Source organism: Novosphingobium sp. MD-1 (assembly GCF_001014975.1).
Classification (GTDB): domain Bacteria; phylum Pseudomonadota; class Alphaproteobacteria; order Sphingomonadales; family Sphingomonadaceae; genus Novosphingobium.
The window spans coordinates 169891-217669 of sequence record NZ_BBXA01000034.1 but is presented as its reverse complement, the minus strand read 5'-3'; the positions used below and the strand labels follow the sequence as shown (position 1 = coordinate 217669).

The window sequence follows — 47779 nt, the reverse complement described above, 5'->3', positions numbered from 1 at the left end:
CCCCCGCCGCTTCCTCCAGCATCATGCGCCGTTCGGCGGGGCGCGCGGCGATCACCGCCGCGATGCGGCCCTGGCTGACCAGCGCCGGGCTGTGCGCGCCGGTGGCGGCATCGGCGAAGACCAGCGCCACGTCCTTGGCGCGCACGTCCTTGCCGTTGACGCGATAGGCGCTGCCCGCGCCGCGTTCGATGCGGCGCACCACTTCCAGTTCGCCGCCGAACGGACCGGAAGGATCGGTCGTCGCCGTCAGCATCACTTCGGCAAAGGCGCGCGCGGGGCGCTGGGTGGTGCCCGCGAAGATCACGTCTTCCATGCCGCCGCCGCGCATCGACCGGGCCGAGCTTTCGCCCATGACCCAGCGGATCGCTTCCAGCAGGTTCGATTTTCCGCAACCGTTGGGGCCGACAATGCCCGTCAACCCCGGTTCGATCCGGAGTTCGGCGGGTTCCACAAAGCTCTTGAAGCCGGTCAGCTTCAAGCGCCTGAATTCCATTAGCCCCCCTTCCGCGCGTGCTCCCCTTTAGCGCGCGCCAGCTTTTTGTAGCAGCGGTTCCAGTTCCTGCCAGCTTGCAACTTCCAGATTCTTGCCATTCAGGATGAATGTGGGCGTGCCGGTGACGTTGAAGTCCTTCGTCGCCTTGTCGGTGCGATTGGCGAGTTCGGTGGCTTTCGCGGTATCGGACAGGCACTTGGCGCCCTGGTCGGCGGCGATGCCGCGCGCGGCGAAGAAGTCGGTCATGCCGCCCAGCTGGGCGATGCCGGCGAAGCGCTGCGCCGGCGGCTGTTCGGCCAGCGCCTTGAAGCGGGCTTCATCCTTCTGCAGGTTGGTGAACATGTTGGGCTGCCAGTCCCAGAACTGTTCGCTCAGCGGGATCACCGCCTCGGGCGAACCGCAAGTGGCCAGCAGCGCGGCCGGCACGTCGAGCGCGTTGAGCATGAACAGGCGCAGTTCATAGCTGACCCGACCGCTGGCGATGTATTCGTCCTTCAGCTTGGGAAAGCCTTCCTTGGAGAAGGCGGCGCAGTGCGAACAGCTCAGCGCGCCGAACTCGATCAGCTTGAGCGGTGCCTGCGGGTTGCCCATCAGGTAGCCGCCATCGGGCGTGGCGCTGATCATGTCGGTCCACGCCTTGCCGGCCGGCGGCGCGATCTTCGCGATCGGCGCGGCGGTTTCGGCTCCGGCGCCCACCTCATCCTTCTTGCCGCATGCGGAAAGGCCCAGCGCCAGCGGCAGGGCAAGCAGGAGAAGACGGCTACGGGTAAGTTTCATGGATGCTGTTCCCGGAATTGGAAGTGGCGCTTGGGACAAGGGCTAGCCGATCCGCGCGCTGGATTGAAGCCGGATTGAAGAACGTGCGTGGCCGATCAGTGCAGGCGGGCTTCGATCTGCGGCTTCAGCGCTTCCCAGGTATAGGTGCCCGAAAGCGGAACGCCGTTGAGCACGAAGCTGGGCGTACCGGTGACGAAGTCCTTGTCCACCGCGTCCTGCGTGCCCTTGGCCAGCTTGTCGGCCAGGGCCTTGTTGGCCAGGCAGCGGTCGGTGGCGGGGCGGTCGAAGCCGTGCGTCGCCATGATCTCGTAGAAATGGAAATCGCTGGCGATAGCGCGGGTGCGGCTGGCGAAATCGCCGGCGGTCCAGCGCTGGCGCTGGGCCGCGTTGGCGGAGACCATCGGGCCGATCCAGTCGGCCTGCCTACCCAGAAAGGCGTTGTGCAGGGTGACGAATTTCGACGGCGGCCCGCAATGCGTCAGCAGGGCCACGGTCATGTCCACCGGATCGCGCACGAAGCTGCGGATCTCTACGGAACCCTTGCCGTTGCCGATGAACCCGATCTGGAGCTGCGCCAGCGATTCATGGTGGAATTCGGCGCAGTGCGGGCAGGTATAGCTGATATATTCCACAAGCTTCACCGGCGCGGCGGGGTTGCCCAGGATGTGGCTTTCGGTGGCCGTGCGGGTGACGATCGTGGTCGGCGGGCGCGTGGTGGCGGGCAGGCGGCCCGCTGCGGTCCCGGCCCCGGTCCCCGCCGCAGCACCCGCCGTGGTCCATGTCATCATTCCGGCCAAGGCCAGCGCCAGCATGCTCAGGGCCCGCACGATCGATCGCATCACTGTGTCTTTTCCCCGTCCTGATTGCCGTCCGAAGTGTTCCCGCCCAGGTTGCGCGCCAGCGATTCCAGCACGGCCCGCAGTTCCGGATCGCCGATGTCGCGCAGCGATTCTCCCAGTTCCATGGGAATGGGCTTGAGCGAAGGCGGCGCGGCCCGCGCGCCGTCATTCCCGCGCGGCGCCTGAACCTGGCCTTGCCGGATCTTGACACGCGCCACCGCGCGATAGCCGAAGAAGCGGTTCACCCGCTCGATGATCTCGGGAATCACGTGCTGGATCAGCGGCGCGTGCGCGGGCGTGACGACCAGCTGGAGAATGCCATCGGCCTTTTCGCCGGGCGGGAAGCGGATCGATTCGGGCGCGCAGTGCCGGGCGTGGTGCTGCCCCACGATCTCGGGCCAGCGCGTGACCACCGAACTCTGCACGAAGCCGAAGCGGCGAAAGGCGGTGCGGCCGATCGCGGGCATCAGGTCGGCGATCTGCCGCGCCTCTCCGCCACGCGCGCGCTCGAACGGTTTGCCGGCGTTTTGACCCGCCTTCTGGCCGGTCTTTTGCGGGGCGTTCCGGGGCTTTCCTGCTTCGCGTTCCATATTGCGTGCTGCCATGCCATAGCGGCGCGATGCAGACCAGTGGCGAGACGAATTTGGGTGCGGGTACGATCGCCGGCGATCTGCTCGCCTGGTACGATGTTCACGCGCGCCGGTTGCCGTGGCGGCGGCTGCCGGGGGAGCCGGCGCAGGACCCCTACCGCGTGTGGCTGTCGGAAGTGATGCTCCAGCAGACGACCGTGGCCGCTGTCGGCCCCTATTTCGCGAAGTTCACCCAGCGCTGGCCGGCGGTGACCGATCTGGCGGCGGCGCATGATGCCGATGTCATGGCCGCCTGGGCGGGGCTGGGATACTACGCCCGCGCCCGCAACCTGCTCGCCTGCGCGCGCGCCGTGGCGGCGATGGGCGGGACGTTCCCCGATACCGAGGAAGCCCTGCGCGCCTTGCCGGGGCTGGGCGCCTATACCGCTGCCGCCGTCGCCGCGATCGCGTTCGGGCGGCGCGCGGTGGTGGTGGATGCCAATGTCGAGCGCGTGGTGGCGCGGCTGTTCGCCATCACGGAACCGCTGCCCGGTGCGCGCCCGGCGATTCGCGATGCAACGGACGCGATCACGCCCGAAGTGCGCGCGGGCGATTTCGCGCAGGCGATGATGGACCTTGGCGCGACCGTCTGCACCGTGAAGGCCCCGCGCTGCCTGCTGTGCCCGGTGCGTGGGCCTTGCCGCGCCTATGCCGAGGGCGATCCGGAGCGCCTGCCGGTGAAGGCGGCGAAGAAGGCCCGGCCCACGCGGCGCGGGCGCGCGTTCTGGATCGTGCGCGATGGCGCGGTCTGGCTGGTGCGGCGGCCGGGGAAGGGGATGCTGGGCGGGATGCGCGCCTTGCCCGACGATGGCTGGAACGCCCGCGCCGATGGCCACGGTGAACCGCCGCTGGCCGGTGGCTGGCGCTCGGGCGGGCTGGTCCGGCACACCTTCAGCCATTTCGATCTCGAATTGCAATTGATGCTTTGCGATGCCGCTGGCGGTGCTAGTCTGGCCGAGGGAGAATGGTGGCCGCTCGCAGGGATCGAAGAGGCCGGCTTGCCCACGGTATTCGCCAAGGCGGCGCAACTGGCGCTGGCCGGGGCGTAGGATGAGCGAGAGGCGGTAGAAGACCCCATGCGAAGCGAAGTTCTGCCCGCGTTCCAGGGCCTTTCCCGACGCGACATCATGCGTGCCGGCATGCTTGTGGGAGCCGGGGCCACCCTGTTCCCCCGCCTGGCCTTCGCCAGCGCGGCGGCCGAAGCGCAATGGCCGGCGGTGACGCAACTGCTCGATGGTTACGTGTCCGGCGGCAAGCTGCCCGGGATGATCGCGGCGCTCGGCTGGGGCAGCGCCGCGCCGGAAAGCATCGCGCGTGGCGTCGAAACGAAGGGCGAAGCCGCCCCCGTCACCATGGACAGCCTGTTCCGCGTCTATTCGATGACCAAGCCGGTCACCGGCATGGCCGCGATGATCCTGATCGACGAAGGCCGGCTGCGGCTCGACCAGCCCCTGTCGGACGTGCTGCCGAAGTTCGCGAAGATGCAGGTGCAGGTGACGCCGGACGGCTCGATCACCGATCTGCGGCCCGCGAAAACGCCGATCACGATCCGCCACCTGCTGACTCACACAGCGGGGCTGGGCTATTCGATCATCCAGAAGGGACCGATCAAGGCCGCCTACGAACAGGCCGGCATCGTGCCCGGCCAGATCACGCGGCTACCGTTGCCGGGCATGCAGCAGCCCGCCGACATGCCCCGCAGTCTTGCCGAGTTCGCGGACCGTCTGGCCGATCTGCCGCTCGTCTATGAACCCGGCACGCAATGGAGCTATTCAGTCGCGCTCGATCTGCTGGGCCGCGTGATCGAGGTGGTATCGGGCCAGCCGTTCGACCGCTTCCTGCACGATCGCATCTTCGGCCCCACGGGCATGGACAGTTCGTGGTTCCAGGTGCCGAAAAGCGAAGTTGGCCGGCTGACCTCGAACTACGGCGTGCTCGGCGGGTTCGTGGTGCCGCTCGATCCGGCGCCGTCCTCGATCTATCTCGATCCGCCGGCGTTTCCGTTCGGCGGTGCCGGGCTGGTGAGTTCGCCGCGCGATTACGACCGCTTCCTTACCATGCTGCTCGGCTATGGCGTGATCGGCGGGCGGCGCGTGATGAGCGAGGCGGCGGTGCGGCTCGGCACCAGCAACCTGCTTCCCGCCGGCACCGCCACCGACGGCACGATGATCGCGGGCGCGGGCTTCGGCGCCGGCGGGCGCGTGGGCATCGGTGTGGATGCGGGGACGTATGGCTGGGCCGGCGCCGCCGGGACGATCGCCTTCATCAACCATCGCGTGGGCAACCGGGCGGGCCTCTATACGCAATACATGCCCTCCGAAGCCTATCCGGTGCAGAGGGACTTCCCCAAGGCTGTGATCGCAGACCTGTTTCGTGGAAAGAAAGCCGCATGAACGGAACCACCATCGCCTTTGCCGGCAGCGCGCTCGACCGGGCGGACCATGTCCGCTCCGATCCGGAAAAGCTCGCCGGGTTGATGAACTGGCGCGCGCGCCTGCTGCGGCTGGACGGGCTGGACCCGCTGCTCGCGCCCGAAGGCGGGCTGGACTGGGGCACGCTGGCCGATGCCGATCCGCAGGCCGAACTGGTCTTTCTGGGGCTGACCGAGGACGGGCGTGGCTGCTTCGCCGAAGTCGCGCCGCGTCTGGTCGGCAGCGTGGCGCCGCCCAATCCGCGTCTGTGGCAGGCGATGACGATGCTGGGGCCGCAGGATCTCGCGATCTATGGCGGCGCGCGTAGCCTGGTGGACTGGCACGCCCGGCACCGCTTCTGCGCCCGCTGCGGCCATGCGACCGTGCTGGCCAAGGGCGGCTGGCAGCGTTCCTGCACGAACGCGGCGTGCAAGGCGGAGCACTTCCCGCGCGTCGATCCGGTCACGATCATGCTGGTGGAGCATCAGGGCAACCTGCTGCTGGGCCGCCAGCCGCGCTTTCCCCCGCGTCGCTTCTCGGCACTGGCCGGGTTCGTGGAACCGGGCGAATCGATCGAGGGCGCGGTGGCGCGCGAAGTGCAGGAGGAAGCGGGCGTGATCGTGCGCGATGTGACCTATGTCGCCAGTCAGCCGTGGCCGTTCCCCTCGTCGCTGATGATCGGCTGCCACAGCCTGACCGACGATCCCACGCTCACCGTCGACACCACCGAACTGGAAGAGGCGCGCTGGTTCACCCGCGCCGAAGTGCAGGCGGCGCTGGACGGGGATGAGGAAGGGCCGTTCATCGCGCCCCCGCCGCACGCGGTGGCGCGGCACCTGCTGGAATGGTGGATCGCCCGATGACCGCGCCCGCTGCGCCGAAGCCGGTGACGATCGACATCTGGTCGGACGTGATGTGCCCGTGGTGCGTGATCGGCTACCATCAGCTGCAAAAGGGGCTGGCCATCCTGGGCGACGAGGTGACGGCGACAATCCGCTTCCACCCGTTCGAGCTGAACCCCGACATGCCGCCCGAAGGCGAGGAGCAGAGCGCGCATATCATGCGCAAGTACGGACGCAGCAAGGAACAGGCGGCGGAAGGCCGCTCGCAATTGCTGGCGATTGCCGAACGCGCCGGCGCCAGCCTGTCCTGGTCGGGCGAGGGCACGCCGCCGCCGGCGATGATGTGGAACACCCGCGCCGCGCACACGCTGCTGGTCCATGCCTTGCGCGATTACGATGCGGAAACTGAAGTGCGGCTGAAGCTGGCGCTGTTCGCGGCGCATTTCCAGCACCGCCGCAACGTTTCGGACCATGCGGTCCTGCTCGATGTGGCGGAAAGCGCGGGGCTGGACCGCGCCCGCGCGCAAGCCGCGCTCGACGATCCGGAACTGGCCGCGATCGTCGTGGCGGGCGAGCAACAGGCGTGGGACTGGAATATCTCCGGCGTGCCGGCGATGGTCGTCAACGGCAAGTACCTGATCCCCGGCGCGCAGGAACCTGACGTCTATGCCAACGCCCTGCGCCGCGTGATCGCGCGCGAGGCGGTGGGGGCGGGGGCAATACCTGAATGAAATCCCGTTATCAGGTAGCCGCGAAAATCGGCTGATCGGCGGACATAGCGGGGGCGCACGCGATCGCTCTAGTGAGGATGCTGCTGTAGCTGTGATCGGAATACAGGTAGGCTCACTTGGCAAAGAAGCGCAGCAGCTTCGCCAACTCCATACCGTTTCCTCCAAATATCTCGCTCAATCTACGCTGCGACGCGCCGATCAATCCGCGCTCAAATGCATCTTCGAGCGGACTTCTCGCTTTGATTGCACCACTATTGGCCGGGTTAACCTGACGCGCCTGGTCCGCACCAGCGGGGGTGACGATGAAAAGCCGTAAGCCATGATCCATGGTGCCCTTGATAAGCGTTGCGTTGATATGCTCATCGCGAAACCCATAGCCTACGACCATTAGCCGTGCGTTGCCTTGAAAAATTGCCTTCTCAAACTCCTCATAATACCATTTGAGGATAGGCGATCCGCCGATGGCTCCTGTCTTATTGCCGCCTACTATGAGCGTGTTCGAGCCATCAGGTGTATCCCAATTGGTCGACCCATGAAGTTTAAAATATGGCTGTATGCGATCTTCGAGTTTGAATGAATTCTCATCCTGAATTTGCCAGCGTTGCCCGACTATAGATGCGAAGCCATTACCCACAGGCAAGAGCCCAGGCATGGCCGCTCCATCCCAGCGGTCATTGCGTCGAAGTTCCGGGTTTGCAGATAAATAGTGATTTTCGATGAGTAAGTCTTGATTGAGGGTAAATATTGCTTCAAAATTCATCATAAATGTCGCTATTTGGGAATTAATGTGGTTGCTGAATTCCCAATTGATAATGCCATTGAAGCCTTCGTTCATGTCATTGAACATCGCCACAACGGCAATTTGCAGCGTCTCTAATAAGGTAGCGGCCGTTTGGTCTCCGGTTTTCTGCCGCGCCTGAAGCGTTTCGAGGGCATATTCAAAGCCCCCCTTGGACTGGCTCACCCAAAGCGCTTGGCGCAACTCTTCATTTTCGGCGACTTCCGGTCTGCCTAGAAGATATTCGAATACTTCGCCAGCAAGCCAACCGCCCCAATTGCGACTGAAGCCCGCTCCCAGCAGAAGATAATGGGTCATGACAACATTCTGATGCAAGCCTCCTCCATTGGCAAGGCGAGTGCTCGCACTTCTGAACGGATGGCAGCTTCGTTGTCGTATCCGGCATGGCTTGACCGACTCAACTGTCGAAGAAAGCGGACTGGTACTCAGCCCCCACGCCCGTTTGCCCTGAGCCTGTCGAAGGACGCGCGTGGCGCGGGCCTACCCCTGCGGCTGCGCGATCCACTTGCCGCTGTTCTGGTATTCGGGCCGGATGGCGTTGGAGCCGGGCAGGTTCGTTCCCGGGGGACTGGACCCGGCGGGATGTGAGCCGGTGGCCGGCGCGTCCGGCAGCCGGTTGCCCGCGCGGAACACGGCATCGCCGCCGCGCTGCTCGATCGCCGGGGCATAGGCGGGCGCGGTGGCGTGGGGCAGCGGCACTTGCCCGAACGCGGCGGACGTCGCGGCCGGCACCGGCGCGGCCTGTTGCTGGAGCGCGGCGAGGCGGCCGTCCTCGTAGGCGCGGGCGAGCGCGACCGGGTCGGCGATGTCGGTGGGCGCGGGTGTCCAGGTGCGCGGATGCGGCGCGGCGATCGGCTCGCCCCCGGCATAGACCGCGTTGAACGCCGCCGGGCGTCCCGCGCCACCGCTCCAGCGGTAGAAGCGGTGCGCGCCGATCGTGCCGATGAAGGCTAGGCTGTCGGCCCAGTAGGGGTGGATCGCGCTGGTGTGGTAATGCGTGGCAAGGCCCACCGGGGCATAGACGTAGCCCGCCAGCGCATCGCGGGCCACGCGCCGCGCGCGTTCCCAGAACGCCACCATCGGCCGGCGCGCCAGCGATCCGTCGCAGGCGAAGCTGAACTGGCAGCCGGGCCGCTCCGACCCCTGATAGACCACGCCGCACACGGTATTGGGGAAGGCGGGGTGCGCCACGCGGTTCAGCACCACTTGCGCCACCGCGCGCTGGCCGCTGTCGGGTTCCGATGCGGCCTCGTAATAGATCGCCGCGGTCAGGCATTGCAGCGCGCGCCACTGGTCCTCGCCGCTGCCGCGCGCGAAGATCGGCCGCGCGGCGGGGCCGGCGGGTTCGACGGCGGACGCGACCTCCTCGTCATCGCGGTGCGCGGCCCAGGCCTGTTCGGCGGCGTTGGGCGCGATCAGCCCGGTATCGTCGGGCGAGACATAGTAGAAGGCCGATCCGGGAAAGCTTTCGCCCGCCTGCTCGAACGGCTGCAACGGGCCGGCCTCGGCCTGCGCGGCGGCGCGGTCGATCCCGCCGGGGCTGCCCCAGCCCACCGGGCCGAGCACCATCGCGAACAGGCCGATCGTGGCCACGCCGGCCAGCCGCTGGCGCAGCATCGACGGGGTCCGCAGCCGGCGCCGCACCGAAACCATGTCGCGCCGGCGGATGCGCGCGGCAAAATCGCGCGGGCGGGGCACAAGGGGGGCGGGATCGGCCGCTTCCGCAATGGCGTTGGCGGGAAGGTGATCGCGGCGCGTCTCTGCGTCGCCCGCGCGCACGTTCTCCTCCGCAGCCGGGGGCAAGGCCCCGGTCGGAAGGGTGAACGGACGGTAGGCGATTTCCAGCGGCATCGGGTCTTGGACGCGTTCCTTTGCTCTCCTGCGCTAGCGCGCGTGGGCAGACCCCGCACGCACGGCGTTCGCGCCGTCCCAAGGCGGCACAGACCCGCGTCATAGGGTGAATCGGTTAAGACTCTTGCCCGTGCCCCCGTTCGGGGCTACGCGCCGCAGCGACGCCACCGGTGCCCTTCAACGGGCCTAGAGGGAATCCGCGAAGGACCAACACGGTCCCCAACCGGAGCTGCCCCCGCAACTGTATCCGGCGAGCGCCCTGTCCACGATGCCACTGGCCGCACGGCCGGGAAGGCGGGCAGGGGGCGATGACCCGGAGAGCCAGGAGACCTGCCGGTGTGTGGTCGTTCCGCGGCCGGGCGGGGTGTACCGGGCGCACGCGTCGCGAGTTCCGCCCGTTGGCCCGGCGGTCCTCCCGCCATGAACGGCAGTTCGTTCATGGGCTGGGAGTCTGAAGAATGCCGGGCAAGTATCTGTTTTTCCTTACCACATCGCTGTTGATTGCCGCGCCGGCGCTGGCGCAGGACGATATGGCGCAACCTGCCGCGCCGGCCGTCTCCGCCGATGCGCAGATCACCGTGCTCGCCACGGGCAGCAAGCTCCGGCTCGACCAGACCGGGCAGGCCGTCACCGTCATCACCGCCGACCAGATCGCGCAAGTGCAGGGCGCGGACCTGACGCGCGTGCTGGAGCGCGTGCCCGGTCTCACCTTCTCGCGCAACGGCGGTCTTGGCACCTTCACCGGCGTGCGCCTGCGCGGCTCCGAGGCCGAACAGGTGCTGGTGCTGATCGATGGCGTGCGCGTGGAGGATGTGTCCTCGCCCTCGGGCGGCTATGATTTCGGCAACCTGTTGACCGGCGGAATCGACCGCATCGACGTGCTGCGCGGCTCGAACTCGGTGGTCTGGGGCAGCGCCGCGATCGGCGGCGTCATCGCGGTGACGACCAAGGAAGTGAACGGCGCGGAAGCCAGCGTCGAATATGGCGCGAAGGAAACGGTCTCCGCCGATGCCGTGGCTGGCGTGGCCAACGATCGCTATGCCTTCTCGCTCAACGGTGGCTACGCGCGCACCGATGGCGTTTCCGCCGCCGCGGTCGGCACCGAGCCGGACGGCTACCGCCAGTGGCGCATCGGCGGGCGCGGGCGCGTGAACCTCACCCCCGATCTCTCGCTCAACGCTGTCGCGCGCTATGCCGACAGCAAGCTCGATATCGACGGTTATCCGCCGCCGACTTACACCGTGTTCGGCGACACGCCAGAATACCAGAAGACCCGCCAGTTCTCCGGCCGCGCCGGGTTCCACTATGCCGGCAGCGCGCTTACGCTCGATGGCGGCTACGCGCTCGCCGATACGCGCCGGAACTATTACGACCCCACCTACGGCGCCGATCCGCAGTACGGCTACAAGGGCCGCAGCCAGCGCGTCGACCTGACCGGCCGCATCGCGCTGCCCGCGCATTTCGCGCTCGATTTCGGCGGGGACAGCGAGTGGACGCGCTTCTCCTCCACGTTCGACGCCCAGCGCAGCGCGCGCCTGTCCAGCGGCCACGCGCTGCTCGGCTGGTACACCGACCGGGCCAGCCTTGCCGCCGGGGTGCGCGTGGACGATCACAGCCGCTTCGGCACGCAGGCGACGTTCGGCGCCAACGGCAGCGTCCGCGTGGCGTGGGGCCTGCGCCTGCGTGCCAGCTATGGCGAAGGGTTCAAGGCGCCCACGCTCTACCAGCTCTTTTCGGACTACGGGAACCAGGGGCTCAGCCCCGAACGCAGCCGCAGCTATGACGCCGGGGTCGAATACACCACGGCCGATGGCGTGTTCCACGCCTCGGCCACCTGGTTCCGGCGCGATACGCGCAACCTTATCGCCTATGTATCGTGCTTCTCGGCCACCAGCCCGTTGTGCGCGGACGGGCGCTTCGGCTTCTACGACAACGTCGGCAAGACCCGTGCCGAAGGCGTGGAACTGGAACTGCGCGCCGATGTCAGCCCCACGTTCCGCGCGCAGGCGGTCTATACCTATGACCGCGCCCGCAACCTGACCGTGGCGGACGCGAACTACGGCAAGGCGCTCGCCCGCCGCCCGCGCAACGCGCTGACGCTATCGGCCGACTGGACCTCGCCGCTCGCCGGCCTGACCCTGGGCGCGGACATCCGCCTCGTCAGCGACAGCTTCGACGATGCGGGCAACCGCACCCGGCTGGATGGCTACGAGCTGACCACGCTGCGCGCCAGCCTGCCGTTCGGGGATTTCTTCGAACTGTTCGGTCGGGTCGAAAACCTGTTCGATGAAAAGTACCAGACCTCGGCCGGATACGGCACCTGGGGCCGCTCCGCCTTCATCGGCGCGCGGGTGCGCTATTAAGGCGGGCGGCTCCTTGCCTTCTTCCACCCCGCCGGCCTTGTGGCGGCGGGGCTGGGGGCTGGCGTTGCTGGCGGCTCTTTCCGCTTGCGCGCCGGCCACGCCTCCGCCTTCGGCCACGCGCGCGCACCCCGCGATCGTTTCGCTGAACCCGTGCAGCGACGCGATCCTGGCCGAAGTGGCCGATCCGGGGCAGGTGCTGGCGTTGTCGCACTACAGCCGCGATCCCCGGTCGAGTTCGATGGACGTGGCACTGGCACGGCGCTTTCCCGCCACGCGTGGCACGGTGGAGGAAGTGCTGGCGCTCCATCCCGATCTCGTGCTGGGCGATACGTTCCTCGGCCCAGCCGCGCGCGCGGCCTACGATCGCCTCGGCATTCCCGTCACGCAGCTTCCCATTGCCATGACCGTGGCCGACAGCCGCGCGCAGGTCCGCCGCATTGCCGCGCTGGCGGGGCATCCGGAGCGCGGCGAGCGGCTCGTGGCGCGGATCGACGCGGCGTTGGCCACTGCCGCGCCGCCGGCGGGCACGGCGCCCGTGCCAACCGTCGTCTGGCAATCGGGCGGAATCGTGCCCGGCGAAGACACGCTGATCGCCGATCTGCTCCGCCGCACCGGCTTTGCCAGTTTCAGCGCCGCGCGCGGGATGCGCCAGGCGGACGTGCTGCCGCTCGAACGGATGCTCGCCGATCCGCCGCGCCTGATCCTGATCGCGTCCGACGCGCATGGCGATGGCGATCGCCGGCTGCACCATCCGGTTCTCGCCGCGCTGGACGGCACGCGGCGCGAAACGCTCGCGCCCGGTCTGCTGTACTGCGGCGGCCCCACGATCATCCGGGCGGTAGCGCGGCTAAGGGAAGTGCGGGCATCGCTATGACCGTGCGTCCGGTTCCCCTCCTGCTTGCCGCGCTGGCGCTCGCCGTGCCGCTCTCGTTGCTCGCGGGGCAGGTTTGGATCGATCCGCTGGCGCCGGCCGCGCGCAACGCCTTGCCGATCCTGATCGAACTGCGCCTGCCGCGCGCGGTGCTGGCGCTGCTCGTCGGCGGCGGGCTGGGCGCGGCAGGCGCGGCGATGCAGGGCTACTTGCGCAATCCGCTGGCCGATCCGGGGCTGTTCGGCATCGCGCCGATGGCGGCGCTGGGCGCGGTGCTGTCGTTCTGGACCGGCTATGCCGCGCAAGGCTGGCTGCTGCCGCTGTTCGCGCTGGCGGGCGCGGCGCTGGGGATGGCGCTGCTGGCGTTGATCGCCGGGCGGACTGGCGGGGTGGCGCTGTTTACGCTCGCGGGGATGATGATCGCCAGCCTGGCCGGCGCGCTCACCAGCCTCGCCATCAGCCTGGCCCCCAATCCCTTCGCGCTCAGCGAGATCGTCACCTGGCTGATGGGCGCGCTGGCCGATCGCGGCTGGCCCGATGTGCTGATCGCGCTGCCGCCCACGCTGCTTGGCCTGCTGGTGCTGTGGCGCACCGGGCCGGCGCTCGATGCGCTCATGCTGGGCGAAAGCGCGGCGCGCTCGCTTGGCGTCGATCCGGCGCGGCTGTTGTGGCGGATGGTCGCGGGCGTGGGCCTCGTCGTCGGCGCGGGCGTGGCGGTCGCCGGGATCATCGGGTTTGTCGGCCTGGTCGTGCCGCACCTCGTCCGTCTCTTTACCGACCGCCGCCCCTCCGCGCTGCTGCTGCCGAGCGCGCTGGCCGGGGCACTGCTGTTGCTGGTGGCCGATTGCCTGTGCCGCCTGCTGCCGCTGGCGGGCGGCGAACTGCGCCTTGGCATCGCGCTCAGCCTGATCGGGGCGCCGTTCTTCCTGCGCCTGCTGCTGGCGATGCGGCGGGAGATCGCGTGATGCTCGCCGCCAAGCAGGTATCCGTTCCCGGCCGGCTGGAGGCGATCACCACCGCGCTGCGCCCCGGCCAGATCACGGCGATCTGCGGCCCCAACGGCGCGGGCAAGTCCACGCTGCTCGCCTGCCTCGCCGGGCTGCACGCGCCGACGGAAGGCGTCGCGCTGCTCGATGGCCATCCCGTCGCCACGCTGCCGCCGCTCACCCGCGCGCGGGCCATCGGCTTTCTGCCGCAGGACGGCGCGGTCGCCTGGGATGTCACTGTGGAAACGCTCGTCCGGCTCGGTCGCCTGCCGCACCGCGCCGGACCCGAAGCGGACGCCGCCGCGGCGCGGGCTGCCATGGCCGCGCTCGATCTGGAGGGCTTCGCCGCGCGGCCCGTTTCCGCCCTGTCCGGCGGGGAGCGCGCCCGTGCCCTGCTGGCGCGCGTGCTGGCGGGTGAACCGCGCTGGATACTCGCCGACGAACCGCTCGCCAGTCTCGATCTCGCGCACCAGCTTGCCTTGCTGGCCCGCTTCCGCATCCTCGCGGCGGGCGGAGCGGGGGTGGTCCTCGTACTCCACGATCTTGCGCAGGCGATGAACCAAGCCGATCGCGTCCTGATCCTCGATCAGGGGCGCCTCGTGGCCGACGGGCCTCCCGAAACGACGCTTACCCACGCGATGATCGCGGAAGTGTGGGGCCTTGATGCCCATTGGCTGGGCGAGCCGGGCCGCAGGGCGCTGGCCTTCTCGCCGTCCTGACCGCGCCAGGCCCTTCTACTGGTCGCCGCTGAACGGGGGCGGCGCGAAGATTTCCACAATCGCGGTGCCGGCGGGCGCAGTCTTGCCGGACATGGTCTGCGCCGTGATCCCGGCACCGGCCAGCGCGTTCGGCAGGGCCTCGTCGTGCGCGTCCTCGGGCATGGCGATGCGCACGTGGGCAACGCCCCAGCGCTGCAACGCCCAGATCGCGACACCGGCGGGAATCGTGTCGGCGGGGGCTCCCTCGGTGGTCAGTGCGATACGCAGTTCCGGTGTGGCGGGCGGGATCACGCGCACGCTCCAGCCTTCGGCGGCATCGGTGGCGATGCGTTCGGCCCGGAGATAGTCGGCCAGCTTCCAGCCGGGCGCGGCAACCGGCTGTATGTTCACCGCGCGTTCGGTCCGGTTGATCCACAGCGCGGTGGTGGGCAGGCCAATGCTGGCGCGGATGCGGGCATAGGGCGGTACGTCGGCGGCGATCCCGGCGGCGGTGCGTTCCATCGCCGCGTCGATCATGGCGCGGGTTTGCGAGGGCAGGTCGGCGGCCAGCACCTGCTGGAGATTGACCGAGACCGCAGGCCCGACTTTGGCGGCAAGGAGATCGTGGACGCGCTGTTCGCCGTTCGCCGCATATTGCGGGGCGATGACGACCGCATTTATCGAGGGATCGCCGAACAGGGGCCAGTGCGCGTCCATTTGCGCGATGCTGGTGCCCCGCTGGCCTGAAACCTGCTCGATCGCATTCCTCGCCGACGAACGCAGCGTGCCCTCGCGCTTCACCTGCACCAGCGTCATGGCCAGCGGCGTGGCCAGCGCCAGGAACGCCGCGATCCCCGCCACGGTATGCGCGGTGGTCCATTGCACGTTCTGCAGCGGCCGCGCCGCGCCGGAGAGCCGGGCGACCAGCGCGAAAGCAAAGGCGATGGCCGAAAGGTTGGTCAGGAACAGCAGCAGCGCGCCCAGCGCGAAGGTGGGTTGCAGCGTGGCGATGCCATAGCCGACAGTGGTCAACGGTGGCATCAGCGCGGTGGCGATGGCCACACCGATCGCGGTTCCGCCCTTGCCCATCACCGTGGCGTACCCGCCGGCGATGCCCGAAAGCAGCGCGACGGCAAGGTCGAGCAGGGTGGGTTGCGTGCGGGCGAGAAGTTCGGGCGTGGCGTTGCGGATCGGGCTGATCCAGGTGATCAGCATCCCGGCGGCAATGCCGATCGCCGCGCCCACCAGCACCACGCGCGCGGCATCGCGGATGCGCTGCCCGTCAATGGAGGCGAAGCCGAAGCCCAGCGCGGCGATCGGGCTCATCAGCGGAGAAACCAGCATCGCGCCGATCACCACGGCGGTCGACGATTGCAGCAGGCCCAGTGCCGCGATGCCGGCGGCCAGGCCGCACATCAGCATGTAACCGCGCGTCAGCGCGCCATCATCCTGCACCTGATGGCGCAAGTCGCGCGCGTCGTCGGGCGAGAGTTCCGGAAGCAGGATGAGCCGGGCGAACCGGATCCTCCAGCGCAGCAGGCGATGCCGGACCGGCGCGAGGCGGGAGGACAGCGATGCGGGATCGGGAAAGCGGAATGCCATGGGGGGAGGATAGCGGCCTTGCCACCGGCCGCCAAATCCGCAGGGGTTCGTGCCGCCGACGATTTCGTCCGGACCGGATGCGAAAAAGGGCATGGAACCGGTCCATGCCCTTTTGTTCGTTTGCGTATCGGCGGGCGATCAGGCCGGCAGCGTCAGCGCCTCGTAGCGTTCGAGATGCCAGTCGGCGGGGCCGAACTGGCTTTCGATCATTGTCAGGCGCTTGAAGTAATGGCCGGCGGCCAGTTCCACGGTGATGCCGATGCCGCCGTGCGTCTGCACCGCGTTCTGACCGATGAAGCGCAGCGACTTCGAGACTTTCGCCTTGGCGAGGCTGACCGCCGCCTTGCGCTGTTCGGCCGGAAGATCGAGCTTGAGCGTGCCCATCAGCGTCATCGAGGCGACCTGCTCGGCCTCGATCATCATATCGGCCAGGCGGAACTGCAGCGCCTGGAACCGGCCGATCGGCTGGCCGAACTGCTTGCGCTCCTTGGTGTAGGCCAGCGTCAGTTCGTGCAACTGGCGCCCGGCGCCCTGGCCTTCGGCGCAGACCGCCATCGTGGCCTCGTCCACCACCTGCTCGATCAGGTCCATGCCGCCCGGCAGCAGCGCTTCGCCGGGCACGGCGACGTTCTCGAAATAGACTTCCGACGCCTGGAACCCGTCGACCGTCGGGTAATCGCGGCGGGTGACGCCCGCGCTCTTCGTGTCCACCACGAACAGCTCCACGCCACCGCGTTCGTTGCCCGATCCGCCGGTGCGCGCGGTGACCAGCAGGTGGGTGGCCCACGGCGCGGCATAGACCACCGCCTTGTGGCCGTTCAGCACGTAGCCGGCGCCATCCTTGCGCGCGGTGGTTTCGATCCGCGCCAGGTCATAGCGGCCCTTCGGCTCGGCATAGGCGAAGGCGAAGATCACGTCGCCGCCGATGATGCCGGGGATCAGCGCGTCGGCCATCGCGCCGCCCGCCGCCTTCAGCGCGCCGCCGCCGATCACGGCGGTCTGGAGATAGGGCTCGATCGCGATGACCTTGCCCAGTTCCTCCATCACGATCAGGTTTTCCAGCGGCCCGCCGCCAAGTCCGCCCTGTTCCTCGGTGAAGGGGGCGGACAGGATGCCCAGTTCGGTCGCCAGCGCGCGCCAGATGCCGGGATCGCGGCCTTCGGGGCGCTCCAGCATCTTCTTGCGCGTTTCGAAGTCGTAGGTGTCCGCCAGGAAGCGCGAAAGCGTGTCGCGCAGCATGTCCTGCGTTTCGGTGAAGCTCAGGTCCATTCGTATCTATCCTCTCGGTCGGCCCGCCGGATGGCCAGCCTGTTGGCTGGCTCAGAGGCCGAGAACCATCTTGGCGATGATGTTGCGCTGGATTTCGTTGGACCCGCCATAGATGGTGGTCTTGCGCATGTTGAAATAGCTTGGCGCGGTGTGGTGCGCCCAGTCCGGCCCGATCGGGTGCTCGTTGTCGCCTTCGCCGAAGCCGCGGAAATAGGGCGCGCCATAATGACCCGCCGCTTCCAGCGCGAGTTCGGTGATGCGCTGCTGGATTTCCGAACCCTTGATCTTGAGCACGCTCGATTCCGGTCCCGGCCCGCGCCCGGCGGCTTCGCCGGCCAGCGTGCGCAGTTCGGTGAATTCCAGCGCGGTCAGGTCCATTTCCAGTTCGGCCACCTTGCGGCGGAAGAACGGATTGGCCAGCAGCGGACGGTCGCCGTCCATTTCCGACGAGGCGATCGAGCGCACCCGCTCGATCCCGCGCTTCGAGGCCGCTACGCCGGCGATGCCGGTGCGTTCGTGCGCCAGCAGGAACTTGGCGCAGGTCCAGCCCTTGTTCTCTTCATAGACGCGGTTTTCGACCGGCACCTTCACGTCTTCGAGGAACACTTCGTTGACTTCGTGTTCGCCGCCCAGCGTGATGATCGGGCGCACGGTGATGCCCGGCGTCTTCATGTCGATCAGCAGGAAGCTGATGCCTTCCTGCTGCTTGGCATCGGGATTGGTGCGCACCAGGAAGAAGCCCCAGTCGGCATGCTGCGCCATTGTCGTCCAGGTCTTCTGGCCGTTGACGATATAGTGCGAGCCGTCCTCGCTCAGGACCGCGCGGGTACGCAGCGAGGCAAGGTCGGAGCCGGAACCGGGCTCGGAATAGCCCTGGCACCACCAGTCCTCGCCCGAAAGGATGCGCGGCAGGAAGCGGGCCTTCTGTTCGGGCGTGCCGAAGGTGTAGATCACCGGGCCGACCATGGTGATGCCGAACGGCATGATGCGGATGCAATCGGCCCGCGCGGTTTCCTCGGACCAGATGTAGCGCTGCGTGGCGGTCCAGCCGGGGCCGCCGTATTCGACCGGCCACGCGGGCGCGATCCAGCCCTTCTTCGCCAGCACCTTGTGCCAGGAGAGGAAATCCTCCTTGCTCAGGTCGCCGCCCTCGTCCTGCTTGCCGCGCAGCTGGGCGGGGTAGTTTTCGGCGATGAACGCGCGCACTTCGTCGCGGAAGGCAAGCTCTTCCGGGCTGAAATCAAGGTTCACGACGTCTCTCCCTTTTATAGACCGTCAGGCGCTGACCGGCGAATGCGAAGGCTGCCGGAACAGTTCAATCGCGCGATTGAATAGCAGGAAAATTCCCCGGTTTTAAGCGGGTGATGCAGGCTTTGGCGCAAGAGTGCGGCAGCGCCGGACGAGGCCGGATGACGTAACGGAAAGAAACGCGGCAAGGCGCCGCAGCAGCCGATTGGGGCGGTCTGCGGCGGTAGCGCGGATGTGCGGGGAAGAGCCTCAAAAGCACTTCGCGCGAATCGGGTCCGGATCCTAGACCGGCTTGGCGCGGGCAGGACGAAGTGTGATGAAACTCACGGACGCTGGCGATGCCATGGTTCTACCATTTGGCCCTTGCAACGCTTCCCTGAAGCTGGAAACGCGAAGTACCGGGCATGTCTGGCAGGTCGAAGGGAATGCACAGGGACGAACGTATAACGGCGATCGCCGCGATGTTCGATTGCGCGCCCGCGCTGGCTGCGCAAGTAGAGCCATCGATGCAGGCGGTATCGTTCGCGCACAAGGCGGTGCTTGCCCATCAGGGTGACAGCTCCGAACATTGCTGGCTGGTGATCGGCGGCACCGTGCATATCCAGGTCAACGGCATCGACGGACAGCGCGTGCAACTGGCCTACCACGGGCCAGGCGAATTCTTCGGGGCCTATCCCGAACCGGCCACCCACCGCGCGGACATGGTGGCGCATGGCGCGGTCGATTTGCTGCGCATTCGCTGCACCGAACTGGCGGCGCTGGCTCACAGCCAGCCAGCGCTGGCGGTGGGCCTGGCCAGACGGTTGGCGCGCCAGCTCGATCTGTCGCTGGACCGGATGGCCGCGCAGACCACGCTTTCGGCGCCAGGGCGCATCCATGCGGAATTGCTGCGGCTGGCGGATGCGGACTATCGCATCGTGCCGGCGCCGCAGATCACCGCGCTGGCGCTCAACGCCAACACCGCGCGCGAAACCGCATCGCGCGCGGTCAGCGCGCTGGAAAGGCGGGGAATCGTGGAAAGGTCCGAGCGAGGCCTGACCATTCTGGCCCCGCGCATGTTGCGCGATATGATCTACTGACCGGGGGCCGGTCGCGCGGCCTTAGCGGACCGCCAGCAACCCCAACGCCAGATCCCCTTGCGCCGAAGCGATCTGGCCGAAGTTTTCGCAGTGCAGGTCCGGCGCGTGCAGGGTGAGCGCCAGCGCCAGCGAACGGGACACCGGAACCTGTCCCGGCAGCCCCGCGCCAGCCACGCGCACCGCCGTTTCCAACCGCTGCGTGGCGTTCCCGGCCGGATCGTAAGCGCCATAGGTCACGCCCAGCGTGCGGCCGTGCAGCGTCACGTCCGCCAGCGCGATGCGCGCCGCCGCGACCGGATCGTCGAACCGCGCGATGGTGAAAGCGCCGTGCCGGACCAGCGCCGCGCCGGCGTGGGCAAAATGGTCCGCCTGTTCGCCGTCGGGCACGGCGACAAGCGCCTCACGGGCGAAAGTGGGCGGAGGGCTGGCCGTGGTGCCGCTGCGCTCGAGCGAGACTCGTTCGATGGGCAGACCCCGATCGCGCCAGGCGGCATCCAGCAGCGAACCTTGCGCGCGGGTGCCATCGCCCAGCCGCAGGGCCACGGCATGGCTTTCGAGCTGGCGAGCATGGCGGATCGCGCAGCCCATCGCCATTTCGTCGCCGACATAGATGCCCGATTGCGAAACCGCGTCCAGCGTCTCGATGGTTTCCACCGAGGCGGCAGCATCGAGAATGGCGTCGAAACGCGCTTCCCAATGCGTGCCGAAGCTGGAGACCGAATCGTGCCGGAAGCCCTCGATCGTGGCGGGCAGCACCACGTGGAGTTCCACGTCGCGTTCGAGCAGCGCTTCGGCCACCATGATGTCCGCCCCCGCGGCCAGCGCGCCGAAGGCGAAGCCGGGCCGGATGCGATCCACGGCCTCGGCGATCCGGTCTGGCGATTGCGTCTGGTCGGGCGCGACGTGGATGATCCCACTGAAATGCAGGCTGGCGGGTGGGCGATAGGCGTCCAGCCAGTCCACCGGCTGCTCCAGTACGGTCATGATCAGCCGGAAATGCCGCAGGGTGGAGGCGTGATCCTCCCACGCGCGCGGGGCCTGCCGGACGGCCTGCGCCAGCACCGCCTGGCCCTTGTCGATCTCGCCCAGCAGCAAGCAGGCTTCCGCGCGCGTGGCGTGCAGCCAATAGGCGGTTTCTGGTTCGTGATCGCCCGCATCGAGCATGGTCAGGACGCGGGTTGCCAGGATCGCCGCGTCCTTGCGGTTGCCTTCGAGCAACGCGATCGTCGCGGCATTGATCAGCGGATACGTCGCCGGCATCATCGCCGCAGCCGAGAGATAGGCCTGCCGCGCCGCGCCCAGCAGCCGCGCGCGTTCCGCCGTCGATGGCGCTGAAAGGCCCCGGTCCTTCAGCAGGCGGCCTTTCAGCGTCAGCGTATCGGGATGCCGATCGCCTTCCAGCGCGGCATCGGTGAACATCTGCCACGCCCGCATCGTATCGCCGCTGCGGGCAAGCCGTCTGATGATCGGGATTTTTGAATTGTGCACGGCTTGCCCAGCTTTCCTTGCGGGGTTTCAGTTCAGCTTCGGCGGCGGGTTCTTGATGTCGGGATCGATGCTCATTCCGATCCAGCGCGGTCCCCTGCGACTTTTCTGCAGCAGATCGATGTTCACGTTGAAGGCGTGCGTGGTGCCGAACTTGCCGCCCTTGTTGAAGCGCGCCACGAAGCGGACGATCTTGTAGCGATCCAGCTTCTCGTCGTAGCCGTCGTATTCGAGATTGCCATAGAACGCGCCGAGATTGGCATCCTTCATGGTGATGGCGTCGAATGCCTTGGAGAAGAACAGCTGGTCGCCCTTCAGCACGATCTCGACCATCGTGTCCTCGGTGATCGCGATGTAGTCCTGCGCTTCCTGGCCATCCTGGTCCATCTTGAGCACGATTGCGCCGTTGCGGGCATAGAGGCTGATCGTGAAGGTCAGCGCCTTGCCCGCCGCCGTGCGCAGCTCGGGATCGTGGGGAAGCGCGTATTGCGCGGGGGAACATTGCGACATGTTACTTCTCCGTTTTCAGATCGGGAAAACTTTGCAGGATGCGCAGGCGCCAGGTCAGCCAGTCGCGGTTGTCGGGGTCGGTCGCGATCAGCCGGTTCGCGGCCTGCATGGCCAGGCTGGCGGAGCCGCGCGCGCCGGTCTTGTCGCCAAGGTCCGACAGCAGCGTCGCCATCGAATAGCGCGAAAGCATCCAGTCCTGCCGATAGGCGGCGTTGGCCGGATCGATGCGGAGCAGATCGTCCATGATCACGGCCTGCTGCTGGCGTTCCGCCAGCGCGTCGCGCTTGTTTCCGGCGGCGTTGAGCGCATCGGCCAGCCAGGCATGGCGGTTGGCGAGATCGGCCTTGATGCCGGCATCGCGCGGGTGGGATCGCGCGGCCTGCTCCATCGCGGCAAGCGCGCTGCGGCAGGCGTCGAGCCCGGCCTGCGGGCGCGCCTGCTCCGCCAGTTCCAGCGAACAGATATTGCCCTGCGCGTAACCCAGCTCGCGCAGCGCACCGGCATCCCCAGGCTGTAGCTTCACCAGCTTTTCGGCCAGCGCGCGATAGGCGGTGAAATGCGGGCGCGCGGCGGCATAGCGGTTGCGCTGGTAGTCGGTATAGCCGATCCAGAACTCGCTTTGCGCGTGCGCGAACACGCGCTGCGGATCGTTCGGCATTTCCGCCAGCAGTGCGCCGGTGGCGCGGTGCGCCTCGCTGAACTCCATCAGCGCGGCGTCCATCCGTCCGCGTTTCTGGTCATCCTCGCCCATCGCCTGGAGGACGCGGGCGCGCCGGTCGAGCGATCCGGCGGGCAATCCATCAAGATCGCCCTGTGCGGCATAGTAATCCAGCGCGCGCGTGTTGACGGATTCCAGCACGTCGAGCCGCCCCACTCCTTCCAGCCTTGTCCGCAGGTCTGTCAGCATGAACTCGATCAGCCCTTCGGCCTGTTGCCTTTGCCGGTCTGCCTCGTTGCGCGCGTTGATCGCCACGAACAGGAGCGTGGACAGCACTACAACGGTCAGGGCGGAAACAAGCGTGATGGCCGTCACGCGGCGCAGCTGCCGCTGCGCGTCGCGCTGCACCAGTTCGTCCAGGCCGATGCCGGTCAATCCGGCGACAAGGCGCAGCCGGGCCAGCTTGCCATCGCCGATCCGACGGAAGTCGGCGGCCGCCGGTTCGCGGACCGCTTCTCCGCTTTCCCGGTCGGCAGCCGGGTCGGTCAGACTGGGCGGAAACGCGTCGTCCGGATCACCGTGAAGCAGCCCTGCCAGAATCGGGCGATCCGGATGCTTTTCGCGGAAATAGCGGATTTCCTGATCGACCCAGCGTGAACGCCGCGCTTCCGGCGAACAGAGCACGATCAGGCAGGCCGAAGCCGCCAGCGCGTTGCGGACTTCCTCGTTCAGATCGCTGGACGCGGGCAGTTCGTTGCGATCGCGGAAGATCGGCGTCAGCCGGCGCGGCACCTTGCCACGCGGCGTTTCCAGCCCCACCAGCCGGGGGGGGATGCGGTACGTTTCCAGCCAGCGGTGCAGCCGCGCGGCCGCCGGCGTATCGGCATGGCTATAGCTCAGGAAGGCGCGATAGCGCGGCTGCTCGTTTGCGGAACTGGCCTCCGGCGGGGCAGTCATCGATCACTCCAGCGGACAGGCTTGCAGACACAGGGCCAAGGGTTGCCGAGATGTATACTCGGGCAACGCCCTTAGACAATTGTCGCGGCCGCTGGTGTGATCGATGCCGCAGCCGGCGGGTCAGCCTATCCCGGGCACAGCCTCCGGCACGGCGGCGTCGCTTTCGAAGCTGGCGACCGGATAGGCGCAGTAGTCCGCCGCGTACCACGCGCCCGGGCGGTGATTGCCGGATTCGCCCAGCCCGCCGAACGGCATGTTCGCCGCCGCGCCGGTGGTCGGGCGGTTGCGGTTGATCACGCCGGCGCGCGCGAAGTCGAGATAGTGTTCCCACTTCGCGTCATCGCCGGTGATCAGCCCGGCGGAGAGGCCATAGGCGGTGGCGTTGGCAGCGGTGATCGCCTGCTCGAAATCGCCCACGCGGCGCACGAACAGCACGGGCGCGAAGATTTCCTCGTCGGGCACGTCCACGCCGGTCACGTCATAGAGCGCGGGCTTGACGAAGCTGCCCGGCCGGCCGGCGATCCCGGTGAAGCGCCGCAGCGGCCGCGCCCCCATCCGCTCGATCGCGCCGACCATGTCGAGCGCGCGTTCGGCGGCCTGAACCGAAACCAGCGGCCCCATGAAAGCATCGCCCGCGTCGGACCACGCAGCCACCGGCAAGCGGTCGATCAGCGCGGCCAGCGCCTCGATGAAGGCATCGCCCGTCGCGCCTTCGGGCACGATCAGCCGGCGCGCGCAGGAACAGCGCTGGCCGGTGGTGATGAAGGCGGACATCGCGATCACGCGCGCCACGGCTTCGGGATCGCCATCCCACGCGATCAGCGGGTTGTTGCCGCCCAGTTCCAGCGCCAGCATCACGTGCGGCCGGTCGATGAAGGCGCGGCGGAAGGCGCGGCCGGCGGCGGAGGAGCCGGTGAACAGCAGCCCGTCGATATCGCCCCCGATCAGCGCCGCGCCGGTTTCGCGCGCGCCTTGCGCCAGTTGCAGCACGCCATCGGGCAGGCCCGCCTCGGCCCAGGCGCGGGCCATGACCTCGCCGGTCCACGGCGCGATTTCGGACGGCTTGAACACCACCGTGTTGCCCGCCAGCAGCGCCGGCACGATGTGTCCGTTGGGCAGATGGCCGGGGAAGTTGTAGGGGCCGAGCACCGCCATCACGCCGTGCGGGCGGTGGCGCAGCACCGCACGGCCGAACGCGGTGGCGCTTTCGCGCGTGCCGGCGCGTTCGGCCTGCGCCGCGATCGATACCTCGACCTTGCCGGCCATCGATGCGGCTTCGGTCTTGCTTTCCCACAGCAGCTTGCCGGTCTCGCGCGAGATCGTCTCGGCGATCGTGCCAGCGTTCGCCTTCAGGTAATCGGCATAGCGCCGGGCCACGGCGATGCGTTCGTCCAGCGGCGTGCGCGACCAGCCGGGCAGCGCGGCGCGGGCGCGCTCGACCATTGCGGCGGCTTCCGCCGGCGCGGTGACGGCGCCTTCCCACACGGTTTCGCCGGTTGCGGGATCGATCGACTGGAGCATTTCGGCCATGTTCGCGTCCTTCAGGCCCGGACCAGGATCTGGCTGCCGGCATCGAGGCCAAGCATCCGGGCGGTGGAAGCCGGAATGTGGGCATTCCCGTCGCAAATGTCGACGGGGGCGTGAGTCACGCGGAAGCGCTCGATGGCGTCGTTGGCGACAAGCCGTGACGGTGCGGCGGCGACGTTGTCGTTGACGGCTACGGTGCAGGGCGTGGTTCGGCGGATCGTGTCGATCTTGTCGCGCGCGCAGGTCACCGTTGGTCCGCCGTCGAACACGTCGACCAGGCCGGTCCAGCTGAAGCCTTCGCTTTCCAGCATCTTGCGCGCGGCGCGGCCGTCGGGATGGACTTCTCCGATCACGTCGCGCGCGAACGGTTCGATCAGTTCCAGGTAGATCGGGTGACGCGGGGCCAGATCGACCAGAAACTGCCCGTTGCTGGCGGTGATCATGCGGTCCGCTTCCTCGAAGGGCAGGCGGAAGAACTTGGCGGAAACGCCTTCCCAGAACGGGCTTTCGCCTTCCCAGTCGAACCAGCCGCGCAGCTCGGAAACGATCTTGTCGGCAAAGCGGTCACGCGCCGCCGCGATCAGCATGTAGCGCGATGCCGCCAGCAGCGTGCCGTTGCCGCCGCCGCGATGCTCGGGATGGACGAACAGCGAGCCGACCTCGCTGGCTCCGGCGCATTCGTTGACCAGCACCAGCGCCTCGTGCTCGAAGTTCACGCCGGCGGCGTTCGAATGCTGCGCCAGCTTGACCACGCGGAACGAGAAATGCGGGCGGGCCACACCAATCGCCCCGCGCACCGAGGCGACGCCGATCACCTGCCCGGTGTCGCTTTCCTCCAGCATCAGCGTGTACCACGCTTCCGCCGCCGGCACGGCGCCGGCGAAGCTGGCGGCCGACAGCGCCAGCCGGTTGCCGAGCGTGTCAGCGCATTGGGGCAGACTGGTCAGCCCCGGACCGCTCAGACGGGCCAGTTCGAGCAGGGCGTCGAGATCGGCTTCGGTGCCGGGGCGAACGATGCGGCCCATGGCGGTCAGGCCACTTCCGGAACGCGCGCGTTCCAGGCCGCGAAGGTGGCGTCGAGCTTGGCGAGCGCCTCGTCGGCTTCGTCCTCGCTGATGATCAGCGGCGGCAGCAGGCGGATGCAGTTTTCGCCGCCGCCGGCCACCAGCAGGCCCTGTTCGCGCGCGGCGGCCATCATCTCGCGGTTGTTGGGCTTCAGCTTCACGCCCACCAGCAAGCCCTTGCCGCGCACTTCCTCGACGATGTCCGGATAGCGTTCGATCATCGCGCGCAGGCCGCTGGACAGCCGATCGCCCACCGCGCGCACATGGGCGAGCAGCGCTTCATCGGCGATCAGGTCGAACGCCTTGGCCGCCACCGCCATGGCCAGCGGATTGCCGCCGAAGGTGGAACCGTGCGTGCCGAAGACCATGCCCTTGGCCGCTTCCGCGCTGGCCAGGCACGCGCCCACCGGGAAACCGCCGCCCAGCGCCTTGGCCACGGCCATGATGTCGGGCTCGCAGCCGTCGAACCACTGGTGCGCGAACAGCTTGCCGGTGCGGCCCATGCCGCTCTGCACTTCGTCGTAGATCAGCAGCACGCCGGCTTCGGTGCAGCGCTTGCGGACATTGGCCAGCCATTCGCCGCTGAGCGCGCGCGCACCGCCTTCGCCCTGCACCGGCTCCACGATCAGCGCGGCCGTGGTAGGGGAGGCGATGGCCTTCTCGATCGCGGCCATGTCGTCGACATGAAGCTGGACGAAGCCGGGCAGGCGCGGGCCGAAGCCGTCGAGATAGGCCGCGTTGCCTGAAGCGTTGACGGCGGCATACGTGCGGCCGTGGAACGAACCGGCGAACCCGATCACGTCGATGCGTTCGCTCTGGCCGTTGACGTGGTGATAGCGCCGCGCCGTCTTGATCGCGCACTCGATCGCCTCGGAGCCGGAATTGCCGAAGAACACCACATCGGCAAAGGTCGCGCCGGTCAGGCGGTCGGCCAGTTCCTCCTGCCCCGGAATGCGGAAGATGTTGGAGACGTGCCACAGCTTGTCGGCCTGCGCCTTCAGCGCGGCGACCAGCGCCGGATGGCAGTGGCCCAGGCCGTTAGTGGCGATGCCGGCCACGCAATCGAGGAACACGCGGCCGTCGCGCGCGTGCAGGCGCACGCCTTCGCCGCGTTCGACTTCGATCGGGGCGCGGTTGTAAACCGTCATCAGATGGTCGCTCATGCCTGTTCCTCCGGTTGCTGGGTCACGTATGCTCAGGCCGCGCGCGTCATCGTGAAGATGCCGGTCGCGTTGGCGCTGTCGAAGCTGAGATCGAGTTTGCGCGACAGCGGTTCGCGATCGCGCGTGATGAATTCGTAGAACGATCCGGGCACGTCGCGTTCCACGCCGCGCCCTTGGGCATCGCCGAAGAAGCGCAGCACCGGATCGGCGCGGAACGCGGTCTGGCGCACGCGGCCGTTGGCGGAAACCTCCACCCGGTCCTTGATCGGGCGGCCAAGGGCACGCTGCTGCCCCGCCACTTGCTCGACATCGTCGACCCGGTCGGTCACGTGGTTGAAGGCGTTACCCTCGGTCGCGATCCATGCCGCCTCGGCGGATTGGCTCAGCAGGGCTTCGTAGTCGGCCAGCGCCGGCATGGCGTGCTGACGATCGAACGCCGCCAGGATCGTGCGCAAGGCGGGCAGGGCATCGGCCAGCGGCACCACGCCTTCGCTGGCGAAACGGGCGAGTACCGCCTTCGTCTGATCGTCCAGCGGATCGCGGCTGCTGTCGAACACGCGGTGCGCGGCGGCGCCGAACGCGCCGTCGAACTGGCCCACGTCCAGCTCGCTGACGAAGAACTGCGGCACGTTCTCGGGATCGCCCAGATGGCGGAAGGCGAAGCCGGTCATGCGCAGGCGGGGCAGGGGATAGACCGCCGCCACGCGATAGCCCAGCGGTTCCAGAATGCGGCGGAAGGCGTCGATCCCGCCCGGCAGCGCGCCGGTCGCGCTCGACGGGAAGCGGATGGTGCGCAGCGCGCCGTGATCGAAGCGGATGCGGTCGCCCGCCGCGATGCGGTCGGCCACGTAGGCCCGGCCGGAAGGCACGCGCTCCAGCAGATCGGCGAACAGCGCGGCGTTCATGGCCCAGGTGAAGTCCAGCCGCGATGCCATTCCGGCGGGCGCGCCGGTGGATTCGGGAAGATGGGCGATGCGCGCCAGCGTTTCCTGCGCCGCCGCTGGCCCGACCAGGCCTTCGACCAGCCGGGCAATCGCCGTATCATGCATATCGATCATCTTTCCTTGCGCCGAATGCCCTTAAATGCCAGCTTCACAAAAGGATCGGAAAAGACATTTCATCATCTTCTCATGACGAATCATCATCAGGAAGCCCGGCGCAAGGAACTGCCGCCACTGCCCGCGCTGGCCAGTTTCCTCGCCGCGATCGAAACCAGCAATTTTTCGCAGACGGGGCAGCGCCTTGCGCTTACCCAAAGCGCGGTCAGCCGCCAGATCGCCTTGCTGGAAGACTGGCTGCAGGTGAAGCTGTTCGAACGGAAAGGCCGGCGCGTGGTGCCGACCGCCGCCGCGCTGGCCTATGCCGAAGCGATCGGCCCGGCGGTCGACCGTATCCGCGCCGCCACGCGCCGCGCGCTGCAGCCGCCGCAGGACGCGGCACTGTCGATCGCGACGCTGCCCAGCTTCGGGATGCGCTGGCTGGCGCCGCGCTTGCCCGATCTCAGCGCGCACTATCCGGACATGCTGGTCAACCTTGCCGCGCGGTCCAGCCCGTTCGATTTCGCCGACGAAGGCTTTGATGCCGCCATCCACTTCGGCCTGCCGGACTGGCCTAGCGCGGAACACGCGCTGCTGTTCCGGGAAGACGTGGTGGCCGTCTGCTCCCCCGCATGGCTGGCGGCGCATCCGCTGGAGCAGCCCGCCGATCTGGTCGGCAAGACGCTGCTCAGCCTCGATTCCCGGCGCGATTCCTGGTCGCGCTGGTTCGCGGCGGCCGGTGTCCCGGCCAAGGGGCCGCCGGCGGGGCCATTTTACGAACACTTCCTGATGCTGTCGCACGCCGCCGCCGCCGGGCTGGGCGTGGCGCTGGTGCCGCGCTTTCTGATCGTGCCCGAGCTGGAAAGCGGCGCGCTGGTGGCGCCGTTCGACCTCGTGCTGACGGCCGAGGAAGCCTATTACCTCGTCTGGCCACTCGACCGGCCGGTCAGCCGGATGCTCGGCCAGTTTCGCGCATGGCTGCTGCGCGCGGCGGAGGGTTCCTGACGTCCGTCGCTCAGAACCCGTACACCATGGTGAAGCGGGTGACGGTATCGGTCTTCTTGAAGCCGGCCGGCGGATTGCTGTTGTTGGTGAACTGGTAGGATACCCGCGCCGACAGGGCGTTGCTGAGTTTGGCGGACAGCGAGGTCAGCGAGTTGAGATTGGTGTTGTCGCGGCTGTAAAGTGCGTTGGCGTCTTCGGTCAGCGTCAGCGTGCGCGAAATCGCCCAGCGCGCGTTGAGCGCGGCGAGGCCGGTCAGGTCGCTGGCGGCCGGTTCGCCGATGTAGCTGGTCTTGCGCCAGGCCGGGCCGGCCTTCACGTCCACGGTGAAATTCGGCTGCGCGGTCACGCGATAGCCGAGGCCGCCGGAAAGCGTGGTGCGCGAGGTGAAGCCGGCGAAGCGGTCGCGCTCGTACTGCGCCAGGCCATAGGCGAACAGGCGTTCGTTGAAGCGGTAGTTCGGTTCGAACGCGAACAGCATCTGGTTGCGGCTGGTCTGCCCGTTGTTGCGCTGGTAATCGGCCAGCGCGCGCAGGCTGAAGCGCCAGCGCAGGCTTTCCCGGGTCAGCCCCAGCCCGGCGGTGAGGCCGACGGTGGTGGCATTGCCCGATGATTGCGTCGCGCCGATCTGGCCTTCGCCCTTCCAGCCTTCCAGCAGGCCAAGATGGCGCAGCTTCTCTTCCTTGGCGGCGGCGATCTGCGCGCGGTGGTCGCCGATCGTCCGGTCGATCTCCGCCGCGTCCGCGGGGCTCGCCTGCTTCAGGTATTTCGCGATCGTGTCGATATCGGCGTCGTTGCTGCTGGCGATCGCGGCGTCCAGCATGGAGCGCAGCGGGCGCGCGAGTTCGGCATGGGCGGTGCCGGCGGCCAGCAGGGCCGTACCGGCGAGAAGAAACGACACTGTGCGCATGAAGCCTCGGGTGCATGACGGATCGGGACTGCGCACAAAGTCCCGATCCCTGCCGGCGTCAATTTGGGGACTGGACCGAAGTGCCGAGCATCGGCGCGAACCTGCTCCATTACGGCAGGGTCCGCGTCGGGCGCGCCGGCTCAGCCCGTCCAATCAGCCCTTGGGCGCACCATAGGGCATCCGGCATTCGTAGCTGCCGGCCAGTTCCGCATCGCCGCCGGTATAGTGGGCATAGGACGGCCACGGGCACATCGGACGCTGGCGCGAAGGCTGGCTGGAGCGCCAGCTTAGCACCGCTTCGGGCGTCCGGCCCTGTTCCACCCAGGCGACCACCGCGCCGAGCAGGTCGAAATCGTCGAAGGAATCGCCGCCCCGGCAATGCCCCATGCCCGGCACCATGTAGAACCGGCTGGCATCGCGCCAGGCCGCGCCGTTAGCGGCGGAGGCGCGCTGCCAGTAGTTCAGCGTGTCGAACGCGGAAAACCACGGATCGCTGACACCGTGGTAGAACAGGATCTTGCCGCCGCGCCCGAGGAAGGTGTTGAGGTCGGTCCAGGTATCGGTATCGGTCAGGCGCTGGCTGGCGTTGGCCCGGATCGCCTGGATGCGCGCGTCGACATCGATCGCCAGATCGCGGTTGGCCGGGCCGAACACGCCCGGCTTGCCCGTGGGCAGGAAGCCGGGAAGGCGGCCCTCGGTATTGGTAATGCCGGTGTCATAAGGATAGGGCGCGTAGAGCGAGGCGCCCGCCTTGTCGCGCGGGGCGGCGAACGCGCGCTGGATCGCGGTGACTTGCGCGGGCTTGAGGCAATCCGCCTTCTGTCCCTTGTGACAGGCCAGCCGGCTTGCGTCGAACCGGCATTGCGCCACGTTCATGATCATGCCGTCGTCCAGGCCGTCCAGCCCGTCGCACTGGGCGAGCAGCCCCTTCTTCAGCACCGCGCGGTCCGCGTCGGAGAAGATGCGTTCGACCAGCGGCTTGCCCGCGCCATCGCGCGGGGCGGCCTGGTTGAACTGCACGGCGGCCCAGCTCAGCGCCAGGTTGGAATTGCCGGTGCGCATCGCCGGCGCGCCCACCACGATGCCGTCGAACAGTTCGGGATAGCGCTGCGCCGCCAGCATCGATTCCCGTCCGCCGGTGGAACATCCCGCCATGTAACTGTGCCCGATCGCGCGGCCATAATAGCTGGCGATGATCGCCTTGGCGGTGTGCGCCACGGTGGGGACGGCGTTTTCGGAAAAATCCAGCGCGGCGCGCTGGTCGGCCATGAAGCTGTCGTCGAACACCGCGCCCTTGTGGCCGCTGTCGTGGCTGGCCACGGCGAAGCCGCGCGCCAGCGCCGGGATGTCGCCGGCCGCCGCCGCGCCGATCGGCGGGTGGACCGTGCCGTTCAACCCGCCGCCGCCCTGCAGCAGGAAGCGGCCGTTCCAGTCGTCGGGCAGGGCCAGCGCGAAGCCGATGCCGAACGGCTTGCCTCCCGCGCCGGTGCGTTCGCCGATCACGCCTTCGATGCGGCAATGCGGCGGAATGGAACTGGCGAGCGGCGCGGCATCGGGTTCCAGACGGGTGCCGGCCGGCGTGACGCCCACCGTCCGCGCGGTCAGAATCTTGACGTCGCCGGGCAGGGTCTGGCCGGCCAGCGCGGTGCAGCGATCGGTGACGGGCGGCGGCGCCACCGCGACAGGGGCAGCGGGCGGAGCGGCGGCAGGACGTGCCGCCAGCGCGTGCACGCCGGCACACAACACCGCGGTCATGCCCGTCAGGCCCAGCACTGCGCCCGAAATGCGTCTTGTCATCCGTTTCCCCCTCCACCGGTCCAGTCGTAACACCCGGTCCCCGAAGTTATCGGGTATTACGATTGGCGGGCGAAGGGCAAGCGTTCAGGCGGTTGGCGTTGCGACGATGCGCGTTCAGGCGGGAAGCGACAATTCCGCTTCCATCACCTTGCGCATCTCGAACTTCTGCGCCTTGCCGGTAACGGTCATCGCGAAGGCGCTGACGATGCGGACGTAACGCGGCACCTTGTAATGCGCGATGCGGCCCTTGCAGTGCGCGATCACATCGTGCTCGCCCAGCGTTTCGCCCGGCTTGGCGATGATCCACGCGCAGACTTCCTCGCCGAACTTGGCATCGGCCACGCCGAATACTTGCGCATCGGCGATCGCCGGGTGCGACAGCAGGAACTCCTCGATCTCGCGCGGGTAGATGTTCTCGCCGCCCCGGATGATCATGTCCTTGATCCGGCCGGTGATGCGGACATAGCCCTGCGCGTCCATCGTGGCGAGATCGCCCGAATGCATCCAGCCGTCGCCGTCGATCGCTTCGGCGGTCTTTTCCGGATCGTCCCAGTAGCCCAGCATCACGGCATAGCCGCGCGCGCAATATTCGCCCTGCTGGCCGATCGGCAACGTCTCGCCAGCGAGGCCCACGATCTTCGCCTCGGCATGGGGATGGACGCGGCCCACCGTGGCCACGCGTTCCTCGATCGGATCGTCGGTGGCGGTCTGCGTGGTCAGCGGGCTGGTTTCGGTCATGCCATAGCCGATGGTCACTTCGCGCATGTTCAGCCGTTCCATCACCTGCCGCATGGTGGTGACGGGGCAGGGGGAGCCTGCCATGATCCCGGTGCGCAGCGTCGATACGTCGTAGGCGTCGAGATCGGGCTGGTTCAGGATCGTGATGAACATGGTCGGCACGCCGTAGAGCGCGGTGCAGCCTTCGGCCTGCACCGCTTCCAGCGTCAGGCGCGGGTCATAGGCCTCGCCCGGATAGACCATCGCCGCGCCGCTGGTCAGCGCGGCCAGGTTGCCCAGCACCATGCCGAAGCAGTGGTACAGCGGCACCGGGATGCAGATGCGATCGTCCGGCGTCAGCCGGATCGTGCGCCCGGTGAAGTACCCGTTGTTCAGGATGTTGCGGTGGGTGAGCGTGGCGCCCTTGGGAAAGCCGGTGGTGCCGCTGGTGAACTGGATGTTGATCGCGTCGTTCGGGTCGAGCGTGGCATCCACGCCCGCCAGCCGCGCGGGATCGGGCTCGGCGCGCAGGTCGGCCCAGGGCATGAAGCCCTCGTGCCGTTCCTCGCCCAGCACCACGATCTGCTGCAGCAGCGGCAGCTTTTTCGCGCCCAGTTCGCGCAGCATCCCCACGTAGTCGCTGGTCTTGAACCGCGCCGCGGTGACCAGCACCGTGCAGCCCACCTTGTTCAGCGCGTATTCCACTTCGGAAACGCGATAGGCGGGGTTGATGGTAACCAGCACCGCGCCGATGCGGGCGGAGGCGAACTGGATGACCGTCCATTCCGCGCAGTTGGGCGCCCAGATGCCCACACGATCGCCCTTGCGCACGCCCAGATCGAGCAGGCCGGTGGCGATGCGGTCCGCTTCGGCATCCAGCTCCGCCCAGGTCCAGCGGATGCCCTGGTGGCGCGAAGCCAGCGCCAGCCCGTTGCCCCAGCGCCGGCCCGCTTCGCGCAGCGCGCCGCCGATCGTCGTTTCCAGAAGGGGGACATCGGTCGCCCCCCGCGTGATCGACAAGCCCTGCATCATCCTCCGCTCTTGTTTACTTCTTGATATTGATGACCTGAAGCTGGGTGTATTCGGCCAGCCCTTCCACCGACTGTTCCACGCCCAGCCCCGAATTCTTGAAGCCCGCCATCGGAATGTGCGGCCCGATGCCGACATGCTGGTTCACCCAGACCTGCCCGCTTTCGATGCGCGAGGCAATGTCCGCCGCGCGGGCCACGTCCTTCGACCACACCGATCCGCCCAGCCCGTATTCCGAAGCGTTGGCGCGGGCGATCACGTCCTCCACGTCATCGAAGCGGATCACCGGCAGGATCGGGCCGAACTGTTCCTCGTCCACGATGCGATCGCCGTCGGTCACGTCGCGCACGATCGTCGGGCGGATGAAATAGCCGGCGCGTTCCATCACCTCGCCGCCGGCGATCACCTTGCCGTCCGCCTTGGCCGCGTCGAGGAAGCCCTTGACCTTGTCGAACTGCATCGCGTTCTGGATCGGGCCGATCTGCGTGCCCTGCTGCAAGCCGTCGTCCACCACGGCGGCCTGCGCCAGGTTGGCCAGTTCCTCGCACATCGCGTCATAGATATCGGCGTGGACATAGGCGCGCTTCACCGCCAGGCACACCTGCCCGCAGTTGAGGAAGGCGTTGCCGAAGATCGCCTGCGCGGTTTCGCGCACGTCCACGTCCTCCAGCACGATCGCCGGGTCGTTGCCGCCCAGTTCCAGCGTCACGCGCTTGAGCGTGTCCGCGCCCGTCGCGGCGATGCGCTTGCCGGTGGCGGTCGATCCGGTGAAGCCGATCTTGGCGACATCGGGGTGCGAGGTCAGGTGCGGCCCCAGGTCGTTGGCGTCGGTGATCACGTTGACCACGCCCGCCGGGAAGATGTCGCGGCACAGCTCGCCCAGCATCAGCGCCGCGACCGGAGTTGTCGGCGCGGGCTTCAGCACGATCGCGTTGCCGGCCAGCACGGCGGGGCCGATCTTCCAGCAGGCGACCAGCAGCGGGAAGTTCCACGCGATGATCCCTACCACCACGCCCAGCGGCTTGTGCTTCACCGCGATGTAGCCCTCGGCATCGTCCTGGATCACGCGGTCGGGCAGTTCCAGCGTGGCGTAGTGCCGCAGGTATCCCTCGGTCCAGGCGAGTTCGCCCTGCGCCTCGGCCAGCGGCTTGCCCTGTTCCAGCGTCAGCGTGCGGGCGAACTCGTCCTTTCGCGCGGCGATGGCGTCCGCCAGTTCGATCAGCTTCTTGCTGCGTTCTGCGAACGGCACCGCTGCCCAGCCCGGCACGGCGGCCTTGGCGGCGGCGATGGCCTGGTCCGCCTGCGCCGCCGAGGCGCGGGGAACCGTGGTGAAGGGTTCCCCGGTCGCCGGGTTGACGACGTCCATGGTCATGTCGCCAGGGACGAGTTCGCCGCCGATCAGCAGCTTGGTATCGGTCATTTTCCTCTCCCCCGCGCTCGTGGCGCGGATTGTTGTCCCTAGAACTTGGCGCCCAGCGTCACGCCGAACGTGCGCGGGTTGCCGATGTGGTTGTAGTCGAAGCCGAAGCCCGCCAGCAGGTCCACCCGCGACGTGAAGTAGAACTTGTTGCCCAGATTCTTGGCCCAGACCGACAGCGAATAGCGCCCGTCCGCCGTCTCCAGATCCACATGCCCGCCCACCAGCGCATAGGACGACTGGCGCAGGCGGGGGACGTTGATCACCTCGAAGAACTGGTTCGACTGGTACGAGAGGTCCGGATGGATCGAGAACGTCAGGGCGTCGTTCTTGAACACGGTGAGGTCGATCCCGGCGTTGAAGGTCAGCGAAGGCGCGTTCGACAGGCGGCGGCCCGAAACGTCGGTGCCGCTCACGTCGCCCCGGATGATCTTGGTGGACAGCAGGCCAAGGCCACCATGGAAGGTGAAGGTGTCGGTCGGGCGCACCGTCAGTTCCGCTTCCGCGCCATAAATGCGCGACTTGGGAATGTTGAGCAGCGTCTGCGCGGCGGTGGTGGGATCGACGTTGATGAACTGCTGGTTGCGGTAGTCGTAATAGAACGCCGCCATGTTCAGCGTGACGCGGCGGTCCCAGAACTGCGTCTTGGCGCCGACTTCGTACGAGGTGACCTTTTCGGCCTTGGCGACGCTGAGTTCCGACGGGTCGAAGAACGCCTGCGCGTTGAAGCTCGGCGCGCGATAGCCCTTGCTGAAGCTGGCGTAGAGAAGATCGCCGCTCGCCAGCTTGTAATCGAAGCCGATCTTGCCCGAGACGTTGTTGTTCTTGTAGCGCAGCGCCGACGGCGGGATCAGCGTGGCGACAAGGCTGTTGTCCACGCCCAGCGCGTCGGACCGGAAGCCGCTCTGGACGCCCGTATCGTGAGTATAGCGCAACCCGCCGCGTACGGTCAGCGCATCGGTCAGCTTGTATTTCAAGATCGCTGTAGAGCGCGAAGCTCTTCTTGATCTGGGTGAACTGGTTCTTGACCTTGCAGGCCAGCGGCAGCCCGTCGGCGCAATCCTGCGCGTTGATGAAGCCATCGCCGTTGACGTCCACGTCGGTCGCGATCTCGAACGTGGTCTCGTTATAGACTTTCTCGCGGTTGAAATAGGCGCCCAGGATGAAGTCGAACGGACCGCCGGTGTCGCTGGTCAGGCGCAGGTCCTGCGCGAACTGGCTGGCGCGGTCGTAATAGGGGATTTCCAGCAGCTTCGTGGCGGTGCCGTCGGTATCCTCGCGGAAGAACAGCGTGCCCTTGTCGTAGGAGGTGATGCTGGTGATCGCCAGCGTGTCGGACACGTCGATGTTGGTGGTCAGCGCGACCGACGTGGTGCGCGCGCGGCGGCGCTGGCTGACGTCGGAGGCGATTTCCCACTTCGACAGGCCGGGTCGCTGCACCGCTTCAGGCTGGGCATAGATGCCGTAGTTCTGCGGGTTCTGAAAGCTGGTGGAGGCGCGCAGGGTGAAGCGCACGCTGTCGGTCGGTTCGAACTTCAGCGTGCCGCGCAGCGCGTATTCGCGTGTGCTGGCAAGGTCCGGCAGGCCGGGCACCACGTTCTTGAACCAGCCGTCCGCGCGCGAGAACGTGCCGGCCACGCGCAGCGCGGCCTTGTCGCCCAGCGGCACGTTGACCGCGCCGTTCACGTCCACGCGGTTGTAGTTGCCGTATCCCGCGTTGAGATAGCCGCTGGTCTCGCCCAGCTTGGCGTCGCGGCTGATGATGTTGACCGCGCCGCCGGTGGTGTTCTTGCCATAAAGCGTGCCCTGCGGCCCGCGCAGTACTTCCACGCGCTCCAGGTCATACATGGCGACGCCCAGGAAGGCGAAGTTGCCCTTGTAGACTTCGTCATAATAGGTCGCGACCGGGCTGGACTGGTTGAGGCTGTAGTCCGACATCGACACGCCGCGCAGCGCGAAGATCGGCGTGTTGTCGCCCACGATCGAGGTCAGCTGCAGGTTGGCGACCTTGGTCACCAGGCTGTCCACGTTGGTGATGCGCGATTTTTCCAGCGCATCGCCGCCAATCGCCGAAACCGAGATCGGCACCGATTGGAGGTTTTCCGATCGCTTCGCGGCGGTGACCACGATTTCGCCCGGTGCGCTTTCGCTGCTGGTGCTGTTGCTTTGCGCCTGCGCGAAGGCCGGGTTGGCCGTGGCGGTGAAGATCGCGATCGCGCTCAGCGCGGTGTTGCGGAGAAGACGTTCCCTCATGGTATTGCTACCTCCCATTGTGATGGTGCCCCGTTTAGGGGCGCGCTTGTTCCTGCCCTGGTTGTGAAAACCCCTCGACCAGGCGCGCTCTCATCGCGGCGCGCTCGAGCCGAAGGGGGTGTTGGCGCAGACGCCCGATTTCCTCCGCCGTGTAGGGGCGGAAGTCGGCCGGCATGTGCGCCGCGTCGAACGTGTAGAGGGTCCAGTTGACCAGATTGGCGAGCCTTGCGTCGTCGAGATTGACGGTCGAAACGCCGGGCACGCGGCCGATGAATTCGCGCCCGCCCGGCACTGACAGGAACCGGGCGACGATGTGCTTCATCGGCGGATTGGAATGGTCATCCCCGCTGCCGTCGGGCCGGTGGCAGCCCTGGCATTTCAGCATGTAGTCGACCTTGGCCTGCCGCACGTCCGTCACGCCCGGCGGCGCGGCCTCGCCCGCCTTCACGCCAGCGCCGGCCAGCAGGGCGGCAAGGAGCGGAAAGGCGAGCAGGGCCGGTTTCATTTACCGCCGGCCCCGGCATGGAGGCGGGCGACGTCGGCCGAGGAAAGCGCCGCGCCACCGGCGCGGATCGTGCCGATCTCGGCCGGGGTGAAGCGGCGGAACGCCGGCCCGGCCTTGGTGATCGTGGTGCCGACATGGTTGAGCACGGCGGCGATGGCCGCATCATCCAGACCCGCTTGCGCCGGCATCACGCCGCGAAAGGCCTTGCCTTCAACCGTGATCGGGCCGGACAGCCCCTTGATCACGGCCAGCGCGATATAGCGCCGGCCTTCGTTGCGCGCTGCCAACGTGCGGAAATCCACGCCCAGCGGGGGATAGGCGCCGGGCACACCCGCGCCGGTCGCGGTGTGGCACGCGGCGCAGCGGCCATAGAGCGCCGCGCCATTCGGTTCCGCACCGCCGGCCTGCGCCGGGCTGCGCGCGACCAGCGCCGCGGTCAGCGCCACCGCACCCAGCGCGGCGAACTTCAGGACGCCCTTCATTTCGGCTGGTCCAGCGCCACGCCCACGATCACCGCCGTGGAGCAGTTGTACACGCTGCTCTGCGAACCCAGGCACCAGTTGTAATCGTTGTTCGATTGCGGGCGCACCTGCGGGCGATCGCCCTCGTTGCGGTTGCACAGGCACTGTCCGCACGAGGACGTGCCGCAGCAGTCGTTATAGCTGATAATATAGGCGCGGTTGTCGGCCGGGTTGGTGCAGGTGCCGATCCAGGTGATCGGCGACATTTCCGTGCCCGGCGGGCAGCTGCTGACCGACCCGCCGCAGCAGGTGCAGAGGAAGCCGTCGATCGCGCAGTAGCGCCAGTAATCGCAGCTCGTGCGGTCACCGGGGTCCTGATCGATGCCGGCGGTTACGGGGCTATGGGTCGGCCCGCCGCCGTGCGTGGCGGCGCGCGCCACCGGCAGGACGGGGAAGGTGGCCGCGCCGGTCATGCCGGCGCCTAGCCACGCCAGCATCGACCGGCGCGACGTGCCGCGGGCGATGCGCCGGGCGAATTTCTCGGTAAGCTTGTCAAAGCCGGCCATGGCTCAGGCCTCCCTGTTGCGGCGGGCGAGATAGTCCTGGATCGACGCCACGCCGCGTTCCTTGGCTTCGAACAGACTTTCGAGGTGCTCCCGGCTGTTGACGAGGCCGAGCGAGGCGACTTTGCCGGCTTCGTCGAGCAGCACCGCATAGGGCAGCTTCGATACGCCGAAGGCGCGGCCGAGCGCTTCGGACAGGACCAGCGGAATGCCGTCGAGGCCGTGGTCCTTGGCAAGCTGGCGGTATTGCCCCTTGGTGCCGTCGCCCGCGATCACGATGTCGATCCAGTCGGCCTCGGCGCGCGCGGCGGAGCGCACCACCGGCAGCAGGGACTTGCACACCGGGCAATCGGGCGAGGCGAAGAACAGCAACTGGCTGCGGCCTTCGCGCTTGCCGCCGATCTCGATCGGCGCGCCGTCGATGGTGGTCACCGTCATGGGCGAGGCGGTTTCACCGACCTCCACCTTCTGGTGCAGGGTCAGTGCGCCGGCCGGCGCGATGCGTTCGTGGAGAATGCCGACCTGGCGGGCAAGGGCTGCGATCAGCAGCGCCTGAACGATCACGGCGGTCCACAGCAGGATCTGGGATGTCAGCATCACGGCTTCCTCCACGCGGGTTGGGGAATGGCGAGCAGCTCGGAAACTCCGAGGTAGAGCGCACAAAGTCCGGCGGCGGCGAAGGGCGTTTCGATGCCGAACGCCGCCGCCGGGAGGGTGGAAACGAGGCCGGCTGCCAGTGCGAGCAGCGCCGGGCGGGCGGTTTGCGCCAGGGTCACCGGCTTTTCGCGGGCGACCAGGTCGCAGCCGCAATCGAGCACTTCGCCCCGGCGGCGGAACAGGGCGATAGCATAGCCCAGCCACAGCGCGGCGGCGATCAGCGCGCCGGTCCTTTGCAGGGGAGCGATCAGCAGGCAGGCCGCCGCCACCGCTTCCACGCTGCCCGCCGTCAGCAGGAGCAGCGGGCCGGAACTCGGGCGCGTGCCTGCCAGCCGCGCGGCGGCGATGGCGAGCCGTTCATGGGCCAGCCCCTTGTGCAGCGCCGATCCGGCCAGCAGCAGCGCAAGGAACAGGGTGATCGAGCCGGTTGCGGGCGCCATCTCAGGGCACCGGCGTGATGAGGATCGGGTTGGCGGCAACCGTCGCGCCCAGCGAACGGACGAAGGCCCCGGTCGCGGCGTCGTGCACGTCGATCACGCCATCGGCGCGCGCCACGATCAGGTGCGGGGTGTCCTCGGGCGTCACGCCCACGGCCACGCCCACCGACCGCAGTGGGAAGCGGGCAACTCGCGCCTTCTTCGCCGGGTCGATCACCCATACTTCGGTGCCGCCATCCTTGTGGCTGCCCTCGCGACCGTTGGGGCTCATCAGCACGTAAAGAAGACCTTTGGCGTCCGCCGCGATCACTTGCCAGCCGCCCGGCCGCCATTCGGGCGCACCGCCTTCGGCCGTGCCCACGTTGAACGCACCGGGCAGGGGGCGGGGAACCGGGCCGGAGAAATCGAAGCCCTGGACCTGCCCGTAGTAGCTGACGAACCAGCCCGTCTTGCCCATCATCGCGGGCGTGCTGAACAGCGGCTGCTTGTCGATGTCCTGCACCTTGGCGATGGTCTTGGACGAGGCGACCTGGCCCTTGTCGTCCAGCGTCACGCTGAACATCGAACCATCGGCGCAGAAGCTGCTGAAACCGCGTTCTCCGGTGGGATAGATCTGCGCGCAGCCGGGCAGGTCGATCTCGCTCAGGATCTTGCGCGCGTCGAGATCAACCACTGTCACCGATTGCGCGGGCGTGAAGTTCGCCACCAGTGCCCAGTGTTCGCCGTTGGTGAACTGGAACAGGTGCGGATAGGTCACCGATTGCTGGCGCTTGCCGCCGGGCAGCACGATTTCGCCCTTGGGCTGGAGCGTTTCCATGTCCCAGATGGTGATCGCGTCGGTGCGCTCGCCCCGCGTCAGGCGCGAGAAGAAGGTTTCGGCCGTGTAGATCTCGCCGCGCTGGCGCGAGACCAGCGAATTGGCGAACTGCGCCGCGCGGACGAGCCCTTTCAGCGGCTGGTTGGCCGATGTCGTGTCCACCACCGCAAGCCGCCCGTCGAGGATCGAGGCGAAGTAGAAATCGTGGATGACGACCCAGCTTTTCGGCCACGCCTTCGGCAGCGCCTTGACCGTGGGGATCGGCTCTTCGGGCAGCGGCGTGGGATAGGCGGCGGGTGCGGCGGAAACCGCGCTCGCCGAAACGGAGAGGGCAAGCGCCAGAGCAAGAAACCTCATGCGGTACTCCCAGAGTCTCGGCGAATTGTTGCGCCTTTGTTGCCGGGAGAATGACGAAATAGGCGTAATTCTGTCAAGTGACCTAATTTTGTCGCGTGACATATTTTTTGAGAGAAGTTATCAAGGGTGAAAGCGGAGCTGAAATTTATTATGAATCAGTATGATGGCGCGCCATCGTTCGTCACCGACCTGGTATTTCCGGAACGCGAGGGCGGCTATGCCAAGGGCCACGAGACGCGCGAACTGATCCTGCGCACCGCGCTGCACATCCTGATCGAGGAAGGCTACCGCGCGATGTCGATGCGGCGAGTCGCCGCCGCCTGCGACATGAAGTTCGGCAACCTGACCTATCATTTCCGCAGCCGCGAGGATCTGGTGCGCGAACTGCTCGACGCCGTGATCCGCAGCTACGAGCAGGAATTCGACACCATCGTGCGGATGCCCGGCGCGCCGCCGGAGGAGCGGTTGCGCCGCCTGTGCCTGCTGGTGCTGGAAGACATCCGCAGCAAGAAGACCACACGCTTGTTCCCGGAGCTATGGGCGCTGTCCAACCACGACGAATTCGTGTTCGACCGCGTCCACGAACTCTATGTCCGCGCCCGCGCGCCGGCGATCGAGATCATCCGCGAAATGCGCCCCGATCTGCCGTGCGAGGCCTGCGAGATGCTCGCGCTGTTCATCTCCGCCTCGATGGAGGGGATGACCGTGTTCGCTGGCTACGACAAGCCGTTCGAGCCGCACATGGCCAAGCTGGAAGGCATCGCGCTCAAATCGTTCATCGCGCTGCTGAAAACGGTAACGGCGGAAGAGGCGCTGGCCCTGGGCGAGGGGGGCGTGCCTCCGACAGCCGGTTGAGTGGCAGCAAGGACGCGGTTAGCCGACCGCCCCAAAATCCCCCACACCCGTTCGTCCTGAGCTTGTCGAAGGACGCGCGATACAGTTGATCGAGAAGCAGCAGAGCGCAACGCCAGCACCGCGCGCGTCCTTCGACAGGCTCAGGACGAGCGGGATTTCGTATGCCAAAGTCCGCTTTTGCGTTGCGTGCGAAATAGTCGCTCCGGCAGGAATCGTGGGTGAAAGCCGTCATCCAATTTGCGCGCGCATTTGAAAGATGAGTGGTAACTCACGGCCACAAATTTGCCACGACGTCAAATGCACCTAGGCCATTCAGGTAGGCGTAGATCGACAGCCCAATTGCGGGTACCGCCGTGCTAATCGTAACAAATAGCACGACTGCCCAGATGACTTGCGTCCATCTGGGCGTTTTAGTCATTAAGCCGTAGTCTCCTTTGAGATTATGATAGCCGATGAAAGCCATATTGAAGACTTCCCAAAACACGAAGATGGTCAAACTGATGGTCATCAACAGTGCCGACCATCGTAGTTGGATGTCGTTCAACCTTGCAGAAACCGTGCCTAACGTGGTGAAGTACGCAGCAAACGCGCCCGCCACGACTACCGTGACATAGTTGTAACTTTTATCGAAAAGATGCGAAATGATCTCCTTTTGGGCGTCGATGGCGCGCTGTTCTCTGACTTCGTTTTCATTCGCGTCGACCGCAGCAACGGTAGCGTGGGTATGCGCTTCAACGCCGGCAACTTTCGCGCTCAGGTCCATAAGCAATTGAGTATCGGCCTGCGCTCGAAGAAAGACTTGTTCAAGGGTCTGCGCGATAATGAGCCGCACCTGTTCCTCAGTTGGAGGCGGTGGTTGTTCGGCTCCTTCTGGTTTTTGCTCGTTCATTAAGAATCGACCCCCGTGCCAAAGTTGAATTATCCGCATTGATGAGGGGGCAAGCAAGGTGGGTGTGTTAGATAAGGGCGCCTCAACTTCTTTGCAGCCAATCGCAGGTCCGCAACCGCGTCGTGTCCTGAACGGCCGGTATCTCGGCGGAATTTCCAGATAATTGCCGTCCCTACAACGCCAGCGCCTTCTCGATCACGCCGCGCGCGGCCGCGGGGGTGTCGTCGCGGCAGAGCAGCGCCAGTTCGACGGTGGCCGCATGATCGGCCAGCGGGCGGAAGGTGAGGCCGTCGAGCGCGAGGTGCTGGAGCGAGGCGGGGGCGAGGACCACGCCGCGCCCGGCGGCGGCGAGCACGGCGGCGGAGATGAAATCGTCGGTGCGGTGAAGCGCGGGCATGGCGAAGCCGCCGGCGCGCGCGAGATCGCGCACCGCTTCGGCAAGGCCCACTTCCTCGTGGAACTGCGGCATGATGAACGGCTCGCCGGCCAGGTCCGCCAGCCGGACGGCGACGTGGCGGGTCAGCGGATGGTCGTCGGCCAATGCCAGCACCAGCTGTTCGCGGTGGACGGTGCGCGCGGTGATGGCCGGCGGGTAGGACGGCCTGGGGCGGGTCAGCCCGATGTCGATCTCGCCCGAAACGATGCGGTCGAACTGCACCGGCGTTTCCATCAGCGAAAGGCGCACGTCCAGATCGGGCAGGGCATCGCGCAGCGCCCGCAGCACGCGCGCCAGCGTCCCGCTCATCGCCGCGGAGAACACATAGCCGATGCGCAGCGGCCCGGCGGCGCCGCGCGCGATGTTGCGCCCGATCCGTTCGGCCTGCCGCAGCGAGGCCAGCGCCGCGCGCGCCTCGTCCAGAAAGAGCTGGCCGGCGCGCGTCAGCGCCACGTCCTTGCGGCTGCCCCGCGTGACCAGCCGGGCGCCCAGCCGGTCTTCCAGCCGCTGCAGGCGCTTGCTGACCACCGATTGCGCGATGCCCAGCCGGTCGGCCGCGCGCACGAAGTGGCGGGTTTCGGCAATGGCCAGGAACACCTCCAACTGGTCGCCGTCGAGCATCATTCATTCCGCATCGCGATTGAACATGGCAAATTCGGTTCTTGATGCGATCGATGGCAGGTTGCAGGATCACGCGCAAGGAGGACGCCACATGGCAGGAATGGTTCGGTTCGATTGGGAAGACGCCTTCGCGCTCGATGCGCAGCTGACCGAGGATGAGCGGCTTATCGCCGGCTCCGCCCGCAGCTTCGCGCAGGATCGCCTGCAGCCGCGCGTGATCGATGCCTTCGCGCAGGAACACACCGATCCCGCGATCTTCCGCGAAATGGGCGAACAGGGCCTGCTCGGTATCACGTTGCCTGAAAAGTATGGCTGCGCCGGCGCGTCCTACGTCTCCTACGGCCTCGTCGCGCGCGAGGTGGAGCGCGTCGATTCGGGCTACCGCTCGATGATGAGCGTGCAGTCCAGCCTGGTGATGTTCCCGATCTACGAATACGGGTCGGAAGATCAGCGGATGAAGTACCTGCCCAAGCTCGCCACTGGCGAATTTATCGGCTGCTTCGGCCTGACCGAACCCGATGCCGGCTCTGATCCGGGTGGAATGCGTACCCATGCGGTGAAGGTTGATGGTGGTTATCGCCTCTCCGGTTCAAAAACCTGGATTTCCAACGCGCCCATCGCCGATGTCTTCGTGATCTGGGCCAAGTCCGAAGCGCATGGCGGCGCGATCCGCGGCTTCATCCTCGAAAAGGGCATGAAGGGCCTGTCCGCGCCCAAGATCGACAACAAGATCTCGCTGCGCGCCTCGATCACCGGCATGGTGATGATGGACGATGTGTTCGTGCCCGAAGACGCGCTGCTGCCCAACGTCGAAGGGCTGAAGGGGCCGTTCGGCTGCCTCAACCGCGCGCGCTACGGCATTTCGTGGGGCGCGCTGGGCGCCGCCGAGTTCTGCTACCACGCCGCGCGCCAGTATGGCCTCGATCGCAAGCAGTTCGGCCGCCCGCTCGCCGCGACGCAGCTGTACCAGAAGAAGCTGGCCGACATGCTGACCGAGATCAGCCTGGGCTTTCAGGCCTCGCTGCGCGTCGGCCGCCTGATGGACGAGGGCGCCTTCGCGCCGGAAATGATCTCGATCGTCAAGCGCAACAACGTGGGCAAGGCGCTCGACATCGCGCGGACCGCGCGCGACATGCACGGCGGCAACGGCATCTCCGGCGAATACCAGGTGATCCGCCACATGGTGAACCTCGAAACCGTGAACACCTACGAAGGTACGCACGACGTTCACGCGCTGATCCTGGGCCGCGCGATCACGGGCATCGCCGCGTTCTGAAGGCGTCTGCGCAAGCCCACCCCCAACCCCTCCCGCAGGCGGGAGGGGAGTCAAAGGAGGGGCTTTCGACACTTCTCCCCTCCCGCGTGCGGGAGGGGCCGGGGGTGGGTAATTGATACCTTACGCGCCCCTCACGTCTCCTGCGGCGTCGGCGCGGTGATGATGCGATCGCGCGCGGCGCGGATGTCGCCAGCCTCGATCTGGATTTTCAGCCGTTCGCGATCGTTGTTGCGATAGATGTCTTCGGCCCGGTTGATCGCTTCCAGGTTGACGCCCGCATCCTCCAGCGCCAGCCGCGCCATCTTGACGGCCGATTCCATCACCTCGCGCACGATCCCGCTGACGGGCGTGCGCTTCAGGCGGATCACCGCGCGGCGGTCATAGGCTCGCACATAGATCAAGGCCTGCGGAAACGCCTCGTGCACCGCCTCGATCATCTCGGCGTCCAGCTGGTCGCCATCGGTGCAGAACAGGATCAGTTCGGCCTCGGCCGCGCCGGCCTGGCGCAACACGTCCAGCCGGCAGCCGTCGCCGAAATAGACCTTTGCGCCGAAGCTCGCCGCCACGTCGATCATCTCGATGTCGGTGTCGATCAGCGTCACTTCGATGTCGCTGGCGTTCAGCATCTGCGCCACCGTCTGACCGAAGCGGCCATAGCCCACGACGATTGCGCTCGCGCCGTCGGCGCTCGGTCCTTCGCGCTCGCCCTGATCGGCCGCTGGCTCGTCGCGAAAGCGGCGGGTGGCCATCATCAGGAACGGCGTGCTCGCCATCGATACGGTGACGATCGCGCCGAACAGGCTGGCGGCTTCCGGCGCCACGAGCAGCGCGTTCTGCGCCTGCGTGAACAGCACGAAGCCGAATTCGCCGCCCTGGCTCAGCAGCAGACCCAGCGCCATCGCGCCGCGCCAGGTCATGCGGAAGGCCAGGCCGATCAGGAAGATCACCGCCGCCTTCGCCACCACCAGCGCCGTCGCCATGCCCAGCACGAACAGCGGCCGCTGCGCGATGGCATTGAGATCGAGCATCATGCCCACTGCCAGGAAGAACAGGCCCAGCAGGATCGAACGAAATGGTTCGACATCGGCTTCCAGTTCGTGGCGATAGGGCGAATCCGCCAGCATCACCCCGGCGATGAAGGCGCCCAGTGCGGTGGACAGGCCCAGCGCTTCCATGATCGCGGCCGCCGCGATCACCGTGAACAGCGCCGCCACCACGAACATCTCGCGCTCGCCCAGCTTGCCGATCAGGCGGAACAGCGGGCGGATCAGGAAGCGTCCGGCGGCGACAAGGCCGACGATCGCGCCGATGGTGTACAGCGACAGCAGCCATCCCGGCGGGCCACCCACGTCGGCAGGGTTGCGGCTCATCGCGGCGATGATCGTGATCATCGGAATGATCGACAGGTCCTGGAACAGCAGGATGGCAAAGGCCCGTTCGCCAAACGGCGTGCGCAACCGGCCCGACGATTGCAGCATCGGCAGCACCTGCGCGGTGGAGGAAAGCGCCAGCGGCAGGCCCAGCGCCAGCGCGGCGGCGGACGAAAACTCCGTGCCCAGCGCGATCATCGCGGCGATGGCCATGCCGCAGGCGGTCACCTGCAGCAGGCCCAGCCCCAGGATGTCACGCTTCATCTTCCACAGGCGCGAAGGGTTCAGTTCCAGCCCGACCAGGAACAGCAGCAGCGTGATGCCCAGTTCGGCGATGCCCAGCTTCTGTTCGGCATCGCCGACCAGCCCCAGCACTTGCGGCCCCACCACCGCGCCGGCAACAAGGTAGCCCAGCGTGGCGCCCAGCCGCAGGCGCCGGAACAGCAGCACGAAGCCCAGCGCGAAGCCGAGCAACAGGAAGCCGTCGTGCATCATGGAATGCGGCGCGCCGCCGTTCATCGGGTTCGGACCTTCAGCATGCCCCTTCTGTAGCCAGCCGCGCGCGGGCCGCAACCCACCGCGTTCGCTTTCGTCCTGCCGCCTTTCGCTCAATCATGGCCGCGCGCTTGCTTGCCTCGCCGGCTGCCGTCAGGCTAACGCGGCTGCATGATGCATCGTCGCCGATCCGGTCTGTTTCCGCCGCCCGTCCTGCGCGCATCTTTTTGGTTCTGCTGTGCCTTCGCGGTGGTCATGGCTGTGCTGCCGCATCCGCCGCAGCTGCCGGTAGACCGGCTGGGCGACAAGTTCGAACACATGCTGGCCTTTTCGGTGCTGACCCTGCTGGCCGCGCTGGGCTGGCCGGCGTTCCCGAAGCGGCGCATTGCCGAACGGCTGTCGTTCCTGGGCGCGCTGATCGAACTGGCGCAGTCGATCCCGGAGCTGCACCGCGATTGCGACATCCGCGACTGGATCGCCGATACGCTGGCGATCCTTGTGGTGCTGGGGATCGTGGCGGCGGTCCGCCGCGCGCGAGCCACCGGTTAACGGTTTCCTTGGCGCGCCCTTTGCATTAGGGCGCCTGCATGGAAAATCTGGTCCGTTCATCCGCTCAGCAGCCCACCGACAATCCCGGTGCCCTGCTCGACATCGCCGAGGTACGCGCGGCGGCGGAGCGAATTAGCGGACAGGTGGTGCGCACCCCCACGCTTTACAGCAGGACGCTGAGCGCCATCACCGGCGCCAACATCTGGCTCAAGTTCGAAAACCTCCAGTTCACGGCCGCCTACAAGGAACGCGGCGCGCTCAATGCCCTTCTGCAACTCGATGAGGAACGCCGTTCGCGCGGCGTGATCGCGGCTTCGGCCGGCAACCATGCGCAAGGCCTGTCGTACCACGGCACGCGGCTGGGCGTGCCCGTCACCATCGTCATGCCCAAGACGACGCCGACGGTGAAGATCATGCAGACCGAGAGCAACGGCGGCAAGGTCGTGCTCGAGGGCGAGACGTTCGACGAGGCCTATG

General features: G+C 67.4%; 47 protein-coding genes, 2 pseudogenes and 1 riboswitch (1 of these 50 cut by a window edge). Of the genes and pseudogenes, 17 read left to right on the top strand and 32 right to left on the bottom strand.

Annotated elements, in window-relative coordinates; all coding sequences use genetic code 11:
* From NMD1_RS21060 to NMD1_RS21045, 4 genes are all read right to left on the bottom strand, one after another.
* On the bottom strand, positions 1 to 493 hold a 493-nt coding region (locus tag NMD1_RS21060; protein ID WP_147457767.1), incomplete at its 3' end, for an AAA family ATPase.
* A gap of 27 nt (positions 494 to 520) precedes the next feature.
* A complete protein-coding gene (locus NMD1_RS21055; RefSeq protein ID WP_125957233.1) occupies positions 521 to 1270 on the bottom strand; it encodes a thioredoxin domain-containing protein in 750 nt (249 codons plus the stop codon).
* A 95-nt stretch (positions 1271 to 1365) separates the two neighbouring features.
* Positions 1366 to 2097, bottom strand: coding sequence for a thioredoxin domain-containing protein (locus tag NMD1_RS21050; protein ID WP_233497910.1), 732 nt, complete (start codon positions 2095 to 2097; stop codon positions 1366 to 1368).
* Positions 2098 to 2108: 11 nt separating this feature from the next.
* Entirely contained in the window at positions 2109 to 2699 is a 591-nt protein-coding gene (locus NMD1_RS21045) for a DUF721 domain-containing protein (protein ID WP_125957231.1), read from the bottom strand.
* A 29-nt stretch (positions 2700 to 2728) separates the two neighbouring features.
* Between NMD1_RS21045 and NMD1_RS21040 the strand changes: the two genes are divergently transcribed.
* From NMD1_RS21040 to NMD1_RS21025, 4 genes are read left to right on the top strand one after another with little or no spacing between them, the layout of a single operon-like run.
* Complete coding sequence (locus NMD1_RS21040; RefSeq protein ID WP_125957229.1) at positions 2729 to 3787, top strand: A/G-specific adenine glycosylase; 1059 nt, start codon at positions 2729 to 2731, stop codon at positions 3785 to 3787.
* A 27-nt stretch (positions 3788 to 3814) separates the two neighbouring features.
* On the top strand, positions 3815 to 5131 hold the full coding sequence (locus NMD1_RS21035; protein ID WP_125957226.1) for a serine hydrolase: 1317 nt from the start codon (positions 3815 to 3817) through the stop codon (positions 5129 to 5131).
* Positions 5128 to 6012 (top strand): NAD(+) diphosphatase, encoded by an 885-nt coding sequence (gene nudC / locus NMD1_RS21030; RefSeq protein ID WP_125957223.1) that lies wholly within the window; start codon positions 5128 to 5130, stop codon positions 6010 to 6012. The genes NMD1_RS21035 and nudC overlap by 4 nt, the downstream gene beginning before the upstream one ends.
* Positions 6009 to 6722, top strand: a complete 714-nt coding sequence (locus NMD1_RS21025; RefSeq protein WP_199558184.1) for a DsbA family oxidoreductase — start codon at positions 6009 to 6011, stop codon at positions 6720 to 6722. Before nudC ends, NMD1_RS21025 begins: the two co-directional genes overlap by 4 nt.
* A gap of 112 nt (positions 6723 to 6834) precedes the next feature.
* Here the strand turns inward: NMD1_RS21025 and NMD1_RS21020 are convergent, their stop codons facing one another.
* Both NMD1_RS21020 and NMD1_RS21015 read right to left on the bottom strand, forming a co-directional pair.
* Positions 6835 to 7818 (bottom strand): SIR2 family protein, encoded by a 984-nt coding sequence (locus NMD1_RS21020; protein ID WP_125957219.1) that lies wholly within the window; start codon positions 7816 to 7818, stop codon positions 6835 to 6837.
* A gap of 183 nt (positions 7819 to 8001) precedes the next feature.
* Positions 8002 to 9372, bottom strand: a complete 1371-nt coding sequence (locus tag NMD1_RS21015; RefSeq protein WP_125957217.1) for a cell wall hydrolase — start codon at positions 9370 to 9372, stop codon at positions 8002 to 8004.
* Between the two features lie 151 nt (positions 9373 to 9523).
* Positions 9524 to 9725, top strand: a riboswitch (cobalamin riboswitch).
* A 105-nt stretch (positions 9726 to 9830) separates the two neighbouring features.
* On the opposite strand from NMD1_RS21015, the gene NMD1_RS21010 reads away from it, so the two are divergent.
* From NMD1_RS21010 to NMD1_RS20995, 4 genes are read left to right on the top strand one after another with little or no spacing between them, the layout of a single operon-like run.
* The gene (locus NMD1_RS21010) at positions 9831 to 11735 is read left to right on the top strand and encodes a TonB-dependent siderophore receptor (RefSeq protein ID WP_125957215.1); all 1905 of its coding nucleotides are present in this window, start codon (positions 9831 to 9833) and stop codon (positions 11733 to 11735) included.
* A 13-nt stretch (positions 11736 to 11748) separates the two neighbouring features.
* Positions 11749 to 12609: an ABC transporter substrate-binding protein gene (locus NMD1_RS21005; protein WP_233497909.1), complete on the top strand. Its 861-nt coding sequence runs from the start codon at positions 11749 to 11751 to the stop codon at positions 12607 to 12609.
* Positions 12606 to 13571: an iron ABC transporter permease gene (locus NMD1_RS21000; RefSeq protein WP_125957210.1), complete on the top strand. Its 966-nt coding sequence runs from the start codon at positions 12606 to 12608 to the stop codon at positions 13569 to 13571. Before NMD1_RS21005 ends, NMD1_RS21000 begins: the two co-directional genes overlap by 4 nt.
* Positions 13571 to 14311 (top strand): ABC transporter ATP-binding protein, encoded by a 741-nt coding sequence (locus NMD1_RS20995; RefSeq protein WP_125957208.1) that lies wholly within the window; start codon positions 13571 to 13573, stop codon positions 14309 to 14311. The genes NMD1_RS21000 and NMD1_RS20995 overlap by 1 nt, the downstream gene beginning before the upstream one ends.
* A 15-nt stretch (positions 14312 to 14326) precedes the next feature.
* Here the strand turns inward: NMD1_RS20995 and NMD1_RS20990 are convergent, their stop codons facing one another.
* The 3 genes from NMD1_RS20990 to NMD1_RS20980 form a co-directional block, all read right to left on the bottom strand.
* Positions 14327 to 15892 carry a DUF389 domain-containing protein gene (locus tag NMD1_RS20990; RefSeq protein WP_125957206.1) on the bottom strand — a complete coding sequence of 522 codons (1566 nt, stop codon included), beginning with the start codon at positions 15890 to 15892 and terminating at the stop codon, positions 14327 to 14329.
* Between the two features lie 138 nt (positions 15893 to 16030).
* Positions 16031 to 17161 (bottom strand): acyl-CoA dehydrogenase family protein, encoded by a 1131-nt coding sequence (locus NMD1_RS20985; RefSeq protein WP_125957204.1) that lies wholly within the window; start codon positions 17159 to 17161, stop codon positions 16031 to 16033.
* A 51-nt stretch (positions 17162 to 17212) separates the two neighbouring features.
* On the bottom strand, positions 17213 to 18412 hold the full coding sequence (locus NMD1_RS20980; protein ID WP_125957202.1) for an acyl-CoA dehydrogenase family protein: 1200 nt from the start codon (positions 18410 to 18412) through the stop codon (positions 17213 to 17215).
* 401 nt (positions 18413 to 18813) lie between these two features.
* Here NMD1_RS20980 and NMD1_RS20975 point away from each other — a divergent pair, with 401 nt between their 5' ends.
* The gene (locus NMD1_RS20975) at positions 18814 to 19488 is read left to right on the top strand and encodes a Crp/Fnr family transcriptional regulator (RefSeq protein WP_233497907.1); all 675 of its coding nucleotides are present in this window, start codon (positions 18814 to 18816) and stop codon (positions 19486 to 19488) included.
* A 21-nt stretch (positions 19489 to 19509) separates the two neighbouring features.
* Here NMD1_RS20975 and NMD1_RS20970 read toward each other — a convergent pair whose 3' ends face one another.
* From NMD1_RS20970 to NMD1_RS20940, 7 genes are all read right to left on the bottom strand, one after another.
* Positions 19510 to 20976: a TRAFs-binding domain-containing protein gene (locus NMD1_RS20970; RefSeq protein WP_125957200.1), complete on the bottom strand. Its 1467-nt coding sequence runs from the start codon at positions 20974 to 20976 to the stop codon at positions 19510 to 19512.
* Positions 20977 to 21003: 27 nt separating this feature from the next.
* Complete coding sequence (locus tag NMD1_RS20965) at positions 21004 to 21483, bottom strand: nucleotide synthetase (protein ID WP_125957198.1); 480 nt, start codon at positions 21481 to 21483, stop codon at positions 21004 to 21006.
* A 1-nt stretch (position 21484) separates the two neighbouring features.
* On the bottom strand, positions 21485 to 23098 hold the full coding sequence (locus tag NMD1_RS20960) for a toll/interleukin-1 receptor domain-containing protein (protein WP_125957195.1): 1614 nt from the start codon (positions 23096 to 23098) through the stop codon (positions 21485 to 21487).
* Between the two features lie 120 nt (positions 23099 to 23218).
* The gene (astD, locus tag NMD1_RS20955) at positions 23219 to 24619 is read right to left on the bottom strand and encodes a succinylglutamate-semialdehyde dehydrogenase (protein WP_125957297.1); all 1401 of its coding nucleotides are present in this window, start codon (positions 24617 to 24619) and stop codon (positions 23219 to 23221) included.
* 20 nt (positions 24620 to 24639) lie between these two features.
* Positions 24640 to 25650, bottom strand: coding sequence for an arginine N-succinyltransferase (locus NMD1_RS20950; protein WP_124808979.1), 1011 nt, complete (start codon positions 25648 to 25650; stop codon positions 24640 to 24642).
* A 5-nt stretch (positions 25651 to 25655) separates the two neighbouring features.
* Entirely contained in the window at positions 25656 to 26852 is a 1197-nt protein-coding gene (locus tag NMD1_RS20945; RefSeq protein ID WP_199558183.1) for an aspartate aminotransferase family protein, read from the bottom strand.
* Between the two features lie 32 nt (positions 26853 to 26884).
* Positions 26885 to 27910: a 2-oxoadipate dioxygenase/decarboxylase family protein gene (locus NMD1_RS20940; protein WP_125957193.1), complete on the bottom strand. Its 1026-nt coding sequence runs from the start codon at positions 27908 to 27910 to the stop codon at positions 26885 to 26887.
* A gap of 72 nt (positions 27911 to 27982) precedes the next feature.
* Between NMD1_RS20940 and NMD1_RS20935 the strand changes: the two genes are divergently transcribed.
* Positions 27983 to 28894, top strand: coding sequence for a LysR substrate-binding domain-containing protein (locus tag NMD1_RS20935; protein ID WP_125957190.1), 912 nt, complete (start codon positions 27983 to 27985; stop codon positions 28892 to 28894).
* A 10-nt stretch (positions 28895 to 28904) separates the two neighbouring features.
* Here the strand turns inward: NMD1_RS20935 and NMD1_RS20930 are convergent, their stop codons facing one another.
* The 6 genes and pseudogenes from NMD1_RS20930 to NMD1_RS21655 form a co-directional block, all read right to left on the bottom strand.
* Positions 28905 to 29801, bottom strand: coding sequence for a YdiY family protein (locus NMD1_RS20930; RefSeq protein WP_125957188.1), 897 nt, complete (start codon positions 29799 to 29801; stop codon positions 28905 to 28907).
* A 153-nt stretch (positions 29802 to 29954) separates the two neighbouring features.
* Positions 29955 to 30455: a tannase/feruloyl esterase family alpha/beta hydrolase gene (locus NMD1_RS21805; protein WP_375600815.1), complete on the bottom strand. Its 501-nt coding sequence runs from the start codon at positions 30453 to 30455 to the stop codon at positions 29955 to 29957.
* Between the two features lie 36 nt (positions 30456 to 30491).
* A pseudogene (locus NMD1_RS21800) lies at positions 30492 to 31556 on the bottom strand (DUF6351 family protein); the annotation flags it as partial.
* A 156-nt stretch (positions 31557 to 31712) separates the two neighbouring features.
* A complete protein-coding gene (locus NMD1_RS20920; protein ID WP_125957291.1) occupies positions 31713 to 33344 on the bottom strand; it encodes an AMP-binding protein in 1632 nt (543 codons plus the stop codon).
* 16 nt (positions 33345 to 33360) lie between these two features.
* Complete coding sequence (locus NMD1_RS20915) at positions 33361 to 34764, bottom strand: aldehyde dehydrogenase family protein (protein WP_125957183.1); 1404 nt, start codon at positions 34762 to 34764, stop codon at positions 33361 to 33363.
* Positions 34765 to 34802: 38 nt separating this feature from the next.
* Positions 34803 to 35738, bottom strand: a complete 936-nt coding sequence (locus NMD1_RS21655) for a TonB-dependent receptor (RefSeq protein ID WP_233497915.1) — start codon at positions 35736 to 35738, stop codon at positions 34803 to 34805.
* Positions 35739 to 36073: 335 nt separating this feature from the next.
* Between NMD1_RS21655 and NMD1_RS21650 the strand changes: the two genes are divergently transcribed.
* Positions 36074 to 36220: a hypothetical protein gene (locus NMD1_RS21650; protein ID WP_233497919.1), complete on the top strand. Its 147-nt coding sequence runs from the start codon at positions 36074 to 36076 to the stop codon at positions 36218 to 36220.
* A 45-nt stretch (positions 36221 to 36265) separates the two neighbouring features.
* Entirely contained in the window at positions 36266 to 36463 is a 198-nt protein-coding gene (locus tag NMD1_RS21645; RefSeq protein WP_233497918.1) for a hypothetical protein, read from the top strand.
* Between the two features lie 128 nt (positions 36464 to 36591).
* Here NMD1_RS21645 and NMD1_RS21640 read toward each other — a convergent pair.
* Positions 36592 to 36849: pseudogene (locus NMD1_RS21640) on the bottom strand (TonB-dependent receptor plug domain-containing protein); the annotation flags it as partial.
* Between NMD1_RS21640 and NMD1_RS21635 the strand changes: the two are divergent.
* A complete protein-coding gene (locus tag NMD1_RS21635; protein WP_233497916.1) occupies positions 36731 to 37081 on the top strand; it encodes a hypothetical protein in 351 nt (116 codons plus the stop codon). The pseudogene NMD1_RS21640 and the gene NMD1_RS21635 overlap by 119 nt on opposite strands.
* Here NMD1_RS21635 and NMD1_RS20905 read toward each other — a convergent pair.
* From NMD1_RS20905 to NMD1_RS20880, 6 genes are read right to left on the bottom strand one after another with little or no spacing between them, the layout of a single operon-like run.
* On the bottom strand, positions 37049 to 37519 hold the full coding sequence (locus NMD1_RS20905) for a cytochrome C (RefSeq protein WP_125957181.1): 471 nt from the start codon (positions 37517 to 37519) through the stop codon (positions 37049 to 37051). The two genes, NMD1_RS21635 and NMD1_RS20905, sit on opposite strands and share 33 nt — an antisense overlap.
* Positions 37516 to 38001 carry a cytochrome c gene (locus tag NMD1_RS20900; protein ID WP_125957179.1) on the bottom strand — a complete coding sequence of 162 codons (486 nt, stop codon included), beginning with the start codon at positions 37999 to 38001 and terminating at the stop codon, positions 37516 to 37518. Before NMD1_RS20900 ends, NMD1_RS20905 begins: the two co-directional genes overlap by 4 nt.
* A complete protein-coding gene (locus tag NMD1_RS20895) occupies positions 37998 to 38546 on the bottom strand; it encodes a methylamine dehydrogenase light chain (protein WP_125957177.1) in 549 nt (182 codons plus the stop codon). The genes NMD1_RS20900 and NMD1_RS20895 overlap by 4 nt, the downstream gene beginning before the upstream one ends.
* Before the next feature lie 3 nt (positions 38547 to 38549).
* Positions 38550 to 39140 (bottom strand): thioredoxin fold domain-containing protein, encoded by a 591-nt coding sequence (locus NMD1_RS20890; protein WP_194918318.1) that lies wholly within the window; start codon positions 39138 to 39140, stop codon positions 38550 to 38552.
* A complete protein-coding gene (locus NMD1_RS20885) occupies positions 39140 to 39640 on the bottom strand; it encodes a MauE/DoxX family redox-associated membrane protein (RefSeq protein ID WP_125957172.1) in 501 nt (166 codons plus the stop codon). The genes NMD1_RS20890 and NMD1_RS20885 overlap by 1 nt, the downstream gene beginning before the upstream one ends.
* Position 39641: 1 nt before the next feature.
* Complete coding sequence (locus NMD1_RS20880; RefSeq protein ID WP_125957170.1) at positions 39642 to 40811, bottom strand: amine dehydrogenase large subunit; 1170 nt, start codon at positions 40809 to 40811, stop codon at positions 39642 to 39644.
* Between the two features lie 150 nt (positions 40812 to 40961).
* Between NMD1_RS20880 and NMD1_RS20875 the strand changes: the two genes are divergently transcribed.
* The gene (locus tag NMD1_RS20875) at positions 40962 to 41666 is read left to right on the top strand and encodes a TetR/AcrR family transcriptional regulator (protein ID WP_125957167.1); all 705 of its coding nucleotides are present in this window, start codon (positions 40962 to 40964) and stop codon (positions 41664 to 41666) included.
* Positions 41667 to 41934: 268 nt separating this feature from the next.
* Here NMD1_RS20875 and NMD1_RS20870 read toward each other — a convergent pair whose 3' ends face one another.
* Both NMD1_RS20870 and NMD1_RS20865 read right to left on the bottom strand, forming a co-directional pair.
* Complete coding sequence (locus NMD1_RS20870) at positions 41935 to 42555, bottom strand: hypothetical protein (RefSeq protein WP_125957165.1); 621 nt, start codon at positions 42553 to 42555, stop codon at positions 41935 to 41937.
* A 172-nt stretch (positions 42556 to 42727) separates the two neighbouring features.
* Positions 42728 to 43615 carry a LysR family transcriptional regulator gene (locus NMD1_RS20865; RefSeq protein ID WP_125957163.1) on the bottom strand — a complete coding sequence of 296 codons (888 nt, stop codon included), beginning with the start codon at positions 43613 to 43615 and terminating at the stop codon, positions 42728 to 42730.
* An 88-nt stretch (positions 43616 to 43703) separates the two neighbouring features.
* Between NMD1_RS20865 and NMD1_RS20860 the strand changes: the two genes are divergently transcribed.
* Positions 43704 to 44888 (top strand): acyl-CoA dehydrogenase, encoded by a 1185-nt coding sequence (locus tag NMD1_RS20860; protein ID WP_125957160.1) that lies wholly within the window; start codon positions 43704 to 43706, stop codon positions 44886 to 44888.
* 131 nt (positions 44889 to 45019) lie between these two features.
* Here NMD1_RS20860 and NMD1_RS20855 read toward each other — a convergent pair whose 3' ends face one another.
* Positions 45020 to 46777, bottom strand: coding sequence for a cation:proton antiporter (locus tag NMD1_RS20855; RefSeq protein WP_125957289.1), 1758 nt, complete (start codon positions 46775 to 46777; stop codon positions 45020 to 45022).
* A gap of 231 nt (positions 46778 to 47008) precedes the next feature.
* Between NMD1_RS20855 and NMD1_RS20850 the strand changes: the two genes are divergently transcribed.
* Positions 47009 to 47302 (top strand): hypothetical protein, encoded by a 294-nt coding sequence (locus NMD1_RS20850; protein ID WP_190287200.1) that lies wholly within the window; start codon positions 47009 to 47011, stop codon positions 47300 to 47302.
* Between the two features lie 38 nt (positions 47303 to 47340).
* A protein-coding gene (locus NMD1_RS20845) for a threonine ammonia-lyase (RefSeq protein WP_125957158.1) crosses the window boundary here: on the top strand, positions 47341 to 47779 show its start. The gene runs 824 nt beyond the window's last position; only the first 439 of its 1263 coding nucleotides appear in the window; it begins with the start codon at positions 47341 to 47343; the stop codon falls past the right edge of the window.

Coding starts and splice junctions, on each gene's coding strand:
- NMD1_RS20900 (WP_125957179.1), bottom strand. CDS start 38,001: ATGAAGGGCGTCCTGAAGTTCGCCGCGCTGGGTGCGGTGGCGCTGACC.
- NMD1_RS20865 (WP_125957163.1), bottom strand. CDS start 43,615: ATGATGCTCGACGGCGACCAGTTGGAGGTGTTCCTGGCCATTGCCGAA.
- nudC (WP_125957223.1), top strand. CDS start 5,128: ATGAACGGAACCACCATCGCCTTTGCCGGCAGCGCGCTCGACCGGGCG.
- NMD1_RS21010 (WP_125957215.1), top strand. CDS start 9,831: ATGCCGGGCAAGTATCTGTTTTTCCTTACCACATCGCTGTTGATTGCC.
- NMD1_RS21045 (WP_125957231.1), bottom strand. CDS start 2,699: ATGGAACGCGAAGCAGGAAAGCCCCGGAACGCCCCGCAAAAGACCGGC.
- NMD1_RS21025 (WP_199558184.1), top strand. CDS start 6,009: ATGACCGCGCCCGCTGCGCCGAAGCCGGTGACGATCGACATCTGGTCG.
- NMD1_RS20920 (WP_125957291.1), bottom strand. CDS start 33,344: ATGCAGGGCTTGTCGATCACGCGGGGGGCGACCGATGTCCCCCTTCTG.
- NMD1_RS21650 (WP_233497919.1), top strand. CDS start 36,074: ATGCTGGTGATCGCCAGCGTGTCGGACACGTCGATGTTGGTGGTCAGC.
- NMD1_RS20860 (WP_125957160.1), top strand. CDS start 43,704: ATGGCAGGAATGGTTCGGTTCGATTGGGAAGACGCCTTCGCGCTCGAT.
- NMD1_RS20915 (WP_125957183.1), bottom strand. CDS start 34,764: ATGACCGATACCAAGCTGCTGATCGGCGGCGAACTCGTCCCTGGCGAC.
- NMD1_RS20940 (WP_125957193.1), bottom strand. CDS start 27,910: ATGATCGATATGCATGATACGGCGATTGCCCGGCTGGTCGAAGGCCTG.
- NMD1_RS20905 (WP_125957181.1), bottom strand. CDS start 37,519: ATGAAACCGGCCCTGCTCGCCTTTCCGCTCCTTGCCGCCCTGCTGGCC.
- NMD1_RS20890 (WP_194918318.1), bottom strand. CDS start 39,140: ATGCTGACATCCCAGATCCTGCTGTGGACCGCCGTGATCGTTCAGGCG.
- astD (WP_125957297.1), bottom strand. CDS start 24,619: ATGCTCCAGTCGATCGATCCCGCAACCGGCGAAACCGTGTGGGAAGGC.
- NMD1_RS20880 (WP_125957170.1), bottom strand. CDS start 40,811: ATGAGGTTTCTTGCTCTGGCGCTTGCCCTCTCCGTTTCGGCGAGCGCG.
- NMD1_RS20990 (WP_125957206.1), bottom strand. CDS start 15,892: ATGGCATTCCGCTTTCCCGATCCCGCATCGCTGTCCTCCCGCCTCGCG.
- NMD1_RS20995 (WP_125957208.1), top strand. CDS start 13,571: ATGCTCGCCGCCAAGCAGGTATCCGTTCCCGGCCGGCTGGAGGCGATC.
- NMD1_RS20965 (WP_125957198.1), bottom strand. CDS start 21,483: ATGTCGCAATGTTCCCCCGCGCAATACGCGCTTCCCCACGATCCCGAG.
- NMD1_RS21015 (WP_125957217.1), bottom strand. CDS start 9,372: ATGCCGCTGGAAATCGCCTACCGTCCGTTCACCCTTCCGACCGGGGCC.
- NMD1_RS20885 (WP_125957172.1), bottom strand. CDS start 39,640: ATGGCGCCCGCAACCGGCTCGATCACCCTGTTCCTTGCGCTGCTGCTG.
- NMD1_RS20960 (WP_125957195.1), bottom strand. CDS start 23,098: ATGACTGCCCCGCCGGAGGCCAGTTCCGCAAACGAGCAGCCGCGCTAT.
- NMD1_RS20975 (WP_233497907.1), top strand. CDS start 18,814: ATGTCTGGCAGGTCGAAGGGAATGCACAGGGACGAACGTATAACGGCG.
- NMD1_RS21020 (WP_125957219.1), bottom strand. CDS start 7,818: ATGACCCATTATCTTCTGCTGGGAGCGGGCTTCAGTCGCAATTGGGGC.
- NMD1_RS20875 (WP_125957167.1), top strand. CDS start 40,962: ATGAATCAGTATGATGGCGCGCCATCGTTCGTCACCGACCTGGTATTT.
- NMD1_RS21000 (WP_125957210.1), top strand. CDS start 12,606: ATGACCGTGCGTCCGGTTCCCCTCCTGCTTGCCGCGCTGGCGCTCGCC.
- NMD1_RS21040 (WP_125957229.1), top strand. CDS start 2,729: ATGCAGACCAGTGGCGAGACGAATTTGGGTGCGGGTACGATCGCCGGC.
- NMD1_RS20945 (WP_199558183.1), bottom strand. CDS start 26,852: ATGAGCGACCATCTGATGACGGTTTACAACCGCGCCCCGATCGAAGTC.
- NMD1_RS20930 (WP_125957188.1), bottom strand. CDS start 29,801: ATGCGCACAGTGTCGTTTCTTCTCGCCGGTACGGCCCTGCTGGCCGCC.
- NMD1_RS20935 (WP_125957190.1), top strand. CDS start 27,983: ATGACGAATCATCATCAGGAAGCCCGGCGCAAGGAACTGCCGCCACTG.
- NMD1_RS21035 (WP_125957226.1), top strand. CDS start 3,815: ATGCGAAGCGAAGTTCTGCCCGCGTTCCAGGGCCTTTCCCGACGCGAC.
- NMD1_RS20870 (WP_125957165.1), bottom strand. CDS start 42,555: ATGAACGAGCAAAAACCAGAAGGAGCCGAACAACCACCGCCTCCAACT.
- NMD1_RS20895 (WP_125957177.1), bottom strand. CDS start 38,546: ATGGCCGGCTTTGACAAGCTTACCGAGAAATTCGCCCGGCGCATCGCC.
- NMD1_RS20855 (WP_125957289.1), bottom strand. CDS start 46,777: ATGAACGGCGGCGCGCCGCATTCCATGATGCACGACGGCTTCCTGTTG.
- NMD1_RS20985 (WP_125957204.1), bottom strand. CDS start 17,161: ATGGACCTGAGCTTCACCGAAACGCAGGACATGCTGCGCGACACGCTT.
- NMD1_RS20850 (WP_190287200.1), top strand. CDS start 47,009: ATGGCTGTGCTGCCGCATCCGCCGCAGCTGCCGGTAGACCGGCTGGGC.
- NMD1_RS20950 (WP_124808979.1), bottom strand. CDS start 25,650: ATGGGCCGCATCGTTCGCCCCGGCACCGAAGCCGATCTCGACGCCCTG.
- NMD1_RS21055 (WP_125957233.1), bottom strand. CDS start 1,270: ATGAAACTTACCCGTAGCCGTCTTCTCCTGCTTGCCCTGCCGCTGGCG.